The organism is Arundinibacter roseus, from assembly GCF_004348825.1.
GTDB classification, from domain to species: Bacteria; Bacteroidota; Bacteroidia; order Cytophagales; family Spirosomataceae; genus Arundinibacter; species Arundinibacter roseus.
Window position 1 is genome coordinate 1 of the sequence record NZ_SMJU01000009.1, and the last position, 57,671, is coordinate 57,671.

The following is a 57,671-nucleotide window of genomic DNA, read 5'->3' on the forward strand; positions in this document are numbered from 1 at the left end:
ACAACTTAATATATCTTTCCTTATTAAGTCCGGTTGCAGAACGCCATTGACGCTCATTTTTTAGATCATTTATCGATATTTTCATGTGCCAAATTTAAGACTATTTTCCCATTGCAACAAGTCTATTAATATTTAGTTTATCAAATTTTTTATCTTCATAAAACAAATTCCATACGTCGTACTTAAAATAATCTAACTTTAAAATATTTTGAAGATCTTTAATTGAATGAACGGGATCATAATTATTAGTTAAAGAAATGGTTTCTTGTTTTAAATTCACTAAATCATTTTCAAGTCTTTCAAGTTGGTAGAAAAACATTTCAACAGCTTTTTCAATTTTATTTTTTTCGAATTGATACTTTCTTTTAATAGTGTCAATATTTTCTTTATAAATAGTTTCTTCTTTTATTTTTTTCAGGTTTTTACTTTCAATAAACTTGACATACCAAATCATGATTAAAGCAAGAAAAGCAATGGATCCAAATAGAATTATATTTTCTCCTATCACTTCAATAATTTTTGATAGCACCGCAAACACTGCTCCAATGATTACAAGTATAAAAACAGCTGAACCTTTTCCTTTTGCCATAAATAGTATCTAATATAAATTGAATATTTAATCAAATTATTTGTATTTGTAAAATACCTTTTCCATAGGTTGTGTCTAAGAGCCCTGAAAACCAAAGCTACTATACACCGCTACCTATTGAGACTTTTGTTTTTCAACCCAAAATCGGATGTGGTGCTTGCGAGCGGGCTGTGCGACACAGCCCATGGAGGCTGGCTATCTATTTAAAAATAAATAATCCCACTAAAATCTCCCCTCAGCGCACATACTCAATCTTTCTCGGAATCGTATATACTTCCGTTTGCCGGCCGTCGATGTAGCGGAAGCCGGTTTTGTCATAGTAGCCATCTTCTTCCAGCATGATACGGATGGTTTTGTTCCATTCGATTATTCCAATAATTCTTCGATTCGCTTGATCAACTCATTCGCAGATTCCAGCAAATCCAAAACATCTTCTTTTGAGTAATCCAAATAATCTTCGTAATCAGCGCTTTGTCTCATGGTGAAGATGCTGGAATAAAATCTTCCTAACTCACTATCAATGAAGCCAGTTTTCACAAAGTGAAGACCAAACATTTGCCTCACTCCTGCGTGTGTATTCACGTTAATTTCGTGCCGTATCAGCAAAGCGATCACAGCGTAATAGCAAGCATAATAAAGCCGATTCACAGCCGTATTCCATAAACCATTTTCCAGCAGGATAGCCACTTCGTTAAAGGTTTCTCTGGCTCGTTTGATCCTGTATATCGATAATTGAACCCGGTCTTGCTCTTTCATAAAACTTTCCCTTCCCGACTTACATTTTCATGAAAAGGCGTTTTTCCTTTGCGCGATTCCCATTCTTTTTTTGAAAAAACCATGGGGCTGATTAACGTACCGGTTTCAAACTCGATATCGTATAGCGGGTAGGTAAGTCTTTTTTTATCAGCTGCATTGATATATTCTTTATCAATCAGGATCAGCAAATCAAGATCCGAACCTTCGTTGTAGTCATCCCTGGCGTAGGAACCGAATAAGATCAGCGTAGCGGTAGGGTCTGTTGCTTTGACAGTGGCTTTCACCTGTCGGAGTAGTTCTTTTTTATCTTTCATCGCTCTAAGCCTGTGTTGATTAAATCTATGTTAAATTAATAAAATTTTGAAGAGATTTGACAACACTTCTGTCCCCCAACCCTCACCGAACATACTCAATCTTTCTCGGAATGGTGTACACTTCCGTTTGCCGGCCGTTGATGTAGCGGAAGCCGGTTTTGTCATAGTAGCCATCTTCTTCCAGCATGATACGGATGGTTTTGTTCCATTCCTCAATTTTCACCGCAGCATTCAGTTCAATGGAATAGGCCGTATTGTCAAACAGCGGGTAGTCGCCGGGGCCTTTGATGCCTCCCTGTGCATCCCACATGCCAATGGTAGGGCCCGCAGCATGACCGTGCACGCCAATCGGGTGCGTATAGATGGTGCCATTAATTGCTTCTTTTTGTGATTGAGCGAGCGCATCGGCCAAAATCTGATTGCCCGATTTTCCAGCTGTAAATTGTTCCGTCAAAATCTCCTGCAAACGGTTTCCCTGCTGAAAGGCCTTTTTGAGGTAGTCTGGCACGTCGGTTTCACCGGGTTTGAGTACGTAGGCATGTTGCTGCTGATCGGTGTTGAGGCGCAGGTAGGTAATTCCAAAATCCAGGTGAAGAAGATCGCCGGGCAGAATCACCTGCTGACCGGGCCGCTTGGCGAAGGTGCGTAAGTGGTCAAAATTGGTAGCATCGGCGCGTTGAATATCGACCGTGGGATGAAACCAGGTATCAAGCCCCAAATCGGTGACGCGCTGCCGCAGAAACCACACCACGTCGTCGGTGGTGGTGACGCCGGGCTGAATGACTTTTTCAGAAAATGCTTCCTGAATAATCTGATGCGAAATGCGGCAAATCATGGGGTAAATCGCCATTTCTTTTTCGGTGCGGGTTTCCAGCCACGCCACGGCAAGCCGGTCGGCGGATGTGACGCGGGCGTGAAAAGCTTTGGGTAATTTTTCCATAAATTCCTGCTGCTCGGTATGTGTCAGCCCGTCGGCGTGGGCATAGTTTTTAGAGAAATTGAGCGCAATTTTTTTAGGATTTTTTTGCTGAATTACCTTCATCAGCGCGTCCCATTGATCAGGATTGGAGCTAATGTCCCACTCCCCTTTGAGCAGCGTACCGACATCGTAGCGGGCAATGGCCAATTTGTCCAACGGCTTATTTTCTCCCGGATCATAAAATACCATGATGGTTCGGCGCCGGGCCGATAGCCACGTACTGGGCAGCATCGTTTTCATGACGGGGTCTTCGTTGTATTCCCGCGAAATAATCACCCACATATCTACGCCTTCCCGACGCATGAGTTGAGGAAGCAGATTTTCGAAGCGATCTTCCAGAATGGCGTCTACGGCTTCGGCCCGCTGACGCTCGGATAAAATGGTCGGGATGGTTTGGGCGGCTGACGAAAAGAGAATCAGTTGGCTGATGCAAAAAATAGCATAAAGTAAAAATCGCATGAAATAGTTTAGGTTATGATTTGACTCTAAAAATACGGATTCAGTTTGAATAGCAAAGTATAGCACGCGTGACAGTTTCTTTTTATCCCATGAAAACTATAAAATTAAGCACATACCTACTCTACTTTCTGCTGTCAGGAACGAGTACCGCATTTGCGCAATCCACAGAAAAAACTACGGTCTGGAAAGGTTTTGAAAAGGTTGAATTTGCCTTTGAAAACACCACTGCCTGGTACATCAAGCCTGCGCAGGCGCTACCCGGCAATCCGTGGGTGTGGCGGGCGCACTTCCCGACCTGGCATACCGAGATGGACAGTATTTTGCTCAGCCGCGGCTTTCACATTGCTTACGTAAATACCAACGATTGGTTTGGCCACCCAAAGGCCATGCGCGTGTGGGATGCTTTTTATTCGTATCTGACGGGTAGCAAAAATTTTGCGCCCAAAGTTGCGCTCGAAGGAGTCAGCCGGGGCGGGCTGTATGTGTACGGATGGGCCAAACGAAATCCAGAGAAGGTCATCTGCATCTATGCCGAAGCGCCGGTTTGTGACCCAAAAAGCTGGCCGGGCGGACAGGGAAAAGGCACGGGCTCGCCCAAAGATTGGGAGCGTTGGCTGGAACTATACGGCCTTACCGACCAAACAGCAAAAGATTTTAAAGATATTCCGCTGCATAATCTGGAAGGAATGGCCGCCTTCAAGATTCCGATTTTACACGTCATCAGCCTGAAAGACAAGATTGTGCCGCCCGAAGAAAACACGTTTCCACTCGTGGAAGCCTACACCCGACTGGGCGGCCCGGCGACCATTTACTCCATGAGCCGAGGCGAACAAACGCTGGAAGGCCACCACTTCCCAATCGAGCATCCTGAGCGCTGGGCCGACTTCATTCAGCAGCATAGCGTGCCGGTACAGCAGCTGTTGCCGCATGAGCCCTACCTGGAACCTAATCGGGGCGTTGGAAATGCCTTGTCGGTTTTTGAGCGTAAAAAAGCAGGAACTGTGGCGTTTTTGGGAGGATCCATTACGCATAATCCGGGCTGGCGCAACAAAGTGGCGCAGTACCTGCAGGAACGTTTTTCGGATACGCAGTTTACCTTTATTACGGCCGGAATTCCGTCGCTGGGAAGCACGCCGCATGCATTTCGTTTTGGAAAAGATGTGCTGGAAAAAGGAACACCCGACCTGCTGTTTGTCGAAAGTGCAGTAAATGACCGGACAAACGGTTTTAGTAAAGAAGCTCAAATTCGGGCCCTGGAAGGAATTTTGCAGCAAGCCTATGAGGCAAATCCCGCCATGAGCGTAGTACTGATGCCTTTTGCTGATCCCGACAAATTTGGCGACTACAACGCTGGTAGAGAACCGGTTGAGGTAGCGGTGCATCGGCAGGTAGCAGCACATTACGGCGCTTCGTTTATTAATCTTTCGCAGGAAATCTATGACCGTGTACAGGCCAGGGAGTTTTCGTGGACATATGATTTTAAAGATTTACATCCGTCACCCTACGGGCAGGAACTTTACTTTCAATCCATCAAGACTTTATTACAAAATGCGGATCTGAATTCTCAAACTGAATCTATTCAACTTCCTGCGCCGCTCGACAAATTTTCGTATTCAAAAGCTCACTACGTAGCACTTGAAGAGGCTGAACCTACCAAAGGTTTCAAGATTGATCCCCAATGGAAACCCTACCCTCCGCTGGCTACCCGACCGGGTTTCGTGGATGTTCCGATGCTCATCGGCGAGGTAATCGGTGATTCTTTTAAACTGAATTTTACTGGAAGAGCCATTGGAATTGCCGTAGTTTCGGGGCCTGATGCCGGGATTTTGTCCTATCGGATTGACGGTAAAAAAGCCCAAACGATTGACCTGTTTACTCAATGGAGTCAACAACTGCATCTGCCGTGGTACCTTTTGCTGGCCGATACGCTGAAACCGGGGAATCATACAGTAGATGTGACCATTTCGGACAAAACAAATCCGGCAAGCTCTGGAAACGCCTGCCGGATCGTGTATTTTCTGGTCAATGACTAATCAGCGGCTGGTTTGGCTCGTGTAGGTACTTTCAAAAATTTTATCGGCATTGCCCGCTTCAAAGCCATCGCGTCGGTGCATACGCTGAATTTGGTCAGCCGGTAGATGCGAAAATTCAGGCAGAATCCGACGTTCGGCAAATTCTACATACGAGCCCGAAATCGTGTGCGTTTCACCATCGGCAAACGCTGCTTCAATCATCTGGGCTACCGTGGAGCTTTGGAGCAAACCTCCGTCCGGGCTTTTCTTGATTTTACCTCCTGAATCGTTTAGTTTGAATCCGTATTTTTCAAGAAACTCATTAAACTCAGCTACGGTGTTATAGCTTTCCGGTAAGTTATGCACACTGATTGTAAAGTGGTTGAGGTAATATCTGTTATAAATTACCCAGGCCGCATATTCGCTTTCTTTTAGCAGTGCCAAATAGTCGCTCAGCTGCGGCGTACGCCACAGCGGCTGATGCAAAAACGCATCCACAGCGGCTCCGTCGTTCAGGTCCAGGCTATCTACCGGGTCGCTCGTAACTTCCTGCGTGTACCTATGGATAATCGCCTGCGCTTCCTCAGAAAGTTCTTTAACCCGAAGTTCAGAAACAAAAATCCGGGGATAGTGTGGCTCCGGCGGACTAAACCAGAAAGCGTCGAGTTTTTTACCTTCAAAGTTGTAGTACTCGCGCTTTTGGTAGCCATAATGCAGGAATATTTTTTCAAAAGAGGCAATGCCCAAATGCGGCACTCCCAGCGTCCGAAAGGCAATATGGTCGTTTTCTATTTCATTTTCATGGCCAATTATTCCTTCCTGAATCATGGCGGCAAGAATGGCTTTTACGTCAGGAACGCGTTCCTGGTATCGGCTCATGAGGCCGTTCATCACGGTGTCGAGCGCAGCTTTTGTATGGGATGAAGTGTTCATATTTTATGAATCAATTGTGAAGCTAAATTGCGTAATTGTTTTTGTAAAAACGAAGAATGCAGCGCTATAATTTCAGTTAAAATATGGAAGGTGCTTCCGCTACATCGCAGGGCTTGCAGAAGAAAGTTTATCAGAACCTGATTCATCTGACACTAATTATTTTTTTCTCAAAAAACCTTTCGAACTTTGACACTTCCATTTTTGATCATTTTTTACCCAATACGACCTTGAAACTCTGGCAAAAAGAAAATACCACGACTTCCGAAAAAATCGAACGATTTACCGTAGGCCGCGATCGTGAACTGGACGTTCATCTGGCTGAATTTGACGTTTTGGGGAATCTCGCTCACGCGGCGATGCTCGAATCTATCGGACTGTTGACCTCCACCGAACTTGCTGATTTACAGAAAGAACTCAAAGCGATTTATCAACTCATACAACAGGGCGAGTTTGTGATTGAAGAGGGTGTCGAAGACGTTCACTCTCAGGTAGAACTGCTCCTAACCCGCCGCCTGGGCGATACCGGCAAGAAAATCCATAGCGGTCGCTCACGCAACGATCAGGTACTGGTTGATCTGAAACTCTACGTTCGTGACCGCCTGACGCAGGTGGTACAGGCTACCGAAGCCCTTTTTCAGGTGCTGAATGCCCGCGCCGAACAACATAAAAACGATCTTTTACCCGGCTACACGCATCTGCAAATTGCGATGCCGTCGTCCTTTGGGTTATGGTTTGGGGCCTATGCCGAAGGGCTTATTGATGATGTGGTGCAGCTTAATGCCGCTTACCGTCTTGCCAATCGCAACCCGCTGGGTTCGGGAGCGGGTTATGGTTCTTCGTTTCCATTGAACCGCAAAATGACCACCCAACTTCTTGGTTTTGAAGGGCTTCATCATAACGTTGTTTACGCCCAAATGAGTCGTGGCCGCACGGAGCAGGCCGCTCTTGCAGCGCTGGCGTCGCTTGCCGCAACGGTGTCACGGCTGGCGATGGATGTATGTTTGTATAATAGTCAGAACTTTGGATTTATTATCCTTCCCGATGACCTCACGACGGGAAGCAGCATCATGCCTCACAAAAAAAATCCGGACGTTGCTGAGCTGCTTCGTGCCAAAACCAACCGGCTCAAAGCGCTACCCATGGAAGTGACGCTTGTACTCAGCAACTTGCCTTCGGGCTATCACCGCGACATGCAGCTACTGAAAGAAATCTTGATGCCTGCTTTCGATGAAATGCTGGATTGCCTCGACGTGGCTACCTTTATGTTGCAACATATGCAGGTAAAACCGAATTTGCTGGACGACGCCCGCTACGATCTTCTATTTAGCGTGGAGCGTGTAAACGCACTCGTGATGCAGGGCGTGCCTTTTCGGGATGCGTACCGGCAGGTTGGAAAAGAAATCGCCGAAGAAACCTACGTAGCACCCCGCGAGCTGCAACACACACATGAAGGCAGCATTGGCAACCTGAATCTGCCCGAAGTGACGCAACGTATGCAGGAAGAATTGTCCCGGTTTGAGTTTGATAAGGTGGCCCGCGCGCTCCAGAATCTTCTGAACGCATGAGGCGATTTCGTACGATTTGGAGCAGCGCCACGCTGTTTTTGATGGGATTGCTCGTGTATTGGTCCTGTGGAGAATCCCGGAAGCCCAACGGAGAAGTACTCGCCCGGCAGCATTGCTCGGGTTGTCACGCCTTTCCTGAACCGGAATTGCTGGACAAAAAAACCTGGAAAAATGGCGTTCTTCCCTACATGGCACCACGTTTGGGGCTTTCGGTAGCCGGATCTGATTCGTCTATTTTTCAGAATTATGAAGAGCAAAAGCGAATCATGGAATTAGGAATTTTTCCAGAATCGCCCGTGGTAAGTCAGGCAGAATGGGAAAGTATTGTTGCTTATTATTTACAAAAAGCACCCGACAGCCTGCTTCGCCCGGCGCCACAGGATACGCTGTTGCCACTCCCCAATTTTACCCCAAAACACCCCAAAGACCCCATAGCGGCTACGGTGACTTCGGTGCGCTACGATCAGTTTACTCGTCAGATTTGGGTAAGTCAGCGGCCGGGTGGAGTATTTATTATGAATAGAAATCTGCAAATCGTGGATTCGCTGTTCAATCCCGAAAGTCCGTTTTCTGATTTTCGTTCCGTGTCCGGCGAGAGTTGGGATCTGCTGAGTATGGGCATGATGGACCCAAACGATGACAGCAAAGGTGCGCTGCTTTCAATAAAAAAAGAAAATGGAAACTGGCGGGGCAAGCGGCTTATCAACAAGCTGCAACGCCCTGTACATGCAACATGGGCGGATGTTAATGAGGATGGCTACGAAGACGTGATCGTCTGTGAATATGGCAACTACACCGGAAAACTCGCCTGGTATCAAGGGTCGGCCACTGATTCGATGCCTCAGCGTATGATTGAAAATAGTCCCGGTGCACGCATGACCTACTGGAAAGATTATGACGGCGATGGGCGCAAAGATTTGTGGGTCCTGTGGGCGCAGGGCGACGAGCAGATTTCGGTGTATTTGAACGGTGGTAAAGGGAATTTTGCCAAGAAAGTCCTGCTGCGTTTTCCACCTACCTACGGCTCGGGTTCTTTTGAATTGCATGATTTTAATGGTGATGGGAAATTAGATATTTTATATGCCAACGGCGACAATGGCGATAAATCGTATTTACTGAAACCCTACCACGGCATTCGGATTTTCATGAATAAAGGGAAGGACAAATTTGAGGAAACGTTCTTTTACCCGCTCGACGGCGCTACACAAGCCCTTGCCCGGGACTTTGACGGAGATGGCGATCTGGACATTGCCGCCATTGCTTTTTTTCCGGATTTCAGCCTCTCGCCCGTGCGTAGTTTTGTATATCTTGAAAACAAAGGAAACAACACCTTTCTCCCGCGTACTTTTGCCGAAACCAACCGGGGGCGATGGCTCACGATGGAAGCTGCGGATATAGACGAAGATGGAGACCTGGATTTGTTGTTGGGCTCTTTCTACCTCGCCATCACGCCTACGGCCAAAGAAGATCTGGAACGGTGGAAAACCGGCAATAAAGGTGTGTTGATTTTGGAAAATAAATTGCGGTAAAGAAAACTCTTCCGGTACGTTTTTAGGCTTTGTGGAAAAAGAGTCCTTCTCTTATTTTTCAAGACTCAAAACCGTACCGGCTTTTCCCTCCGCAGCCAAAGCTAAATCCTGGGCGTGGCAAATAATCACCCATTTCACACCTGATTCCAAAGCTTTGAAAGCATTATCAAGTTTTGGAATCATTCCCTGATTGATCACGCCGGAGGCTTTGAACGTTGCGTACGATTCGGGCGTAAGCGATGGAATAACCGACTCGTCGTCGTCGGGATCTGACAAGACTCCTTTTTTCTCAAAGCAATAAATCAGACTTATAGGCTGCAAAGGCGCCAATGCAACCGCGGTGGCCGATGCCATGGTATCGGCGTTGGTGTTGAGCAATACACCCTCAGAAGTAAAGGTGAGCGGGGCAATGACAGGGATTAATCCGCTTTTCAAAAAGCTATTGAGTTGCCCGGAATTTACCTCTGCAATATCGCCCACAAATCCATAATCAAGTGTCTTTACAGGTCGTTTTGTGGAGCGGATAATCCCGGCATCAGCGCCCGTCAGACCAATAGCATTGCAACTTTCTGCCTGCAACTGAGCCACAAGGTTTTTGTTGACCAACCCGCCATAAACCATCGTAACGACATCGAGCATGGCGCGGTCCGTAATACGTCGGCCATCGACCATTTGGGTTTCGATACCTAGTTTTGCAGCAGTTTGCGTGGCTATTTTCCCTCCTCCATGAATCAGGATTTTTGGGGTAGAAATCTGCGCAAATACCCGTAGAAAATCTGTACAGGCTGTGGGATTATCAATGATATTTCCACCAATTTTTATTACATGAACCGGAAAAGACATAAGGATTCAGAAGATGTTGAAGGTCTGTTTTGGCAGACAAAGGTAAAAAACCACCCATTTTTCCAATGAATAAAAAACGTTTGGGCTGATTTATATCATAGCCGGCTCACGAACGAAACCCGAACTTTGTACTGTTAGTTACACAAACTATAAACAAGCGAATGAAGTCATTTTTCTGGTTTATAGAAACATTTCAACCTGTACTTCGCTATGCTCTCTGATATACAAAATCGCACGGATGTAGAAAATCTGGTCAATACTTTTTATGAAAAAGTGCGGGCCGATGCAACCATCGGCATGATTTTCAATGAAGTTGCCCACGTTGACTGGCCTTCGCATTTGCCCAAAATGTATGACTTTTGGGAAAGTATTCTTTTCGGTACAGGTCAATATCGGGGACGGCCCATGCCGCCGCATTTTAAATTAAATGAGCATCATCCGTTTAAACCAGAATATTTTGATGCATGGCTGGCACTTTTTTACCAAACCGTAGACGAACTTTTTGAAGGCGAAAAAGCAACCGAAGCCAAAGTACGGGCCGTCAACATTGCCGCAGTTATGGAGCACCGCATCAATCAGATTAATGAAGGTGCCACGGCGTCGCTACTCCACCGGGATCAGTAAAATGGCGTCTGCCACTACGATTCCATCCGCGCCCTCATTCGACAGCTCGATGTAGTTGTCTGTCCCGGCCACAAATTCAAAGGTATCTACTTTGATCCACTCGTTTACCTGAGTTTGAGTAGGGAGCGTCAGTACTTTTTGGGTTTTAAGAGCCTGAATCTCAATCTTGGTTTTACTGGATTTTCCGGTTGTTTTTCCATCATACTGCGCCGGATTTCCACCGCCACCGCCCGGATAAGGATTAAAAATATATACCGCGTAGCGGCCCTGCGCCGGAATCGACGGAATAAACCGGACTGATTTTCTGTCGGCTCCTTTTGATTCATCCACGAGTTGCGTACGCGCATATTTTCCGCCTTCAGTACTTTTTTTCCATTCGCCCATCGCGTGTACGGCATCTGGCGTAACATCATTGTCAAGTAATATTTCGGGGCGGCTGCCGTCTGCCAGAGGGTTAGTTACAAGGCTGCGCTGCAAGTCCTCTACCGAAATTTCCTGAACAGAACTCCCACCATTCAGCGACAGCACAGCGGCCGCAGCCGCGGCCTGCCCAAGGGCCATAAACACCGGCTCCATTCGGATAGAACCATAGGCAATGTGGCTTGCTGAGTGGCAAACAGGAACAAGCAGATTGGTACATTCAGTGCGTTTGGGAACAAGCGAGCGGTAGCTGATTGGGTAGGGATGAAAGCCGTGCACCTGCACATCGCCTTCGTTTTGTACCATCGCTTCGCCAGTGTCAGGATCTTTCACAATGAGCCGCTGACAATTATGTGAATCCATGGAGTAGGCAGCCATGGCGATGCCGTCGGGCACCACTTCCCGATTTTCGCAGTTGTGCTGCGTCATGACATATTCGCCAATCATGCGCCGCGCTTCACGGATGTAAAGCTGCGGGGTAAAATGGTCATTTTCAAGATATTCATCTTTCGGATAGCCCCATTCCAGCATTTGTTCCCGCAAATGAACAGGCATCCGTGGATCGTGCCCCACGAAGTACAGAAAGCCTTTGGTGTAGTCGAGATGCTCCTGTATGATCTGTTGACGGGTTTCGTAATCAGCTTCGGGATAGGCAAAATTCATTCCGATCATGTCTGTTGATAGCCCACCTTTATTATTAATATCCGTTTTCTGATTAGGCATATCCGCAATGTGCAGCACACCCCAGTTGATGTGCGCAGGTTTTTCGATAGCGACCTGTCTCAGAAGTAGTTCATATTTTGTAGAGTCATAGCGTGGCGGGCGTGTGATAGCAATTCGGTTTTCGGGATTATTGGTCAGGCATATTCTGAAATTGTAGGCCTGTACACTCTTGTCGCCGCTCCCGTTGGGTAGCAAAGGTGCCTCACTAATTCCCCAAAGCAACCCGCTCGTAGAATCGCCCGGAATGCGGTACGGGCTGATCCCCTTGGGAAACTGATGTTTATCCAGCATTTGTACACCGTTCCAGGTTTCGCCGTAGAGGCTGTTGGCTTCACGACCTACGGTGTAGCTCACGCCTGCTTTGGCCATCAAATCGCCTTCGTAGGTACAATCTATAAATACCTTTGCGCGAATCGTCCGGTTGGTTTTTGATTCAGGATAAATAGCATTTTCGACCACAATTTCCTCAATGACTCCCTTTTGCTTTTTGACCGAAAAAAGCCGATAGTCGTACCACACCTCAACCTTTGCCCTGCTGATGTACTGCTGAAAAAGATTCAGCGCTACGTGGGGTTCAAACGTCCACTGCTCAAACTTCCCGTAATGTTGCCCGATGCGGCGGTAAAAGTCGCGCGCCAGGCCCGTAACGGCATATTTATTTCCGATGTCGGTTTGTCCCAACCCTCCCGAACTTAGTCCTCCGAGCCGCCGCGAGGGCTCAATCAGCAGCACCGACTTTCCATTCATTTTGGCGGTGTAGGCTGCTATTACACCTGCGGAAGTTCCGCCATAGATGCAGATATCGTAGGTAGTTTGGGCCATAGCGACTTTTAGAGAAAGACTAAGAAGAAGAACTAAGGTTAACCGTTTCATAGTTTTTATCACAGAAATTGGAATTGGTACTGAGTAAAAAGATTCTAATGCTTCCTGCGGCAGGCAAGAAAAATCGTTTTGAAAGATACTGAATATCCTGCAAATGTGAATGGGAATCCTCTTTGCGGCCTGCCACCTATAAAACCTTTTGTCAAATTGTTTTACTCTCAAAGTGCCTTATACTATTTTTGCATCACCACATCTTGACAAAGGAATTGGGTAGAATGAGTTCTGACTCTTCGTAAGCTCACATATAACCAACAGCATTAGGTTTGTTACTAACCTTTGTTCTAAACTAATTTTTGAAATGTCCAAGCTCATTCAGATCACAAAAGATAAAACCGAACAGTCGAAGCCTCAGAAGGACTTTAATAAACTTGTAGCTAAAACTGAAAAACTTGAAAAGGAGGTTTTAAAATTCCGGGAAGGGTTGGTAATGCTTCAACAACAGATACAAACGGTCTTCGTCCCGAAACGTGATGAGTACTATAAGCATAATGTAGCATTACTTCAGGTTTATGACCGTGCTCATGATTCGACGTTTTTTACCCGGACAGAAAAGAAAAAGCTGGTTTCATTAATCAAGAAAGACATCTATGAACTGCTTGAGTCCGGCAACTTTGACGAAGTGCTCATCCCGATGTTTGATAAGTATCACGAGCATACCTATCAAGAAGAACAGGAATACATGGATTCGTTGAGCAAGGATTACATGAAAGATTTTTTTTCAATGGCTGGAATTGAGCTTGATGAAGATGCCGATCTTGACAATCCTGAAAAATTGGCTGAGAAAATAGCCCAAAAGTTAGCTCTGGAAAGCGAAGAGTTTGAAGCAGAAAAGCAGCAGAAGGAAGAGAAAAAGGCCAAACGCCCCAAAACCAAGACCCAGGTAAAGCAGGAAATTGAAGCACGAAGTATTACCAAATCTGTACGCTCAATTTATATGGATCTCGTCAAGGCATTTCACCCGGACCGGGAGCCCGACGCGCAGGAACGTGAGCGTAAAACGCAGATCATGCAGCGTGTAACAGAAGCATACGAATCAAATAATTTATTAGGTCTCTTGCGCTTACAGCTGGAATTTGAACGAATTGACCAAACACACATTGAGAATTTGGCCGAAGATCAACTGAAAAATTACAATAAGCTTCTAAAAGATCAGATAAAAGATCTTGAAGGTGAACTGGATTTTCTGCGTATGCAGGCTTGTAGCATCAGTCAGTATCCTTTTTATATGGTTAAATCTATCGATAAAGTATTCTCTTTATTAAATGATGACATAGAAGAGACTATCGAACTTGCCAATGCATACAGGCTTTCAAAAGAAAGTCTAAAGAACAATTTGGCAATGAAAGATTTTTTAAAAAGCTATAAAATTCCCATATAAACAGGCTCTTACAAAATATCTTTCAGTTCGTTGAGGTGCCGTACCTCGTAGGTAGGTGCTTCATCAAACATATGTCCGGCGGGATTATAGAAAACGGTGTCCATCCCAAATCGTTTGGCCCCCAGAATATCTGCCACCCAATTATCACCAATCATGAGGCACTCAGCGCACTGCGCTCCTGCGCAGGTAATGGCATAATCAAAAATCCGGCGGTCGGGTTTGCGCGCCTGCGCATTTTCATTGGTAATGAGGTGAGTGAAATACTGCACGATTCCTGAACTCCGAAGTTTTTTATCCTGAATAAAATCAAATCCATTGGTAATGATATGGAGATCGTAGCCTCGTTCGCGCGCATAGTCCAGCACATCCAGCGCTCCGTCGAGCAGGTACGACTTGGTTGGCAGCAGCTCAATGTAGGCATCTTCCATCGTTCGGAAATTTGGCGGGGAAGGAACACCAAGTTCAGAAAGAACCAGCTTGAATCTATTTTCCCGAATATCGCTATGCGCAATCAGCCCCTGATCGAGTTGTGCCCAAAGCTGATAGTTAATCTTTAAGTAGGTAGTAATAAACTGTTCGTGTGAAGGTATGCCCAATTCCTGCATCTTAAACAGGTGATACACCTCCGTCAGAGATTCCGTTGAGTTCCGCTCAAAGTCCCATAGCGTGTGGTCGAGATCGAAAAAAAGATGCTTATATTTCAAGTAATAATCAGGTTAGCGGCATCCTGAACCAGACCGTATAAATCAGGGCCAGGATGCCTCAGTGGTCTTTTTTGTTAAAAATCCAACTTCAATCGTTCTACGGGCTGATTGTTAATTAGGTGACTTTCTACAATTTCGTCTACATCCGAAAGTTGCACATTTCCGTATATAATACCTTCGGGATATACGACAAGTGCCGGACCTTTGGGGCACACATCCAGGCAGCCTGAACGCTGTGCACGGATTTCCGGTCCGATATTCCGATCCTTTAATGCCTGCTTAAAAGCATCAACCAGGGCCATTCCGTGAGCTTCTCCGCAGCATTTTTTTGGTGCATCTTTCTGATTTGTACAGATAAAAACGTGTTTCTGATATTTCATAAAAAATAAATGTTTGAACGATGAGGGTAAAACTAAGGGATTGAAATGAATCTGATCACTTACTAATGAACTTTTTTAAATAAACCAAAGTTTAAATAATCGAGTTATAGTCATATAGTTCTATTTTTTCATAGAATTAACCTAGTTAACCAAAGCAACTATTTTTCAGGCTTGTATGAAAATTCAGGGTGTTAACAGGTGTTAACGATAGAAAAATCAAAAAAAAAGCGTGATAAATGCTTGCAAAATATCAATCAAACAATTTTCTTTGATACAATTATTCAAAAAGTGACCTACAAAAAAGGCTTCTATACATTCACCAAAAACAAAAGGAGGTACAATATCGATACAAGACTCTACGTTAACTAAATCGAATACAGAAAAATGGAGAAAATCCAAGTTAGCGACAGTGAGTTGGTATCGCTGTACATCCGTGGAGAGGAAAAGGCATTCGAAAAGCTTGTTCAACGCCACAAATCACGAATATATACTACCATTTATCTGATTGTAAAAGACCAATATGTTGCCGAAGACTTGATGCAGGATACATTCATCAAGGCGGTGGATACAATCAAATCTGGTAGATATAACGAGGAGGGTAAATTTTTGCCATGGATTATCCGAATCGCTCACAACCTCGCTATTGATTATTTTAGACGCGATAAACGCTACCCCAATGTAGTGTTTGAGGATGGAAGTAATGTGTTTAATACACTTGACTTCTCGGAAGATTCGGTTGAATCAATCCAAATCCGACAGGAGACCCACGAGCAGCTGCGGGAGATGATTCAGCGGTTGCCAGAGGTACAGCGGCAGGTTCTGATCATGCGCCATTATGAGGACATGAGTTTTCAGGAGATTGCCGATGCCACGGGAGTGAGTATCAATACAGCCTTGGGGAGAATGCGTTACGCGTTGATTAATTTGCGCAAGCAATTCAGCCAACGTACTCCGCAATATGACAAAAACGTTTACTTACGATGATGTAGTTAGGTATCTATATGCCGAAACTTCCCCTCAGGAAAATGACGACATTGTAGAGGCTCTTGCCTCCGATGCCGAGATGCTCGCCTTTTACCTCGATTCGCTTGAACTGCAAGCTCAAATGGATCGGATAGTTCGGACACCCTCAGAAAAGGTGACCGAAAAGATTTTCAGTTATTCCCGACAGTTTACTACTACACAACCGGCCGACTTTTCTATTTAGATAAGTCAGCCGGTTGGCTTATTTTTGGGGTACGTTCGCTTTTCTGAATGTTCAGAAAAGCGAACTACTTTTTTTGTACCCTATTAGTACGTTTTTTATGTTGAAAAAAGAGCGATTTCGGTTTCTAATCGATTATTTTACGTCCCACTTTCCTGAACCCGAAACAGAACTTAATTATCGGAACCCCTACGAACTGCTGATTGCCGTTATTTTATCTGCACAATGTACCGACAAGCGGGTTAATCAGGTTACGCCTGCGCTCTTTGAACGCTTTCCTGATCCGCAGGCATTGGCCAACTCCAATGCGGAGGAAGTTTTTACCTACATTCGCTCGGTATCTTATCCAAATAATAAAGCCAAACACCTCGTCGGAACGGGCCGAATGCTCGTTGAGGAGTTTGATTCCGAAATACCCGCAACCGTCGAAAACCTGCAACGGCTACCGGGCGTTGGTCGCAAAACGGCAAACGTCATTGCATCTGTAATTTTCAATCAGCCTACTATGGCGGTTGATACGCACGTATTTAGGGTTTCGCATCGAATCGGCCTTGCCCCACTGACCGCCACAACGCCCTTGGCAGTAGAAAAACAACTGATGGCGCATATCCCCAAAGCACTTGTTCCCAAGGCTCATCATTGGTTAATTCTGCACGGACGCTATGTATGCGTGGCGCGCAGTCCCAAATGTCAGGAGTGCGCCCTTACGTCTATCTGTAAGTACTTCGCAAAAAATGGCATCCCGCATAAATGAAAATCAGGATTTTTGACCCAACAATTCCAACGTTTTAAGGCTGCAACTACTCTTCTTCTGAGAGAAGCTTGCGGTTGCATGAAAATTTTCCAGTCTATCCTGCGTTATTTTCAGTACACTTTGCGTAATACTCATTAGCATCCCGTGACCGATAGGAAATCATTTTATCTCTTAATTTTTTAAAAAGTAAATAATTTAATCAATCTGTATGAAGCGTATTCAAAACCGTTTTTTTCTACTTGCCCTAGTGGCTTTAAGCATGACCGCCTGCAACAACAATGATCTGGTCAGTAAAGAAGAAGACGCAATTACTGAAAATGAAGATAACATTCAAAAATACCTGACTACCAATAATTTATCGGCCACAAGAGATTCATCCGGACTTTACTATGTCGTCAAAGAAACCAATCCGCAGGGATTAAAGCCGGGAATAGGAGATGAGGTATCGGTCTACTATAAAATGTACACAATGGATGGGTATGTCGTTGACAGCACAGAAACATCCAAGCAAAAACCACTTGTTTTTCCATTTGGCGCCGGACTGATCCTTCCGGGCATTGAGCGTGGCCTTAGCCTCATGCGTTCGGGCGAGAGCTATACGGTTCTTATGCCGTTTTACCTTGGTTTTGGAAATGTAAATTACGAAGGTATTCCGGCTTATTCGGCCATTCGGGTAGAAATGACACTAGATAAAGTACGCACCGAAAGTAAGCAGGTTACGGACTATATTGAGTCGAAACAATATGCCGTTTCCGAAATCACGCCTAGTACGCTACACATCATTCGTCAGAATGTAGTCACCGGCGACACGCTTGGCCGAGGCAAGCAGGTAACTGTAAACTACTCAGGGAAATTACTTAATGGAACCGAATTTGATAAAGGTTCCTATTCATTCAACACCGGGTCAGGTGCCGTAATTCCGGGCTTTGACGAAGGGATTCGTCGCATGAGAAAAGGTGAAAAAGCAATTCTCGTGTTTCAATCATCCTTGGGATATGCGCGTAGAGGTGCACAAAACCAACAGACAGGAGCGTATGTAATATTGCCTTATGCTCCGCTGGTTTTTGAGGTAGAGGTTGCACAATAATATTTGTAATGCATTGAAAATTAGGTATTCAGGGAGCGGCTGTCTGTGTTAAACGGGCAGCCATTTTTTATTTTCGGCGATAAATAAAACGTAGATTCAGGAAATAATCTCTATTTTAATATAAATCCTGAGTGATAAGCCGAACCTAACAGACGATGGGCAAGGTTATTCATACATCGTGAAAATCAAGGAACACTTTCATCATGGCCCCGTGCAGGGCTTTCGTTTGGGCTACTCCCCCGTCCGATGGATCGCCCCGTTTTCGGTGTGCATGTACTACCTCGATGGATTGCTGGTCGATACCGCCCAACGACACATGCAACCTGAGGTATTGGATTTTCTCAGGCCGCTGCCCGTGCAGCAAATCGTGCTCACGCACTATCATGAGGATCATTCGGGCAATGCCGATTTTTTACGCAAGCAGTTTCAGGTTCCGCTTTATGCCAGCCAACTTACCGCTGAGCGCGTGGCGCATTCGTTCCCGATTTTACCGTATGAGCATTTTTGGTTTGGGCAAATTGAGCCGTGTTCGGATGTATTGCCTTTACCTGCGCAGATACACACGGAGCATTATCAGTTTCAGTGTATGCACACACCCGGACATTCAGACGATCATCATATATTGTATGCACCCAAAGAGGGCTGGATTTTTTCGGGTGATTTTTACATTGGTAAATTGAAAATTTTTCGCCGGGGCGAAAATATCCGGCAGCACATGCAGTCGGCCCGTTTGGTATTAAATTTGGATTTCGACACGCTCTTTTGTGGACATAACCCTGTTTTCAAAGGTGGGAAAAGCGCACTTCAAGCCAAGTTGACTTATCTCGAAACAATTTATGGAAAGGTAGAAGACCTGTACAGGCAAGGAAAACCGGAAGGTACCATTCAGAAAGAACTTCAAATGAAAGAGACGATACTAGTTAAATTTTTAACTTTTCAGGACGCCTCGGTTCGCAACATCATTCGGTCTGTTATTGAAAATATTCAAATAGATGAGCAAAATAAAACTTCCGTAGCGAAAGTCAATTAACACAAATACCTTTGTACAGGTCTCAAAGAGGCACCAGTACTTTTATCTAAAAAACCCTGAGCCATGCGCATAAATCCTGAAACAGTAGAGCGGATCAAGCATGCCGCCGACATTGTAGAAGTGGTGGGTGATTATGTAGCACTTAAAAAGCGGGGAGCCAACTATACGGCTTGTTGTCCGTTTCATAATGAAAAAACACCCTCTTTTAATGTAAATCCGGCTCGACAAATCTACAAATGCTTTGGTTGCGGCGCTGCTGGCGATCCGGTCAAATTTGTGATGGACATCGACGGCATCGGCTACGGCGAAGCTCTGAGATATCTGGCTCAAAAATACAGCATCGAAATTCAGGAAGAGCGCCTGACCGACGAGCAGGAACAGCGGCAAAATGAGCGCGAGAGCCTGTTTATAGTCCTGAATTTTGCTAAAAACTTTTTTGAAGATCAACTGCTTACTACCGAAGAAGGGCAGTCCATTGGCCTGAGTTATTTTCGGGAACGGGGATTTAATGATACCACCCGAAAAAAGTTTGAACTCGGGTACAGTCCCGAAGCCTGGGACGCCCTGGCTCAGGCCGCTCTTGCCAAAGGATACAGCGCGGAAATTCTGGAAAAAGCGGGGCTTTTTATTCCGCGTGAGGGCAGCGCTACGGGTGGGTATGACCGTTTCAGAAGTCGTGTAATTTTTCCGATTCATAGCGTAGCCGGTAAAGTAATTGCTTTTGGCGCCCGGATCATGAAAACCGATTCTGCCGCCAAAGGACACCAACCCAAGTACCTGAACTCTCCTGAAACAGCGGTTTATCATAAAAGTGAAGTTCTGTATGGGATTTTTCAGGCAAAAAATGCCATACGGCAGGCAGATGTTTGCTACCTCGTGGAAGGCTATACGGATGTAGTTTCGCTGCATCAGGCAGGCATCGAAAATGTAGTGGCTTCATCGGGGACTTCCCTAACAGTAGAACAAATCCGGCTCATTGGACGATTTACTCCAAATGTCACTATTCTATACGACGGCGATGCAGCAGGTCTTAAAGCGGCCCTGCGTGGGCTTGACCTCGTACTGGAAGAAGGCCTGAATGTCAGTATCGTCACTTTTCCGCCGGGCGAAGATCCTGATAGCTATGTACGGCTTATTGGTACGGAAGCATTCAAAGACTATTTGCGAAAATCTGCGCGTGATTTTATCACCTTCAAAACCACTACCCTGCTTGCCGATGCGGGCGAGGATCCTTTTCGCAAAGCGGCTGTCATTGGGGAGGTTGTCGGGAGTATTGTGCGCATTCCGGATGCCATTCAGCGGCAGATTTTCTTTCATAAAATTGCTGAGATGATGCGGGTAGATGAGCAAATGCTCATTTCGGAGGGAAACAAGCTGTTGCGAAAACAGAAAGAAACCCGGCCAAACACCCAATCGGGAAAGAATGAAAAATCTGAACTAAATGGTCCCAACGATGTGGCTGTTGGGGAAGTTGAGAATCGGCAGGAACCCGTTTTGGCACCCACAGTTAAGGTATTGCAGCGCGACCCGGTTGTTCAGCACGAACAGGAGTGTATCCGGTTATTGATCAATTTCGCTTCATTTGAACTGGAACCTACCGTTTCGTTATGTCATTATATGCTCAGCGAACTGACCGGAGTCGAGTTTCGGCAGCCTTTGTACAAACACGTATTGACGGTTTTTCGGGAATCTTTCAGTCGGGGAGAAATTCCGGAAACTGATTATTTTGTCAATCATCCTGATCCGGACATTCGCAGCGAAGCCATTGACCTCGTAACGACCCGCCACCTGCTGAGCGATCAATGGAAGGATAAATACGAAATTTTTGTACCAACCGAACTTGATAAACTGCATGACCTGGCATTCACCAATATTTTACGTTTGAAGAAAGGGTATAATGAACTAGCCATGCAGGAGATTAGAGAGCAGCTGCAAAAAACCAAAGATGAAGCAGAAACGAATCTTTTGCTCCATCAATTTATGACACATAAAAATATTGAAAAAGAAATTGCCAACTTGCTCGGGAGTGTTATTTCCTAGGCTCAAACCTTTATTAAATTTTACCTGTAAATCAAATCTATCCTGTACAAACCTATGTTAAAAACAATCCTCAAACCTGCCGGACTTTTGCTGGCCGCTGGTCTTTTTACACTTTCAACACAGGCACAAATTGCCACCCCGCAAGCAAGCCCTGCGGCTACGATAAGTCAGGCCGTTGGCCTTGGAAAAGTTTCGGTAGAATACAGCCGTCCGTCATTGAAAGGCCGAAAAATGTTTGGTGCTCAGGTACCATATGGTAAAGTGTGGCGCACGGGTGCCAACAAAGTCACCAACCTGATTTTGTCAGAAGACATGCTTGTGAATGGGCAAAAAGTGGCCGCTGGCACGTACGGTCTTTTCACCATTCCTACGGCTACAACCTGGACGATTATCATCAGCAAAGATGCCAACATTTGGGGCGCTTATGAATACAAAGCCGAAAACGACGTGATGCGGTTTGACGTAAAAGCTCAGAAACTTGCAAAAAGTCAGGAGCATTTAACCATCGAGTTTACGGAATTCACTCCTGCTGAAACCAACGTTGTAATTAGCTGGGAAAATGTTGCGGTGAAGTTTCTGATTAAAAATGATCCTGATGCAAAAATTATGGCCGAAATAGAAAAGAAAATGGCGGAGTCCGATATTTCTGCGGCTACCTACTCAGCTGCTGCCAACTACTATTTTGACACAAACCGTGATCTGAACAAGGCGCTTACCTGGGCAACCAAGGTAGTAGAACAGGATCAGAAATACTGGACGTATTTTCTGAAAGCAAAAATTGCGGCCAAAGTTGGACAGTGCGATGTAGCCACTGATGCCGCTACCAAAGGTCTTGCTATGGCCAAGGAAGCAGGTGATGATGCGTATATTCTGAATAATCAGAAAGTACTTACTCAGTGTAAAGGCAAGTAAAAAGAAGTCCATCTCTCCAAACCGGAATTTTCATGTCCTGCAAAAATTGTACAAAACTGCTCACCGTCCTGACCCTGTTTGTAGTCCTGCTGCTTCATAAAGCCAGCCCTGTATCGGCCCAATGGAAGGTCATTAACCTGGAAACCAAAGCGAATTTCAGAGCGGTTCATGCGCCAAAATCCCGCGTGTGCTGGATTGGTGGAAGCGGTGGCACCGTGCTGCGAACGCAGGATGGCGGCAATGTATGGGACATTATGAACGTTCATGGGGCCGATTCACTTGACTTTCGGGACATTCATGCCTTTGACGAATCTACGGCCATAGCCATGAGTGCGGGTATGGCACAGGAGGGTAAAGCCAAAATCTACCGTACCGAAAATGGCGGCGATTCGTGGCAGTTGGTCTACCAAACTACGCAGGCGGGCGTGTTTCTGGACGGTCTTGATTTTTGGGATAAAACGCAGGGAATTTGTTTTGGTGATCCGGTTGACGGTCGATTTTTCGTTTTGTTAACCGATGATGGCGGCCGCAGTTGGCAGGAACTACCGATGGCTCAGCGCCCCGCTGCCCTGGATCAGGAAGCAGCCTTTGCGGCAAGCGGAACGTCGTTGATTGCCGTTGGGAAGAGTCAGGCATTTATCGTTACTGGCGGCGGTCAAAAAGCCCGGGTTCTACGTTCCGAAGATCGGGGCCGTAGCTGGCAGGCATCCGAAACACCATTACCTGCCGGCCCGACGAGCGGTTTGTTCGGGGTGCGATTCTGGTCTAAAAAACGGGGAATTGCCGTTGGCGGAAACTATCAGGAAACTGCCGATGCTGCACCCAATGTATTGCTGACCAAGGACGGCGGCGTCAGTTGGAAACTGAGCGGAGCAACTTCTCCCGCCGGACTCAAAGAAGCCGTTGGATTATACCATTCAGAATTTTTCAACTACGGCGGCGATAGGCGGTCAACCGCAAACCATCGCTATGCGTTGGTTGCCGTTGGGCCTTCGGGAAGCGGATTCTCAACTGATTTTGGGAAAACATGGACGACTATTTCCAAAGAACCCTTCCATGCAGTAAGCTTTGCCGGGCCCGATGGCTTTGCGGTAGGAGGCAAGGGATTGGTAGCGACTTTTACCAAAATCCCTAAAAAGCGCAAGAAATTTACGCGTTGATTTGGTTCTCAAATAGCATAAGTACTACACAGGAGTCGTCTCAAAAACTGGGACGACTCCTGTTTTTTTAAATCCTTTCAATCAATTCTTTTACCTTCCGCACCGTGCGGCCGGCAAGGTGGTCGGCAATGGCGGCGGCGTGCTCGCGCCCGTTTTCAATAAATACTTTTTCGGTAAAAATTCCCGCCATCACCGTTCCGCATACGTACAATCCGGGCACATTGGTTTCAAACGTTTCGCGGTCGTAGGAAGGCACGTTACTAACCGGGTCCAGGGTTACGCCGCATCGCTGTAATAAGGTAGCATCGGGAATATAGCCGACCAGTAAAAAAACAAAATCGGCGGTGAGCGTTTCCTGCTCACCTGTTTCAAGATTTTCAATAACCACATGATCCGGCCCGATGGAACGGGCAATGCTGCTGAATCGGGTTTTGATTTTCCCTTCCTTTACCCGATTTTTTACGTCAGGAATCAGCCAGTATTTTACTGTTTGCCGGAAGTCCGGCTCTTTATGGACGAGCGTAATATTCACATCGTGGCGATACAGTTCCAGGGCCGCCTCAACGGCCGAATTGGAGCCACCCACAATCACTACGTTAGTGTAGGAATATTTGAAAGGCTCGTCGTAGTAATGCGACACATGAGGCAATTCTTCTCCCGGAATGTTTAGCAACCTGGGCACATCAAAATAGCCCGTAGCGAGTACCACGTTTTTTGCCTGATAAGTCTCTCCGGTAGGTGTATAGACCAAAAAAGTACCGTCTTCCTGCTTTTCAGCACGATCGACCGTTACGAAAAGTTTAAAATTCAGATGAAAATATCCGGCTACTTTGCGGTAATATTGCAGCGCTTCATCACGATTGGCCTTTACGCCCGAAATAGGAAACGGAATTCCGCCGATTTCAATGTTTTCAGCCGTAGAAAAAAAGCGCATCCGCTTTGGGTAGCGGCGAATGGATTCTGTAATGCTTCCCTTTTCAAGAATGAGATGATCCAGTCCGTTGCGGGCTGCTTCTATGGCCATAGCAAGGCCGCAAGGGCCTCCACCGATGATTAGTACGTCGTAGCAATGCATGAGTAATAGTCTAAAAATACACTTATGCAACACGCCCCCCAATCGAATGGTTTCTGAACTTTGGCGCAAATCAAACTGTTTTACAGGCATTCTATCAAATGATGGTTCAGTTGAAAGCTTCTGCGCAAGATTCCCAAAATACCTTTGTTTCGTCCCTCAATTCGTGGGGGCAACAGAAGATTCCGTTCGTTTTCATCATGGACTATCTGGGCCAAAAACCACAGGCATGGCGCCTGGATGAAGCTGATCCGGCAGTTCTGTGTTTCAACTTTAATGGATTTAGTAATGATTCGTCAGCGGACCTGACACTTTCTTTGCCAGACTATTTTTTTGAAGCTTATCCGCTTACGTTTGAAGAGTACAAGAAACGCTTTGACTATGTAATTGACAACATTCGGCGGGGTAATTCTTTTCTGGTCAATTTGTCGGCACCTACGCCAATTGCCACCAATTTATCTTTACCGGATATTTATCAGTTGAGTCACGCTCCCTTTCGGTTTTGGCTGAAAGATCAGTTTGTTTGTTTTTCGCCGGAGTTGTTTATAAGAATTGACGGAAAGAAGATTTCCTCATTTCCGATGAAGGGCACGATACAGGCAGATGTGCCCAATGCTCCCGAATTGATTTTGGCTGATGCCAAAGAAGCCGCCGAACACGCTACCATCGTGGATTTGATCCGAAACGACCTCAGCATGGTGGCCCAAAAAGTTTGGGTAGAGCGCTACCGCTATCTGGATCGGATTCAGACCAATCAGAATGCGTTGTGGCAGGTAAGCTCAGAAGTAGCCGGACTTCTACCTGATGAGTTTGACGGTACTTTTGGGGATATTTTACTTCAATTACTGCCCGCAGGCTCTATTAGTGGCGCACCCAAGCCCTCTACCATGAAGATTATTTCCGAAGCAGAAGGCTATGAACGTGGCTATTATACCGGAATTATGGGCTATTTTGATGGTACCGTCTTTGAAAGTGCCGTCATGATTCGGTACATTGAGCAGCAGCCCGGCGGGCTGATTTTTAAAAGTGGCGGCGGCATTACGGCCCAAAGCCGCGTTGAACCCGAATATCAGGAATTATTGGATAAAGTTTACCTGCCTTTTTCTTATGCCCCATCTCCCGCTCTGCATAGAGACTATTTGTGTAAAAAATCGCCAATGGTCTGACTTATTACCCTGGCATCAGGCGCGTATGAACCGCACCCGGGCGGAAATTTGGGGAGAAAAGCAAGCTATTTTTTTGACTGATTTTCTCCCAATTCCTGAGGAGCTGAGTGTCGACACCCATAAGTGCCGAATTATCTATGGATCTCAGATTTTGCGGGCAGAATGGGAAAAATACGAACGACGCCCTATTAAAAGTATCCGGGTTGTGGAAGATAATTCCATTAATTATTCCTATAAATATCAGGATAGAGAATCCCTCCAAAGTTTGTTTGAAAAACGGAGCAGCTGCGATGATGTGCTGATCGTAAAAAATGGATGTATTACCGATACATCCTACGCCAACGTGGCGTTTTTCGATGGTTCCATTTGGCAAACTCCACATGTGCCACTTTTGCCCGGCACGCGGCGAGCCGATTTATTGGACAAAGGAATTATTGAGACAGCTGCTATTACGATACCTGACCTCAGTCGCTATTCGCACATCCGATTACTAAATGCCATGATGGACTGGGACGAAAGTCCACTACTGCCTATTCAGGCTTTACAGTACTAAAAAAAGCCGATCCTGAACAAGAATCGGCTTTTTTACTTTATTATTTATAAAACTCTACTTCGTTCTTTTTTGAATTGAAACAGGAACACAAAGGACGTTACAGGCGCAGTCAGCAGGCTGCAAAGTAACATGCAGATCCATGAAACAATCTGAATCTGTAAACAGCCGAACGGTGTAAAGCGTTGGTTGGGCCGGACTTGTTAAACCTGCCCGAACGATGCCATTGGCCGGAACCTCACTTGCGGTAGCATAGGTCGCAGTGCCCGTATAAGTTGCGCCCTGTACGAGGTCATAGCGCTCGTTGGAAACATCTTCAAGAACAATATATCCATCGGCCTGAGGTACGCTTCCCAGGCAGGTCGATGGATAAGCTACCAACTTTGCCGTACTCAGGATGGCAACGAACTGAAATTGTATCGTGGCTGTATCAGGGCATCCGTTTTCATTCTGAGCAATTAATTTATAGACAGCATTCTGTGTAATTGTCTGGTTTTCTGAGGGTAGGACCTCTCCACCCAAACTATCTTTGTACCATACTGGATTCAACAGGGTTTGATACTTTGGAATATATTCTGCCATATTTACCTGCTTTGGTGAACATAACACCACGACACTATCAGCAAGTAGCAAGGCCGGGTTTCGGGTAATCTGCATTGAATCATAACTGAAACAAATACCTTCCCGTAGTTTTACCCAATAGGTTCCGTTTACGTTCAGGCCACTTACCGTATTTGCAATGGGATCAATACTTAGGGCGGATGGATTTGAAAAACCGGTATACCATTCCTGTCCTTTGTTAATGGGAGGTGCCTGTACCGAAGAAACGGGTTCGCAAATGGAAATAAATGGGAGTGGCAACTGCGGCGGAAACAATTCTTCTATGACAATTGCTGTATCCTCTCTCGCTATACATCCCTGCGCTGACGTAACTGACAGCACGTAGGTACCGGGCGCCGTTGCTGACGCAATAGAGTCGTTGCTGGTAAATCCGTTCGGTCCGGTCCAGGTATAGGTTGAATTAGGCAATGAAGACTGTCCGGTAAGTTGTACAATCCTTTGGGTACAGGTCAGCGTGTCATTTACGGTCGCCACTGCTACCGGAATTGGATTTACCGTAGCACTTCCCGTATCGGTTCCGAGTAAGGTAGTATCTGCTGAGAGCAAGAGCGCACAAACCAGAAAGCGGGCAGAGTCTCCGGTGGTATTGAGGGGGAAAATAACATTGGGAAGTGAGGCCAATCCGGTTGCATCGGGCTTAACTTTACCCAATACAGTACCGCCATTTATTTTTTCATCCTGAGTCATCGGCGGCGTAGTGTACCATACAAACATAACGCTGTCGGTAGGCTGTACGCTTCCTACCTGTGCCAGCAGAACCGTTGGCTCGCCGGAACAAACCGTAATTGAATCAGTAATCAACGTCAGATCAGATTCAACCCCAAATCCAAAATCATAGGCGTGGTCATTCTCGCCCATATCTCCGGTAGTGAGGGATATTTTTACATAGGCTTCATCAGCCGACATAGCCGCTAATTTTCCGTTGGGGGTAGATGGCACCGGGCTATTTAGAATAAGCTCTCCATCTGAGTCGGACATTGGATTGCCTACATTTTTCGGCCCGGGAGTCAGGCTATTAAAAACGACTGTATCCTGAGCAAGGTTGATGCGAAGTTCGTAAGCATACTTATATTTTAATCCACCGGGAACGTTGTCTTTTGTAAAATAATATTCACCATCTTTATCGGTGGTAGTAGATGCCAGCAGCGCACCGGAATTTACCATATCGTGTAGAGTTACTACAATTCCCGGAATCCCAGGCTCACCCGCGTCCTGTATTCCGTTCATGTTTTTATCCATCCAAACCCGATTTCCAATCTCTATCGGTGCAGCGCTACAAGCAAGAACGAGGTCGCCTAATCCGGCTGCTTTGCCAAAAGTACCAGCATACCGATAGTCGTAGACGACAAACTCCCGGGTAACCTGTCCGGCATTTTCGCCCATATTTTTATAGGCCTGCCAACCCGAAGATTCGTAAATATCATTATCAGGCGAGCTGATTGGGTCCATAACAGTTGAGATAACTTCTCCACTTCCGGGTAAATAAACCAATGCCCCCATGTTTACTTCTCCGTGAGCCACTTTTCCATAAAAAACCCAATCATCCCCACAGTAATACTCACCTCCTCCGGGTCCTTCGCCATTTCCTTCGCCACATCCAGTCAAATCGCCGGCTTTGCCATTATTTTCTATTTCATACATGCCATCTTCTTTGAGGGCAGCACGCATTAAATCTCCTCCGCTAAACCCAGTGTAGGTAGCACTTCCATCATGATTATAATTTTCTTTTCCAGACTGATGACCAAACCGGTCCATGATACCGAGGATCATATCTCCATTAACATCAAATTCAATATCAGAAAGGATCGGTTGGGGATTGAGTGCAAAGTGAGGAGGGCTATTGCAAGGCTCAGGGTACATATCATCCCATGCGCTCCAATAATGTCTGATACATCCATCTGTAAAGTCTGGTGATCCCCTTCTGAATGTCAGTGGGAATGACAAAACCTCAGTAAATACCGGATTGATTTCATTGGGGTTAAACTTAAAAACAGAAGCGCTTAGTGCGGAGCTATCCCGATTTGTTTCTCCGGAGCATACCGTCCCTACATAAATATCACCCCGGTACATTTTCATTCCCCAGGGCCGGAAATCCCCCGGCTCAGCGCAGTTATTCGGAATGGTATACGAACGTACGCTGTCCTGTGCAGGAGTTTGCAAGTCAGGGCCTACATAAATGCTATATATTTTTCGATCTTTAAGATTGGTAAAGAAAAGCCGTTCGCCATTCAGACTCATGGTTAAGGCACCCAAACTCAGTTTTCCGATTTCCCCAATTGTGGCACTATCCAGGCTAGGGTCCAGCATACTGGCAGATAAACCTGAATGCGGATCTTCGCCAGTATCAATACCAAGCGTTTTCAGATCTACGTAGGGTTGCGTAACCTTCGTCTCCATATCCGTCAGATACAGCCCTCCTGTACCCAAAGGTCCAAAACCTGTATGACGTTTGAGAATAGCAGCCGTGATGAACTTTTTTGCTTTTTTATGATAAATAATACCCCAAACGGAACCTACATCTTTGTTCTTCCCCATATCAACTGGCGGGAAATTAGCATCTCCCGGAATACCGGAAGCGTTGTATGGAAACATAATCAGGGCAACTCCTTCGCCTGAACTCCCTCCGCCCATAGGATCTCCATTTACGAAACAGGAAGTAATCATGTTTGGCGAGCGGGTATCGCAATATTCATCAGGATATACTATGCCAAGGTGAGCTTTTGCGGATGGAGCGGTTAAAAATTGAAGCGTGGTGTGACTTTGTGGGCCTTTTGGACCTGTAAAGTAAGCTTTCCCAAGCGAGGTGAACATAATTTTTACCGATGTACCCGCCGGAATTTGGGCAGCGCTGAATGAGAACTGACCATCTTTATCGGTAGTAGTGATAATAGAGGTTGCACCCGGGCCTACCAGTGCCTCCACCTGAACACCGGCAACGCCGGGTTCTTCGGGATCCTGTGAGGTTTGAATACCGTTTCCGTCAAAATCCCGGTAAACTTTTCCGCTAATCTGTCCAAAGGTGGTTTGGCTCCCTATCATTAAGGCAACTCCCAAAATCCATCTTAGGCTTGTGTGTAGTGATTGTAAGTAAAATGTATTCATTTTATTAACGTATGTGTAGCGTAGAGGGTATTATGTCCGTGATGAATTAAAAACCTTTACACTTTGATGTAGTATTTGATAAACATGTAATGCTCTTTAAATAAATCTTTTTACCTTCCCTTCCTTTTATGATACTTTTCTAGTTGGTCTAGGTCTACTGTTGATTCGCTGGGCATCAGGTACAATATTGTCAAACGCCTCTCCTAAGTGACTTTTAAAAAGAGCACTTTTCCTGTGCTTGATGGGAATGGAATTCCAAAATCTCTGCGCTCCTTCGGGGGTTAATGAATCAATGTGGTAAGAAATTACCTCGTCCGTTTTTCGCTCAATTGCCACCCATATCCATTGCCCTTCTTCTTCTCCCCGAATTACCTGTAATTCGATTTGATATGATTCATCCGGCACTTCTGTCGGTACTCTTGTATCATGTACTTCTTTTGCCAATTTCAAAACCCACGGGAGACTAACTCCAATGATTCGGCTGACTGCACGAAACGAAATTTTCTCTTCAATCATCCTGATTGACAATTCTTTGTCGCGTGCGCTCACAAGCTTTTGCTCCGGATTTTCCACAAAATTTCGCCCACATTCTTTGCAATAAAAATTCTGTTTCTGATTATGAATGTGTCCGTTCTTTTTTATTTGTCCTGATCCACACCGGGGGCAAATTTCCATAAAACGCTTCTGGTTTTTACATAAGCTGAAATTCTACTCACATTTTCAAAGAGTGATTAGTTAAAGGCAATTTCCTTGCCAATTTTTGCTTATTGACTCATTCAAAAGTTCGTACCTTGCGCAAGAATCAGAAATAGTGAAAATGAATCCTACATTCATCCAAGATTCCCTACCCTTTGAGGAAGAAGCCACAGTCTTTGCAGATTTGATTCTTCCGGTACCTGTCCCCCGCCTTTTTACATATCGAATTCCGCGTGTACTTAGTGGTCTTGTCAAAATTGGTGCCAGAGTTATCGTTCAGTTTGGAAAAAACCGGGTCATTACGGCTATCATTGCCAAGCTGCATACTTCTCCGCCTTCGGGGTATCAGGCCAAATATATCATGGAGCTTTTGGATGAAGAGCCTTTGGTAATGCCTTCACAGATCGAATTATTCCGCTGGATGTCAGAATATTACCTCTGCACTATTGGAGAAGTCATGAATGTAGCACTCCCCTCAGGGCTAAAAATCACGAGTCAGTCGAAGGTTCAATACAACCCCGATTTTGCGTACGATCAACTTCTGACCGAGCAGGAAAATATTTTGCTGGAAGAGATAAAAAAACATCAGGCGTTGTCTTACGACGAAATCGGCCGACTCGTGGAGCAGGCCAATGTTCCGGCCCTGATCAAATCGTTGGTAGGTAAGCGGGCGGTCATTTTATTTGAACAGGTAAAGGAGCGGTATAAACCGAAAGTTGTGCGTAAAGTGCGGCTAACTGCTGCCTATGAGCACGACGAAGCTCTGCTGAATTTATTGAAAAATTTGGAGAAGCAGCCCAAACAGCAGGAGGTTGTCATGCGGTATTTGAGTTATATTCCGGTGCAGAATAACCCGGCACTGAATCAGAAAGGACTGGAAAAGTCCGTTTTTGCACAAGAAGGCGAGCGACTCGATTCTTCGCTGAAAACGTTGATCAAAAATCAGGTTTTCGAACAATTTGAGTTTACAGTTTCGCGCTTTGCGGATCTGCCCAACAGCCCGGCTGCGGAAGTCAACCTCAGCGTATCGCAGCAGAAAGCTTCCCGACAAATTCAGGATCATTTTCAGGATAAAGAAGTTGTGCTCCTGCACGGCATCACGGGCAGCGGCAAAACGGAGGTTTACATTCATTTGATAAAACAAGCGCTCGAAAGTGGAACGCAGGTGCTTTTTTTACTTCCCGAAATTGCCCTCACGACCCAAATTGTGGTACGGCTTAGGAAAGTCTTTGGAGATGAGATGGGAATTTATCACTCTAAATTTTCGGACAATGAGCGTGTGGAAGTCTGGAAGGGTATCATTGAAGGCAAGTTTAGATTTGTGGTTGGCGTACGATCAGCCATATTTTTACCCTTTACTGATCTCGGGCTAATCATCGTGGACGAAGAACACGAAACCTCCTACAAACAGTACGACCCGGCCCCCCGCTATCACGCCCGTGATGTTGCGGTGGTGATGGCTTATATGCATCATGCCAAGGTAGTTTTGGGCTCAGCAACTCCTTCACTTGAAAGTTATTTTCATGCCCAAAGTGTTCGCTACGGACTGGTTGAAATGTTTGAGCGCTACGGCGCAGCCGCACTTCCTGAGTTCATTCTGATTGATACAAAGCTGGAAAAGAAGCAGCGCAAAATGAAAAATGAATTTTCGTCCGTACTGCTTGACTACATGGAGCATAACCTCAAACACAGCGAGCAAACAATTCTTTTTCAAAATCGCCGGGGCTATTCACCGTATATTCAATGTGACGAATGCAGCTGGATTGCTCATTGTCCAAATTGTGACGTAAGTCTGACGTATCATTTGAAGGCTGCCGAGATGCGCTGCCACTACTGCGGCCACAAAGAACCCGTGCCCCGCACCTGTCCAAACTGTGGCTCTCCGAAAGTAAAAACGATGGGATTTGGAACTGAAAAAATTGAGGACGAACTGCACCTGATTTTTCCGGAGGCCCGGGTTCAACGAATGGACATGGATACTACGCGCGCCAAAAATGCGTATCAGCAAATCATTCAGGATTTTGAAAATGAACAGATAGACATTCTGGTTGGTACCCAAATGATCAGTAAAGGCCTGGACTTTGATAAAGTGAGCGTTGTCGGTATTTTTGACGCCGACCGCATGATCCATTTTCCAGAGTTCAGAGCTTCTGAGCGGGCTTTTCAGATGATCACGCAGGTAAGCGGACGTGCCGGACGCCGCGCTGGCAAACCTGGAAAAGTACTGATTCAGACGCATAATCCACATCAGGAGCTCCTGCGGTGGGTTATAGAAAATGATTATCGACGCATGTATGACACCGAAATCGTGGAGCGTGAGCAGTATGGATACCCTCCTTTCACACGTCTGATTAAGCTGATTGTCAAGCATGCCGAGCGAGATGTATCGCAGCGGGCTGCACAGGCTCTTGCCCAAAAACTTCTGGACGAATTGGGCCAAAGCCGCATCCTTGGGCCGGAGCCGCCGCTCGTCGAACGAGTCCGAAATCAGTTTTTGTTTGAAGTTCTGATTAAACTTGAAAGAGAAAAGATTAATTTTAAGGCCGCAAAGACGTTCATTCAGGAAAAAGTAACGGATATTTTGACCGATAAAACCCTGAAAAACGTGCAAATCGTCGTCGACGTTGATTGTATGTAACGAATGCTTTGCTCGCTTTTTGATAGATTGAGTAATTGAATGTATGCGTATATTTTTTGTTCTCCATCCATCCCTTTACTATTCTGTCGCCACCGGGACAGCCCCCGCCGGGGCAACCCTTCACTAATTCAAAACTGATTCATTATCTCATCTATGTCTTCCAAAAAAACCAAAATTGTTGCAACCGTTGGGCCAACTTCTGAAAGTAAAGAACAGCTTCTTGCCCTGGCCAAAGCTGGTGTAAATGTATTTCGTCTCAACTTTTCACACGGCACCCATGCCGACCACCTCGAGCGCCTCCTGAAAATTCGGGAAATTAATGAAGAATATGGCATGAATCTTTGCATTCTTCAGGATCTTCAGGGACCAAAAATTCGTATTGGCAATGTGGCCGAAAAAGACGGCGTTCTTATTTCTGCCGGACAAAAACTGGTCCTGACCAATGTGGAAGTACTTGGCACTGCTGAGCGTGTCAGTACGCCTTACGACGGAATGTATAACGATGTAAAAGTAGGCGACCGTATTTTGATGGACGACGGTAAACTTGAAGTAAAAGTGACCGGAATTGACGCAAGTGATGTGGTGACAGAAGTAGTTTATGGCGGATTTCTAAAATCCAAAAAAGGCGTAAACCTACCAAACACGCAGGTATCGATGCCATCTGTTACTCCCAAAGACTATGAAGATCTGGACTTTGGCCTTGAAAATGACGTGGAATGGATCGCACTTTCGTTTGTGCGCCGTGCTTCTGATATTGAAGAAGTAAAGGAATATATCAAGTCTAAGGGTAAGGACACACGGGTAATTGCTAAAATCGAAAAACCCGAAGCGATCGATAACATCGACTCAATCATTGCTGCAACCGACGGAGTGATGGTGGCTCGTGGCGACCTGGGAGTAGAGCTCCCCGCCGAAGAAGTACCGATGATTCAGAAGATGATTGTTGAGAAATGCAATAAGGCCGGAAAGCCCGTAATTGTCGCCACTCAAATGTTGGAAAGCATGATTGAAAGCCCTCGCCCTACGCGGGCTGAGGTAAACGACGTAGCCAATTCTGTACTGGATGGTGCCGATGCCGTGATGTTGAGTGCCGAAACGGCTTCCGGGAAGTACCCGATTCTGGCCGTTGAAAACATGACCAAAACCATTGAGCAGGTAGAAAAAACGGGCAACGTATATTTTAAATATCATGCCTTTGTCAACGAAGGTCCCGGTCCTGATAAGCTGAATGATAACGTGGTTATGAGCGCTTGCCGCCTTGCCCGTGATACACAGGCCAAAGCTATCATCGGAATTACCCGTTCGGGCTATACTTCTTTCAGATTGTCGCATCACCGCCCCAAAGCAAATCTTTTGATTTTTACTTCCAATCGCAGGCTCATGAATACTTTGGGTATGTATTGGGGCACAAAGGTGTTTTACTACGAAGGTCAGGAAAATGTATCAACTGATGAACTAATTGATGATATCAAACACCTGATGATTCAAAAAGGCGAGCTTGAAAAAGGGGATGTGTTTATCAACACGTTGAGCATGCCACTCTCGCGGCACCGCAAAACTAATTCCCTGAAATTGAGCATTGTAGAGTAAATACTCTTTAAAGAAAAAAGCTCCGAAACGTTAATAAATTAACATTTCGGAGCTTTTTTTATACAAAAATCTTAGTCAATTTTTGGGGGCTGAACAGATTTTCCGCTCTTATCAAAATACATTTCTTTTCCTCCTACCTGCGTAGAATAAAAGGTTTGATTTCCTACCTTTACCTCATACGGATAGTTGGCCTCCTGACCTTTCAACGAACTTCTAACCGAAGCCGGAAGGGCATTCATCTCAATACCTCTGCGCATTTCCTGTTCCTTACCTTGCAAGTCATACCGAATAGAAACGTCGCGTCCATCCTGCTGAAAAGAAGTGCGGTACCCAGCGTTGTTTCGTTCCCACTTTGCATCAGAAACAGAAGAATACGTTTGACCGAATGAGGTTCGCAAACCTTGCGGAACCTGATCAAATGTCGTACTTGAATAATCCCGACCCACATTCATATTCTGTGACTGTGTCTGTGTTGGACTTTGAGTCGGATTTGTTGTCGGACTCTGCGTCGGACTTGTTGTTTGAGCACTTACGCCCAGGCCAGCAACTACAAAAGCTGCTATCAAAATTGTCTTTTTCATACCTGAAAGAAATTTTAATTTAAAAACTAAACAGGAACGTTTACCCTCCACTACACATGCCAACTCCACTTGTTCTGAAAAGCTCTTTGAGCCTGATTCTGAACCTTCTATCCTCACCAATCTACTTCACATGAGGGAAGATGCTTTTGTTAATAGAGCCCGTTCCATACATCAGAAAAATTAAAACATCATACCAGGTATGGTTTTGGGATATTTAGACCCCAAGTGTAACCAAAAATTGCTTTTTTGAGAAGCAATCGAAGAATTTACCACAGGCAAAAAATCCCCACGTATAAAAAGTTTTGAATAACCATCTTTATACCTGAATTGCTCCTACATTAAACTGTTTGGTAATTGGTGCCTGATTGGCCGCAGCTATTCCGGTAGAGATGATCCGGCGGGTTTCTCGTGGGTCAATGACACCATCGACCCACAATCGGGCCGCGGCGTAGTAGGGTGAAAGCTGTTGGTTGTAGCGGTCGGTTATTTCTTTCAATAGCTCCTGTTCTGCTTCTTCTGTAATCTGCTCACCCTTTGCTTTCAAAGAAGCGGTTTCAATTTGCACCAGTGTTTTAGCGGCAGAAGCCCCACTCATGACGGCCATTTGAGCAGTGGGCCAGGCATATATCAGCCGGGGGTCGTACGCCTTGCCACACATGGCGTAGTTGCCGGCACCGTAGGAGTTGCCTACTATAAACGTAAATTTTGGCACAACTGAGTTGGCTACCGCATTAACCATCTTGGCGCCATCTTTAATAATACCTCCCTGCTCAGCCCGGCTGCCCACCATAAAACCCGTTACATCCTGAAAAAACACCAAAGGAATTTTTTTCTGGTTGCAATTCATGATGAATCGTGCTGCTTTGTCGGCTGACTCTCCATAAATAACCCCACCCATTTGCATTTCACCTTTGCCCGATTTGACCATTTTTCGCTGATTGGCCACAATCCCTACGGCCCAGCCATCTACCCGCGCATAGGTACACAGGAGCGTTCTTCCGTAGTCAAGTTTATATTCATCCATACTGTCAGCATCCACGATACATGCCAGCAACTGCTGCATATCGTAAGGCTTGAACCGATCCGCAGGTAAAATTTCCAGCAATTCATCTGGCTGACGTCCGGGGTCGCGGGCTTCTGCACGGTTAAATCCGGCTTTATCGGGCTCACCCAATTTATCTATTGACCGCCGAATGGCATCAAGACAACTGCGATCGTCCGGATATTTGTTATCAGTCACCCCCGAAATTTCGCAGTGCATGCGGGCGCCGCCCAGCGTTTCGGCATCGACCTCCTCACCTACCGACGATTTGACCAAATAAGGACCCGCCAGAAAAACAGAGCCCGTTCCCTCCACAATCAGGGCTTCGTCGGACATAATAGGCAGATATGCGCCCCCCGCCACACAACTGCCCATGATTGCGGCAATTTGCGGAATGCCGAGAGCCGACATTTGCGCATTGTTCCGAAAAATGCGTCCAAAGTGTTCTTTATCGGCAAAAACTTCGGCCTGCAAGGGAAGATACACACCCGCAGAATCTACCAGATAAATAGTAGGCAGGCGGTTTTCTAAGGCAATTTCCTGCGCTCTCAGATTCTTTTTGGCCGTAATCGGAAACCACGCTCCGGCTTTGACGGTCGCGTCGTTGGCCACTATCATGCACAACCGCCCCGCTACACGACCAATGCCAGCGACCACGCCCCCCGACGGGCATCCGCCCTCGGCAGCATACATTTCGTCGCCCGCAAAAGCACCGATTTCCAGAAAACCTGTGGGAGAGTCGAGCAGATAATTTATTCGCTCACGCGCGGTTAGTTTGCCTTTGCGGTGTTGACTTTCGATTTTTTTTATGCCACCGCCTAGCAGCACGGTAGCAAAACGCTGATGAAGGTCCAGCAGTAAATTTTTCAGCGATTCAGTATTTGTCATAAAGTAAGTAACGATGAAGTGTAGCTTGAATATAATGGCTTATACCCAAAAATAAAAAGTCGTCCGCACCATGGCAAACGACTTTTTAACAGAAAATAATGGATTCGAGAGGAAAAGTGCTACTCCTGTGAGTAGCTATTTCTTAAATTCCAGCGTAGTATCAATTGGAGATTCGGCGGGGCCTTTATCTTTTTTACCAAACACCGACACATTTACGTAACGTTTGGGATGCTCCCGAAAATTCGCCAGCAATTGATTGAGGCTAATCAGCGAGTAATTCAGATTGTTGTATAGCTGATCATCGTTGATGAGTTTCCCGGCTGTCCCCTGCCCTGTATTGACGGTTTGCAGTAACTGTTGCAGTTGCCCAACCATCTGATTGGCCCCGGCTACGGTTTCTCCCAAACGCAGCGCATTTAGTGAATCGGCGAAGGTTCCTGCTTTGGTCAGCAGCGGTTTTATTTCTTTTTCGGTTTCAACCAAAGAAGTCGAAAGCTTACTGAGATTGGCCGTCAGCGTAGCCAGACTTTTTTGATTTTGTTCGAGCGTACCCCGAAGTGCCAGACCGGTTTGGTCATAATTGCGAAGTACCTGATTAAGAATCTCGCCCGTTTCTTTGAAACCAGTTGTTACAGCATTAAGCGACCTAACCAATGAATCAGCATGCGTAAGCACAGGCAGCGCTTTCTCTTGCAGTAGTGCCGAAATCCCTGCTTCTTTGGTTGCTACGAGTGTATCACCTTCCTCCAAAATAGCGCCGGTTGGACTTATTTCGAGGCGAATAATTTTACCTCCCAGCAAACCGCCATCGGCAAGTACTGCACTGCTTTGCTGTCGCAGGACTATGCTCTTTTGAATATCAAGTGCCACGAGCAATTGATTATTTCTATCTTGCAAAATCCTGATAGCTTGTACTCTTCCAACGGATAAACCATTGAGCAATACGGGATTAGACGACGTAAGACCATCTACATTGTCATAAACAACGTAATAGGTATAGGTACGGGAAAAAAGGTCGGAACCTTTGAGGAAATTAAAGCCAAAGTAGAGCATGGCAATTGTAACCATGGATAATATTCCAACTTTCAGCTCTCGGGAAATTTTCATGAAATGTAGTCCGTAGGGTAATAAAATCTATTTTCGTTACGAAAATACGGTCATTATCGTTCCATCTCTCTACGGTATTGTTTAAATGCGCCAAAAACCGCCTCCGCTACTTCATCCTGTCCTTTTGTTGAATTCAGGTAGCCTTCTTCGGTAGGATTACTCAAAAAACCTGTTTCTACCAATACGCTCGGCATCGTTGTCCGCCACAGAACAATAAACCCGGCTTGTTTTACGCCCCGGCTTCTGCGTTGAGAAATTGATTTGAACTGCCGCTCCACATGATCGGCAAAACGAAGACTGCTTGATAAAAACGCACTTTGATAATTGGCCAGCATGATATGCGCAAGCGGGGAAGTAGGGTCAAATCCTTTGTATTTTTCCTGGTAATCTTTTTCTTTTAAAATAACCGAATTCTCTCTTTTAGCTACTTCCAGATTTCCCTCTGTTTTATGAAGCCCCATTACGTAGGTTTCGGTACCGAGGGCCTTGCTGGAACCTGGGCTGGAATTGCAGTGAATGGAAATGAACAAATCGGCTTTGTTGCGATTGGCAAAAGCTGAGCGCTCGTCAAGTTCTACAAATACATCGGACGTACGGGTGTAAAGTACTCGTACGTCAGGCATTTCTTCCTTAATTTTTTTACCCAACGCCAACGCTATTTTCAGCGTCGTGCGCGACTCCCGGGCTACACGGCCACGCGTACCGCTGTCGTGCCCTCCATGACCAGCGTCAATTACGACCACATCCACTTTGTTCGGGTCGTTCTCCAACGGGGGTTCATTTCGAAAAGCAAATGCCAGACTCAGTACCAAACACCCCGCTGCACCTACGATTTTAAGAACTTTTAACATTATTTTTTGGTTCGTGCGTTACTCCTTAGTGGTTTCTCCACTAATTTTGACATCCTAATTTGCAAAAATACTCTATTTGTTACAACTGAAAAATATACGGTTTAGTATATGGCTGTGTTTGTGGGTTTTCCTGCTTACTGAACCTGTCTTTGCTCAGCAACAATCGGGCCGGAGCGGCAGCCTGTTTCGTAAAGATAAAAAAACGGATGCGAAAACGCCCGCCGATACGGCTGTGGTGCCGCGATTGGCTTTGCCAACAGATACTCTTCCGGCTACTGACACGACGGGCATTCGTAGAAGTGGCCTGCGCGTAACTACCGACTCCACTACGACAGATTCGCTGTCTAGTACAAGTGACCTCCAATCGACGGTAGAATACCACTCCGAAGACTCAACGATTACGGATGTAGAAAAACGGCAGGTGCATTTGTACGGCGATGCTGAGGTAAAATATGGTACTATCCAGCTTAAAGCCGCCTATATCCGAATTGACTGGACAACCAACGAGATTTTTGCCGAAGGCCGCTATGACTCCACTGCCAAAAAAACCATAGGCGAACCCATTTTTCAGGATGGCCCTGAAAGCTACAATACCCGTGAACTACGCTACAACTATAAAACCAAGAAAGGATTCATCCGGGGGGTCGTCACGCAGCAGGGCGAGGGTAATATCCGGGGAGATAAAGTCAAGAAAGACGACGAAGGCAATCTCTACATTCGCGGTTCTATTTACACCACCTGTAATCTGACACACCCGCATTTTTTTATCAATGCGCCAAAAATCAAACTGATTGACAACAAGCAGGTAGTTTCGGGACCGTTCAATCTCGTCATTGCCGATGTGCCTTTGCCCGTAGGTTTGCCGTTTGGTTTTTTCCCTTTTCCCAAGAAAAAAGAAACGGGCACTTCGGGTATTCTGTTTCCGGCCTACGGCGAAGAACCCAACGGTCGGGGTTTCTTTTTGCGGGATGGCGGCTACTATTTTGCCGTTAGTGAATACTTCAACGCCAGCGTCACCGGGCAGATCTACTCCACCGGAAGCTGGGGTTTGGGCGTAAGCTCGGTGTATACCAAGCGCTACCGCTACAACGGAAATGTGGCCCTGCGCTTCAATAGAAACCGTTCCGGCGACGAGCTCGACAAGCTCCTGAACCGTCCGGGCCGAAACGATTTCAGCGTGATTTGGTCGCACTCACCCGTTCCGCGGGGAAATTCCAATTTTTCGGCCAATGTAAACGTGACGAGCAATAGCTTCAATCAGTTTAATGCACTCGACAATCAGCGCTATATTTCAAACGTCGCCAGTTCGTCGGTGCAGTACAACCGTACCTTTGGGCAGTACGCACGGGCCGGGGCGAGTCTCCGGGTCAATCAAAACTTTGGGCAGGTCAATACAGCTAGCGGGCGGCGGGAAAATGGCAAAACGGATGTTTCGACGCAGTTTAACTTTGGTATCAATCAAATTGCGCCCTTTGCCCTTAACGGCGGCCGGGGTCGGTGGTACGAGAGTTTCCGTCTTGGTCTCGATTTTAACGGAAATTACAGCGTCAACAACTCACTCTCGGCCATTGATACGTCTTTCTCGCGCCTGGGCTTTGTGGTTGTGAACGCCATTGATACCTCGCGCGTGGGTGGCGAAACCATTCTGCCATTTGACCTCAACAACCTCCCGGCTTTGCTGCGCGATGCGCAGTTTACGGGCCGATATTCGCTGCCGATTTCGTTGCCAAACTTCAAACTGCTGCGCTTCGTCAATTTTACCCCAAGCCTTTCGTTGCAGGGCGAGGTTTTTACCAAACAATACAATTACCGCTATTTGGGTGATAATCGGGTGCAGATTGATACGCTGAACAAAGTAGGCTCCGAATATAGCTATTCGTTTGGTGCGGGCATGAACACCCGTTTTTACGGAACGTTTCAGATTCAGGGGAAACGACTCGAAGCCATTCGCCACACCGTAATTCCGTCTATTTCGTTTAGCTATACGCCTGATTTTTCGGGAGATAATTTTGGGTTTTATCAGCGAATTCAAATCAATGAACTGGGCGATTCACGCTTTTTGTCGCGCTACCGAGGCATTGGCAACAGCTTTACGTCGAGCGACGGGCGCGCTTCGGGAGTTATTTCATATAGTCTAAATAACTCTTTTGAAATGAAGCTGCGGTCCAAAAGCGATACTGCCAATCAGCAATTTGAAAAAGTTTCGCTGCTGGACAACCTGAGTTTTGGCGGTAGCTACAACCTCATGGCTGACTCACTGAATCTCTCCAACATTTCGATCAACGCCAATGCGCGCGTGGGGCAAAACCTGAACATGAACTTCAACATGACGCTCGATCCATATGCCTACATTGCCGATCCACGCAGTGCGAGCAATACGGCTGGTCTCAAAATCAATGAGTTTGCCATCAGTCGCGGGCAGGGACTGGCACGGCTGCAAAACATGAACGTTGCGCTGAGTACGAGTTTTAACCCAAAAAAGAAAAGTACTGAACAAACCACCAAGCCTGCCAACACCACCGCCACGGAAGAACAACTCGAATTTATTGACCGCAATCCCGATCTGTATGTAGATTTTAATATTCCCTGGAATATCTCCCTCAATTACAACTTCGGACTCAGCCGATTTGGTTTACAAAAAGCCTCCCTCATCCAAACCGTTAGCGCCACCGGTGACCTGAGCCTGACGCCCAAGTGGAAAATCAGCTTGAATACCGGTTTTGACTTTGTAGCCCTGAGCCCTTCCATCACCACGGTGTCGCTCTACCGCGACCTGCACTGCTGGGACATGTCCTTCAACTGGACACCCTTTGCCGGCAGTCAGTTTCGGGCAAGCAACTACTCCTTCACGCTCAAAGCGAAATCCTCCATTTTACAGGATCTCAAACTCACCCGCCGCCGCTCTTTCTACGATCAAAGCGGGTTTTGAGGTAGGGTAAAGCAGACGAAAATAAAAAAATAATGTGCTATTTTTGAGTATGATAACATCTCAACAACAAAAGCTCATCTGCGATGTGGTAGCCAAACTAAACCCGAAAATGGTTGGGGTTTTTGGTTCGTATGCCCGAAATGAGCAAAAAGCTGGCAGTGACCTCGACTTGCTTATTGAATTTGACACAAGAGTAAATCTTTTGGATCTAATTGGCCTGGAACAGGAACTGACCGAGCTATTAAAAATTAAAGTAGACCTGATTACCCGGCGATCCGTGAGCGAACGATTGTTGCCATACATTCAAAAAGATCTAATTCAAATTCTTTGATGGAGAAAAACCCGGTACTTTATCTTCAACATATACTTGAATGTATCACTAAAATCAAACAATATACAGTCGGATTTGATGAACCAGGCTTTTTGGAAAATAGCCTGGTTCAGGATGCAGTAATCCGAAATTTTGAGATAATTGGTGAGGCAACCAAACATCTTGATTCAGATTTCAGATTGAAATATCCAAAAATCGAATGGAAAAAAATCGCTGGAATGAGAGATAAGTTAATTCACGATTATATTGGCGTTGACTTGTGGGCTGTTTGGGCAGTCATTGAGGATATCCTTCCTGAGCTGGAAAAGCAAATCAATTACATAATTGAAACTGAAAATAATAAATCCTAATTGCAACAGGATCTCAAACTCACCCGCCGCCGCTCTTTCTACGATCAAAGCGGGTTTTGAGGTAGGGTAAATCAATTAGTATAATTTATTGATTTTGAATCTATTAAATTCTTTGATGGAGAAAACCCGGTACTTTATCTTCAACATATACCGGATTTGATGAACTAAGGTTCTCCTTTCATGACGCTAATTGCTACGCTACGTCTTAACCAGAATCTTCCGTAGGACAGAATTCTGAAAGTTACTCACCTCAGCTGTTTTATATGAAAAAGCAGCTTTTGAGGTAGGTAATGTAGAAGATGAAAATTGGATTTATTTTTCATGGAAAATTTACATCAACCGTGAACTGACTACCCGCATTCTGGAACTTGGCGATGATGCCGTTGTAGTGGAACCGGAATCACTGCGTAAAAGAATTTTAGAAGTTTTGAGAAATGCAATCGAACAGTATTAGCGACGTTACTTCAATCAGGCTGATAGCTATCCCCTCACAAAAAAAGCGCTTCCCTGTACCGAACAGGAAAGCGCCTTAGTATTTTTTGGTCAGTACCTTATCTGACTACTTATTTCTGAGTAGAAGGCTTGGCCGCCGCTTCTTTGGTCACAACCTCCCCTTTCAAAAAGAGCGTCAGGCTTGGCGACTCGGCGTTGCTAAACACCGTGATAGATTTATTGAAAGCTCCCATAGCGGCAGCGTTGTAAGTCGCTTTGATGGTGCCGGTCTGCTTGGGCAACACGGGCGCTTTGGTATATTCGGGAGTCGTACAGCCGCAGGAAGCGCTCACGTTGGAAATCACGATTGGCTGCGTGCCGGTGTTTGTGAAGGTAAACTCCGTAGTAACAGGCTTGCCTTGTGCGATTTTACCAAAGTTGTGCGTCTCTTCTTTGAACTTCATGACGCCTTTCTGAGCAAAGCTCACAGAAGCGACTGACAACAGGATTACTAATACAGAAAAAATCTTTTTCATGATACTCTCGAAATTTAATTGTGAATAATTTGTTTGCTATGACAACGTTAGGAATTAAAGCAAAAGTATTGCCAAACTTTGTGTATACGACGCTTCTTCAACAAAGTAACATAAGAAATCGTTTTTTTGAAAGGAGAATTTTTTTATTTTAATTTTGACGTAAAACGTTTAAAAACGTAATTTAACGCTATATTCATCGCCCTGGGGGTATTACCATAATGCTATGCTTTTAAACGAGACCTTATCCGAGAATAGTGTATTTAGCACGCATCAGGTGCTTTCGGACTACCGCCTTGCCTGCGAAAGCCGGCAGGTGAGCCTGTTGGGCCGGAAGGATGTGATGGGCGGAAGGGCTAAATTCGGTATTTTTGGAGATGGCAAGGAAGTGGTGCAGGTGGCTTTGGCCCGTAGCTTTCAGCGGGGCGATTTCCGCTCGGGCTACTACCGCGATCAAACCATTGAAGCGGCTTTGGGCAACCTCACCTGGCAACAGTTTTTTGCCCAAATTTACGCCCACGCCGACCTCGAACACGAGCCGCACACGGGAGGGCGCTCCATGAACGGCCACTACGCCACCCGTTGGCTTGAAGCCGATGGCAGCTGGCGCGATCAGACAAAACTCTATAATTCGGTCTGTGATATTTCGCCTACCGCCGGGCAGATTCCCCGCTCGGTAGGCCTTGCGTACGCTTCCAAATTATTCAGAACAAATCCTGATATTCAATACCTGACGACTTTTTCGGATAAAGGAAACGAAATTGTTTTTGCCACAATTGGCGACGCCTCTACCTCACAGGGCATGTTTTGGGAAACCATGAATGCCGCTGGCGTGCTGCAGGTACCGCTGCTGATGTCCGTTTGGGACGACGGCTACGGTATTTCCGTTCCTATTGAATATCAGACCACCAAAAGCAGTATCTCAAAAGCAATGGCCGGGCTTCAGCGCAACGCTGATGAAGAAGGAGTGGAGATATTGACGGTCAAAGGCTGGGACTATCCGGCCCTTGTAGAAACCTACCAAAAAGCGGCTGCCATCTGCCGCAACGCGCACGTGCCTGTGCTTGTACACGTGCAGGAACTCACACAGCCGCAGGGACATTCGTCGTCGGGCTCGCATGAGCGCTACAAGGGTGCGGAGCGGCTGCAATGGGAAGCGGAGCATGACTGTAATCTGAGATTTAAAGACTGGATTCTGGAAAACGGCTACGCTACGGAAGAGGAACTGGAAGAAATCGAAACTCAGGCCAAAGAAGTTGCCCGAAACGCCCGAAACCTGGCCTGGAAAGCCTTCCGTCAACCGATTGATCAGGATGTACAGACTGCCAAAGAACTACTTCAAAAAGCTTCCGAAGAAACTACGGAGGCAGCCCAGGAAGTTAAGGCTATTCTGGCCGATTTAGAGAAAGTCTATTCGCCTATTCGGCGGGATGCTGTCGGGGCGGTTCGTAAAGTACTTCGTATACTTTCTCATGAAAATAGTCCGGTGCGGACGCAGCTTCAGGAATGGTTGCGGGAACAATTTGCCCTGAACGCAAACCGCTACAATTCACATCTATACAGCGAATCGGAAGAATCGCCCTTGCATGTAAAACCCATCGCGCCAGCATTTGAAGAAGATAGCCCAATGATAGACGGGCGGGAGGTGATTCGGTCGTATTTTGATATTCTTTTTGACCGCGACCCTCGCGTGCTTGCGTTGGGTGAAGATGTCGGACATATTGGGGATGTGAATCAGGGAATGGCCGGGTTGCAGGAAAAATACGGCGAAATCCGGATTACGGATACCGGTATTCGTGAAACTACCATCATTGGACAGGGTATCGGTATGGCAATGCGGGGGCTGCGGCCTATTGTCGAAATTCAATATTTTGACTACGTATTTTATACCCTCGCAACCCTCACCGACGACCTTGCTACGCTGCGCTACCGCACCGCAGGCGGACAAAAAGCGCCGCTGATTATTCGGACAAGAGGGCACCGGCTGGAGGGAATCTGGCATTCGGGCTCACCGATGGGCGCTATGCTGGGAAGTCTCCGTGGGCTGCACATTGCGGTTCCCCGCAATTTTACACAAGCCGCCGGGCTTTACAATACGTTGATGCAGGGCGACGACCCGGCACTCGTGGTGGAACCGCTGAATGCGTACCGTCTGAAAGAAAAACTACCAGCAAATCTGGGGGATTATTGTGTGCCACTCGGCCAACCTGACCTCCTGCGGGAAGGAACCGACGTGACGGTGGTTACCTACGGCTCTATGTGCCGGATTGTGATGGAAGCCGCCGCTCAGCTTTCCGACGCAGGTATCGACGTAGAGGTAATTGATATTCAAACTCTTTTACCCTTTGATCTTTCCCATCGAATTGTAGAATCAATTCAAAAAACCAATCGGGTTATTTTTGCCGACGAAGACTTTCCCGGCGGTGCGTCTGCCTTTATGATGCAGCAGGTACTTGAAGGGCAAAATGCCTATCGGTGGCTCGACTCTCCCCCGCTGACTATTGCTGCCAAAGCGCATCGGCCTGCGTATGGCTCTGACGGAGATTATTTTTCCAAACCAAACATCGACGATGTTTACGACACCGTTTACTCGCTTATGCACGAAAGCGCTCCGCAGCGTTTTCCATCAATTATGTAGAGGAAAAAGAAATATAGAATTAAAAACTCAAAAAGCGTAGGTCAGCCGACTTACGCTTTTTTGGTTAGTTCCCTGGGCAATCATTTTGTCAATCAACCATTTATGTATAGATTGAGATTTGGTAGAAATATAAGTAACCGTATTTTATAAATCTCAATTGCCTACGTCAACCCAAGGCCCGTTTTATGATGCGTACTTTACCAGCCTTTATCTTCTTTTTGCTGTGCTATTCTTACCATACGTTGGGTCAGTCGTCTGATTCACTTCTTCAAATTTTGGCCGTTCAGAACGGTTCTCAAAAAGCAGCCACGCTCCTGGAACTAGGGAAAGCGTATTTTATTGAAGGCCAGGATTCTTTATCCAAATTATATGCAATTCAAAGTTACCAACTTGCTGTCAAACTAGACCTTACCCGAATCGAAGGAGACGCGCGGCTTGCGTGGGTACGTACCGAAATGGCTTACAGTACAAGCCTGGAAGAGGCTTATGCGCAGTTGGATACGGTAGATAGACTGGCGGCTCGAACCAACGATCAGGACTTACAGGCGTGGGCATACTTTCGGCGGGCGCAGATTTATTCGGGCTCTTTAAAATATGAGAAACAAGTAGACCCGCTGATGAAAAAAGCGCTGACAATTTTTGAAAAAACAAAAAATGCGCAAGGAATTGGAAGTGTCTACGTGGATATGGGCGGCAGGGCTGCCCAAAGTGGCAATTACATCAACGGAATTGACTATTACCTGAAAGCCCAAAAGCTCCTGGAACCGCTCAATAATCCCGTTCAGCTTCGGGCGGTTTACGGCAATCTGGCGAGTTCGTATCAGGCGATTGGTGAAGACGCGATGACGATTAACTATGGCAACAAAACGCTGAAACTTGCTGAAACCCTGCACGATCCGCGATTAAAGGCTTTTGCATTGGCCATTTTGGGGGATTTATACATGGAAAAAAAACAATACAAGCACGCACTTGCCATGTATTCGCAACAGGAAAAAGTTCTGAATGCTTTTCAGGATCAGTCGCCGGCCCGGGCAAAAGCCAAGGTAGCGCACGCGCTGGCAAAACTTGGAAAATACGATCAGGCGTTGGCGTATTGCAAAACGGCCGATTCCCTGTATTTTCATCGGTCCGGCTACGAAGAAGCCATTGATTACTTCATTGAAGGATTGTATGCGGAGATTTATCTTGCAAAAAAATTATACAAAAAGACCATTTTCCATGCAGAAAGAGGAATTAATAGCTTGCAGGAATATGGCGAGCTGGGCAATTTCCATCTGGAATTAGCGAGCTTTCATTCCTACCTGGCAGATGCCTACGAGCAGTTGCGACAGCCGGAAAAAGCGCTGATTCACTTCCGGCAATTTAAAAATCACTCGGACAGTTTGATTAATAACGATGCACTGGAAAAAATTGCCAATGCTACTATGATGAGTGAGTTTGAGAAAAAAGAAGAAAAAAACGCTTTGCGAATTGCTACCCTGGAAAATGATAAACTTCGGGAAAGGCAGGCTGCGCTGTTTTTTGTGTTGTTAGGTGGCATAGGTATTTTGGGGCTTATCGGGTGGAGTAATAAACAATTAAAGTCCAAGAACACCGAACTTTCGAGAAAAAACAAGGAAATTCAGGAAGCTTTGCATAAAGGACAATCCATTGAAAGAAAGCGAGTTGCGTCGGAATTACACGACAATCTTAACACCAAAGTAACAGCCCTGCGCTGGAATATTGAGTCGATTGATAAGCAAACCCTGACTACACAAAACACCAAAATCTTTAACCGCATTTTTGATCTGAGCGGTGATATTTACACAGACATACGGCTCATTTCACACAGCATGCTACCCGCTGAGCTGGAAAAAAACGGGCTGGAAGCGGCTCTGTGCCGGCTAATGAATATGCTAGAAAACAATCAGACAAACCGGACCAATTTTCACCTGATTACCCGCTTGTCGGGCTTACGATTCCCGGAATCACTTGAATACCAACTGTATATTATTGCGCTGGAACTGATCAACAACATCATAAAACATGCACAGGCCTCGGATGCGTGGATAAGTATTTCCAAAGAAAATAACCAACTTTGGCTCATTATTAGTGATAATGGCGTTGGGTTCCATTCCGATAATCAGGAAAGCGGTATGGGATCGGTCAACCTGAAAGCCCGGGTAGAAGATTTAAATGGTACTTTATCAATCCTTTCGGAGGATGGGAAAGGTACTCAGATCCGGGTAAACGTTCCTTTTCAGGAACTGGCCTAACGTTGACACTTTCTAGTTTTAATTGCTTGATTCTACTAAGTAGCCATTAGGAATCAGGTTATTAGCCATCAGGATCTATATCATTGCAAATCAGCACTTTATGACATTTTTAAACATAATTTAATTTTGCTCAAATACTTATGTACAAACGCGTGGGAAAACGCCTCATTGATTTCTTGGCGGCCTTCGTGGGATTGATTATTCTATTTCCTTTGCTGGCTGGGCTTGCTCTTTTTTTGGCTCTTTCCAATCGGGGTACGCCCTTTTTCAGGCAGCCTCGCCCGGGAAAGCATGGAGCAATTTTTACCCTTCTAAAATTCAAAACCATGAACGACCGCCGCACATCTTCGGGGGAGCTGCTGCCCGATGCTGAACGACTCACGCCCGTAGGAAAATGGATCCGAAAAACGTCCCTCGACGAACTTCCTCAACTTTGGAATGTACTTTGGGGCGACATGAGTCTGATTGGTCCCCGACCGCTATTGGTCGAGTATTTGCCGCTTTATTCGGAGCAACAACGGCGACGGCACCTCGTAAGGCCGGGCATTACGGGTTGGGCACAAGTCAACGGACGCAATACGCTGGATTGGGATACTAAATTTCGGCTGGATGTTTGGTACGTAGAAAATCTTTCCATGGCGTTGGACGTGAAAATTGTATTTTTGACTTTCCAGAAAGTACTTCGCCGCGAAGGAATCAGTTCGGCTACGGCAGTTACGATGGAGAAATTTACGGGTTCAAATTAGCAGCTAATTATCTCACACTTCCCCCTGGATCAGTATGCTTTTATACGGTGCGAGCGGTCATGCAAAGGTTATTTTGTCTATCCTGAAAGCTATGAATCAGGAAGTTACAGGTATTTTTGACGATGATCCTGAAAAAAAAGAAATCCATTCGATACCAGTTGTGGGTAGTTATCGGGCCGATTTTCTACCTAACGAACCCATGATCATTGCTATTGGCAATAATACCATTCGCAGGCAGCTTTCGGGGCAGATCAGGCATTCGTTCGGAACAGCCGTTCATCCGTCGGCTCAGATTGATACCAGCGCTCAGATTAGTGAAGGAACGGTCGTTATGCACGGAGCAATTGTGCAGGCAGATGCCCGGCTGGGTCGGCACGTCATTCTCAACACCGCCGCCACCGTAGACCATGATTGCGTGATCGGCGATTTTGTCCATCTTGCACCCGGCGTTACCTTGTGTGGGTCAGTATCGGTAGGTGCCCACACGCTGATCGGTGCGGGAAGCGTTATTGCCCCAAATCTGACCATAGGCTCACGCTGCCTGATTGCTTCCGGCAGCGTAGTGACTACCTCGATTCCCGACGGTGCTATTGTCCGTGGAAATCCGGCCCGAATCATTAACAGAAAATCTTTTCGTACTCTTTGATTTTGATTGTATAGTGACCCCTAATCCCGAAAAAATCTGGCTTTCTTCTCCGCACATGAGCGGCCATGAACTTAGGTATGTGCAGGAAGCTTTTGACAGCAACTGGATTGCCCCGCTTGGCCCTCACGTAGATGCTTTTGAACAGGAGCTCGCCGCATATACCGGCAGCTCGCACGTAGCGGCGTTGTCGTCAGGCACGGCGGCCTTGCACCTTTCGCTGATCTTGCTGGGAGTTTCGCAGGGAGATTTTGTCTTGTGCCAAACCTTCACCTTTTCGGCCTCCGCAAACCCCATAATGTATCAGGGTGCCACACCCGTTTTTATTGATAGTGAACCTGACACCTGGAATATTTGCCCCGAAGCGCTCGAAAAAGCACTGAAATTTTATACCAACCGAGGCACTAAACCCAAAGCGGTGATTGGGGTGCATCTCTATGGCATGCCTGCAAAGCTGCAAGAGACCCTGGCGCTCTGTGAAAAATACGACGTACCCTTCATTGAAGATGCCGCCGAAGCACTCGGTAGCAGCTACGACGGTCAGAAACTCGGTAGTTTCGGGACATTCTCCATTTTGTCTTTTAATGGAAACAAGATCATTACTACCTCGGGCGGCGGAGCTCTGTTGGCAGCGCAGGAATCACCCATTGCAAAGGCACGTTTTTTGGCTACACAAGCCCGGGATGCCGCCCCTCACTACCAACATTCGCAGGTAGGCTACAACTACCGGATTAGTAATGTTTGTGCAGGAATAGGTCGCGGACAGCTGATGGTACTTGATGAACGTGTCCGTCAAAGACGAGCCAACTTCTTGCACTATCAGCGTACGCTCGGAGATCTTCCCGGCCTGACTTTTCAGCCGGAAAGCAAAGGGAGCTTTTCCAATCGCTGGTTGAGTTGTTTTACTCTTGATTCAGATAAAGCTGACGGTATTACCCGTGAAGAAGTACGGGTAGCACTGGAAAGAGAAAATATAGAATCACGGCCCCTATGGAAACCGATGCATTTACAACCGGTTTTTGCTGCCTGCCCCTACTTTGGCGACACAGTTTCTGAGCAGCTTTTTGCCAACGGCCTGTGTCTGCCCTCGGGTTCCAACTTATCAGAAAGCGACCTGTTCAGAGTAAGTGACGCTGTAAAGGCTGTTTTTGAATAAAAAATGGGCTTTTGCCACTACATGACAAAAGCCCATTTCGCTGAAATAAATTTATAAAAACTACCGGAAGTTTAAATATCTTTTACGACGCTTTTTCCAATAGAAATAAGTGCTTCGGGAGATTGATAGCCAATAACCTTTTTCACGATTTTTCCACTTGGCTCAATAAAAAAGAGCGTTGGATACGCTTCCAATGGAAACAGACGTGCCAACTGTGGGCCTTCGCCGCGTTCCATATCTACCTTGACATTGATAAAATTCTTGTTGAACACCTCACCCACGTCCGAGCGGGTAAACACATTCTTTTGCAGCAACTTACAAGGGCCGCACCAGCTCGCATAGGCATCCAGAAAAATGATCTTATTTTCGGCTTTGGCTTTTTTTACAATAGCTGCCCAGGCAGCTTCCGTAAACTGTATACCTGTGCTTTCGTCTGCTTTGGCCTTTTTATCTTTGCCATCTGCCCAAACCGTAGCCATGGTCAAAAATAGCAATCCACTTAGTACGGCAACTTTCTTAAACATTGTCATTGTGTTTGATTTAGTAGTCCAACAGAAATCTATCTACATAACGCAAACCGAATCCGTTTTCGTTTCGCGTTTGATTGTTTCCTGATTTCTATCATCAAGAAACGTACCTGATTTTTTAAAGATATAAAAATTATGGAAAAAATTATTGGCTCAACGCCAACTTGAATACCTGCGTGCCAAATCCGCGCTACCAGCGGTTAGAATAAAAAGCCGTATCTTTACAGGCTAATTTTTGATGAACAAACAGCCATGATAATACAGGAAGCAAAATATATAATGAGCAATGCCGACTATCGGCAATGCCCGGCTCCGGAACTCCCCGAGTATGCGTTTATCGGGCGCTCCAACGTAGGGAAATCCTCGCTGATCAATATGCTTACCCAACGGAAGGCTTTGGCAAAAACCTCTCAACATCCGGGAAAAACGCAGTTAATCAACCATTTTTTGATCAATTCTTCCTGGTATCTAGTCGATTTGCCGGGATACGGCTACGCCAAAGTAAGCAAAAGTGAGCGGGATAAATGGGAGCGTATGATCTATGAATATCTTCGCTATCGGCCAAATCTGCAATGTATTTTTGTATTGGTAGACAGCCGCCACGACCCACAGCGGGTTGATCTCGAATTTATGGAATCGCTCGGAGAAGAAGGTATACCTTTTCATATTGTTTTTACAAAAACCGATAAAATGAAGGCTAGTGCAGTTCCTGCACAAATTGCCCGCTATCAGGAAAAACTCCTGGAAACCTGGGAAGAATTACCCGTTTCGTTTATAACTTCTGCCGAAGAAGGTGTAGGCCGGGAAGGCCTTTTGGAAACAATACGCACCTATAACGATTCGTTTGTAAGGTCTGAACGCGTGTAAGTTGCCCGTTGCGTAAACTTTGTGTTACTTTGCGGCACTTTATGTACACGGGAACAAATTAGTCACTAGTAATTGCTTGTTAAAGATTAAAAATCAGGAATGGAAGTTTTAAAAGAAATTGCAAACGTAGCGGGCAAAAGTGGCCTGTACCGAATATTGAAGCCTAGCCGGGCCGGGGTTATTGTAGAAAGCCTCGATGGCAAAAAAGAAAAGTCGATGATAGGGCCCACGGCTCGCGTCTCTGTTTTGAAAGATGTTTCAATTTTTACCGATGGTGCTCAGGAATCAGTTCCTTTGGCAGAAGTTTTTGTAAAAATCAGAGAAATCCATGGCGAGCAGGTTGCACTTTCGTTGAAAGAAGCTTCGGATAAAGATTTGATTGAATTTTTGGATGAAGTTCTACCCGAGTTTGACCGGGAGCGGGTTTATGTTTCGGACATCAAAAAAATCATTACCTGGTATAATGTTATTGCGGAAAACTTTCCTGAGGCATTTGGTGCTACAACTATCGCTGTTGCAGCCGCAGAACCGGCAACAGATGAGCAGGATCAGGAAGCTACTTCTGCCGAATAGCTCTGTTTTCAATACGCTACGGAATTGATTACCCTGCAAGTTCTTGCGGGGTATTTTTCTTTATTTTGTATGTAAACATTTTCTCATCATCGTTGTGAACACTCCAACTTTACCAGTTCTGAATTCTGTTATTGACCATACACTCCTGTCACCAACTGCTTCCGAAACAAATATTCGAAAGCTTTGTGAGGAAGCCTGGATTTATGCATTTAAGGCCGTTTGCGTAGCACCTTCGTACGTGCGGTATACCAAAGAAATGCTCGAATTTTGTCCTGTACCGATAGAAATTGCCACAGTTATTGGGTTTCCGCTGGGCTATTCTACCTCAGACACCAAGTATTTTGAAGCCGAAGCCGCCCTGGGCGATGGAGCCACAGAGCTTGATGTGGTCATGAACCTCTCGCAATTTAAATCAATGGCCTACCTGAGCGTGCGGGAAGAACTCAGTCAACTCGCCCGGCTCACTCATGCAAAAGGTGCCTTACTTAAAGTTATCATTGAAACGGCTTATTTGGATACGTTTGAGCTACATACTGCCTGCGAAATTTGTGCGGAAGCGCAGGCCGACTTCGTCAAAACCTCTACGGGATTTGCCCCACAGGGAGCTGTGCCTGATACTATCCGGCTTATGCGAAGTATTTTACCAGCTTCCATGCAAATAAAAGCCTCCGGCGGAATCCGTACCCGCGAGCTGGCACTTGCCTGTCTGGAAGCAGGCGCAAGCCGTCTGGGGACTTCCGCAGGTGTGGCGATTTGTGCTGAGCTATGAAGAAGCGGGTGTTGTTACTAAGTACGGTGCATCCACCAACTGACCCACGCATTGTGTACAAAACGGCTCCTTCGCTGGCACAGAAGTACGAGGTTTTTCTGGCACTTCCGAATTTATTAACAGCTCCGTCGGAGGATGCTTCGATTGCCACAATTCGTCTACCCCTTTATCGGCATTTGCTGTTTAGATTACTCTTCTGTCATCCGATTGTTTTGTGGAAATGCCTGCGACTCAGGCCCGCTGTCCTACATATTTTTGTACCGGAGCTGATTCCAATTGCTTTTTTATTTAGGGCGCTTGGGGCAACAGTTGTCTATGAAATTCAGGAAAATCTTTATAAGAAATTCAGTATCAAGCATTACAACAAAGCCGCTATTTTTCAGTACTTTTTTCGATTGTTTGATCATCTGGCACGGCGCTATTTTCATTGCATTTTTACAGAAGATGCCTACCAAATTGAATACAGCGCTTTAACCTTTGAACCTGCCATCATACATAATTTCCCCTCGCTTAATTTTCTGGATCGCCTGCCGCAAGCCTCCTTTGCAAATCCATCCTCCGCTCCTACTTTTTTTTACAGTGGGGTGATTTCCATCGAGCGGGCATTTGACACCTTAGTGGCTGCATTTGCACTGTTAAAGCAGAAGTATCCGGAATTTAAGGTTCTCCTTTTCGGTCCATTTCAGGTGTCGGCAGCTGCCTTACATGAAATTGCCGATTTTGAAAAAGTAAAACCTCATTTAACCTTTTATGGATATACTGATCAGCGAATTGCCCTGAGCTATGCGGCACACTGTACTGCCGGGCTGGCACTACTCAAACCCGTGGGCGATTATCCCGATTCCTATACGACCAAACTATTTGAGTATATGGCGCTTCAACTGCCCGTCATTACTTCCGATTTTGCTCTGTATCAGCAGGTAGTCGTCCGGCATGGGTGTGGTTTTTGTATATCTCCTTACAATGCTCAACAGCTCGCAGACGCCATGATAGAACTTATTGAAAATCCTGTAAAAGCGAAAGAAATGGGAACAAATGGACGCAGCGCCGTCGAAAAGCACTACAACTGGAGAAACGAAGAACACCTTCTCATACGCTACTATGCGTCGCTATTTACAAAATAGACAGGTGGGAAATTAAATTCTTTACAAAAGTCAATAATTAGTATAAATATTTAAATATTTTATTAAATTGTTCAAATAATCAGTACTACGCTTTCTACGAAATATTTAACTTTCGGACGAATTCGTACGAATTTTCTTGAAAAGCATTTATTCAGCATATGTATATAAATCGAGTTAGTCATTACCTGCCAAGTGAAATAGTTGGTAATGACTATTTTACAGAACTAAACAACCTTTCCAGCGAATGGATCGTAGAACGTACAGGCATTAGCGAGCGCCGCAAAGCACCGGCTGGTGAAAATACCAATACGATGGCAATCGAAGCAGTTAAAACACTGCTTGAAACAATCCCGTACAGCAAAAATGAGATAGATCTGATCGTTGGCGCAACTTATACTCCCTACGACACCATCGTCTCCCTTGCTCATGCTGTACAGCACTATATCGAAATTCCGGACATTCCGGTTGTTTCTGTTTCTTCGGCCTGCTCTTCGCTTCTTAATGCTATTGAATTGGTAGAAGGTTATTTTGCCATGAAAAAAGCGTCAAAAGCTTTGGTTATTGTTGCGGACCACAACACAGCATATTACAACGAACGGGACACTATTTCGGGGCATTTATGGGGAGACGGTGCATCGGCGCTGCTTATTTCCAAAGAACGACAAACGGATTCTGATCTTTATATCCGAAAGTTAATTACGGGTGGGGCCGCCACAAGCGGCAAAGCGATTGAGGCCGTTGTGTTACGCCCAAACGAGCGCGGCGTCATTATGCCCTACGGGCGGGATGTATTCCAAAATGCGTGTACCTATATGCCCAAAGTAAGTCAACAGGTGCTGCAGGCGTGCGGGCTGACAATTTCGGATATTGATTATCTGATTCCGCATCAGGCCAATCATCGGATTAGCCTGAACGTAATCGGGACTTTGGGGATACCGGAAGAGAAATTACTTTCCAATATACAACGCCTGGGTAATACCGGTTGTGCAGGTTGTGCGATTGCGCTTTCCGAAAATTTTGATCGGTTTGAAAAAGGGCAACGGATTGTCGTGACTGTTTTTGGCGGTGGCTATTCGTATGGCGCCATGCTAATTGAAGCCTGACAATCAGTATTTTATATAATTCTCTTCAAAATAACGCTGGTAAAAATAATCTTTCCGTTTCGATTCACGATAATGTTTATTTCCTTACCTTCTTTGCGCTGAAGTAATTTGTAAATTTCAGTCATGCTGAGGGTGTTGGCGGGTACATTATTGATAAATATAACCCGATCATCCTTTTGTAAACCTGCATAAAAGGCAGGTGAATCTTCAATGATCCGGTCAACATAGTATTCGTTAAAATTGGCACCCCTTGCTCTCAAATCCATCCCACTCATATCATGTTCAAAGGTTTCTTTTAACATCCGTTTGATGGGTTTCATGGTAATGAATTGCTCAGGATAGTTAATAGTTACTTTGAATCGACGCAAGAGTTCGCCACCGATATTGCCCTGTCGCTCTTCCTCCGAGCGTATTTTACTCCCAAATGAAGCACTATCCGGAAAGGAGGTTACTACCTGAGTCAAATTATAGCTACCAATCCGAACCTCGTCTAACCGGCCCATATAGCCGCTTATTTTACCCGAGAGACCAATTCCCAACTGAACATCAATTAGGGTTTCAGGCAAAGGTATTTCTATCGAATTAGCGAAGGTATTCAGCATTACTGCATGTCCGGCACCAGTATCCAGCAAAAGCTTCACTTTCTGTTCTTTTTCAACTTCCCGAATATATACATCTTCGATATACGGCTTTTTGTCAACAACCTGAATCGGGATTTTATGTCCGTCTCTTTTTCGATACTTATATTGCCCCGGCGTTCTGATGAGAAGTTCACGATTTCGGAAATCTATGGCTACCACGAAGCGCTCAAATAGCTCATAGCCAATAATTCCATGGACGGAAGTACCTACTATTTCGGAAAGTTTGAGAATATCTTCCTGTAAAACGACCATATTGTGATCGTACGTTTGGGCAAAACCGATGCGAAGTGTATTGCCGATACTAATTTTAGCTTCAACGATACTATCCTTTCCTACACCTTCCAGTCTCACACTTCGTACGTAATCTGTATTAATAAATCTCGAAACGGAAGGATCTGTGATAATTGTAGAACTCACTCCTGTATCCAATATAAAGCGCAGCGTATCGGAGCCATTGATTTGAGCAGGAACAATAATGAGATTGGCGTGGAGTTCAAAAGGCACTTTTACACTCCGGCGTTTGTCGGTGAGATGAAACCCAAAAATCTTACTTTGTGCTATTGATTCCAATGCACAAACCGAGCAAAAAACAAAAAAAACAAATAGGAAAGTCAGTTTCATTTTCGGGGCGGTCTAACTGCTACAAGTTGCAAAAAGTCTTTAAAAAATACTATTTTATGTAGAACAAAGATGCCGTCCTGCGTGCCCTACCAGTAGCTGATAGTACAAACAAGACGGCATCTTTGTTTGCCTGAAAAGAAAATGAAAAATTAATTTGCGATAGGTGCGATATAGCGGCTGGGTTTCCAGCTGTTATTGGCAGGATTAATATCCGGTAGTTGATTATCCGGATCTATCTTGACCGATCGAACC

Annotated in this window: 50 protein-coding genes and 2 pseudogenes (1 of these 52 running past the window's edge); 31 read left to right on the forward strand and 21 right to left on the reverse strand. The window is 45.8% G+C overall.

Translation table 11 applies throughout. From position 1 onward, the window contains the following. Positions 1-100: 100 nt before the first annotated feature. The 5 genes and pseudogenes from EZE20_RS14935 to EZE20_RS14950 all read right to left on the reverse strand — a co-directional run bounded on the left by EZE20_RS14935 (position 101) and on the right by EZE20_RS14950 (position 3,097). Entirely contained in the window at positions 101-589 is a 489-nt protein-coding gene (locus tag EZE20_RS14935; protein WP_132119070.1) for a hypothetical protein, read from the reverse strand. Between the two features lie 235 nt (positions 590-824). Continuing rightward, a pseudogene (locus tag EZE20_RS24635) lies at positions 825-965 on the reverse strand (M24 family metallopeptidase); the annotation flags it as partial. Continuing rightward, positions 956-1,345 (reverse strand): HEPN domain-containing protein, encoded by a 390-nt coding sequence (locus tag EZE20_RS14940; protein ID WP_132119072.1) that lies wholly within the window; start codon positions 1,343-1,345, stop codon positions 956-958. The pseudogene EZE20_RS24635 and the gene EZE20_RS14940, both read right to left, overlap by 10 nt. Then, on the reverse strand, positions 1,342-1,659 hold the full coding sequence (locus tag EZE20_RS14945) for a nucleotidyltransferase domain-containing protein (protein ID WP_132119074.1): 318 nt from the start codon (positions 1,657-1,659) through the stop codon (positions 1,342-1,344). The genes EZE20_RS14940 and EZE20_RS14945 overlap by 4 nt, the downstream gene beginning before the upstream one ends. 82 nt (positions 1,660-1,741) lie before the next feature. Beyond that, a complete protein-coding gene (locus EZE20_RS14950) occupies positions 1,742-3,097 on the reverse strand; it encodes a M24 family metallopeptidase (protein ID WP_132119076.1) in 1,356 nt (451 codons plus the stop codon). A gap of 89 nt (positions 3,098-3,186) precedes the next feature. Here EZE20_RS14950 and EZE20_RS14955 point away from each other — a divergent pair, with 89 nt between their 5' ends. Beyond that, the gene (locus EZE20_RS14955) at positions 3,187-5,130 is read left to right on the forward strand and encodes an SGNH/GDSL hydrolase family protein (RefSeq protein WP_132119078.1); all 1,944 of its coding nucleotides are present in this window, start codon (positions 3,187-3,189) and stop codon (positions 5,128-5,130) included. On the opposite strand, the gene EZE20_RS14960 is transcribed toward EZE20_RS14955, so the two are convergent. After that, the gene (locus EZE20_RS14960) at positions 5,131-6,042 is read right to left on the reverse strand and encodes a DUF1338 domain-containing protein (protein ID WP_132119080.1); all 912 of its coding nucleotides are present in this window, start codon (positions 6,040-6,042) and stop codon (positions 5,131-5,133) included. Positions 6,043-6,269: 227 nt separating this feature from the next. Between EZE20_RS14960 and argH the strand changes: the two genes are divergently transcribed. Continuing rightward, a complete protein-coding gene (gene argH / locus EZE20_RS14965) occupies positions 6,270-7,607 on the forward strand; it encodes an argininosuccinate lyase (protein WP_132119495.1) in 1,338 nt (445 codons plus the stop codon). Next, on the forward strand, positions 7,604-9,136 hold the full coding sequence (locus EZE20_RS14970) for an FG-GAP repeat domain-containing protein (protein ID WP_132119082.1): 1,533 nt from the start codon (positions 7,604-7,606) through the stop codon (positions 9,134-9,136). Before argH ends, EZE20_RS14970 begins: the two co-directional genes overlap by 4 nt. Positions 9,137-9,187: 51 nt before the next feature. On the opposite strand, the gene argB is transcribed toward EZE20_RS14970, so the two are convergent. Further along, the gene (gene argB, locus EZE20_RS14975) at positions 9,188-9,979 is read right to left on the reverse strand and encodes an acetylglutamate kinase (protein WP_132119084.1); all 792 of its coding nucleotides are present in this window, start codon (positions 9,977-9,979) and stop codon (positions 9,188-9,190) included. Positions 9,980-10,189: 210 nt separating this feature from the next. On the opposite strand from argB, the gene EZE20_RS14980 reads away from it, so the two are divergent. Beyond that, the gene (locus EZE20_RS14980; RefSeq protein WP_132119086.1) at positions 10,190-10,603 is read left to right on the forward strand and encodes a group III truncated hemoglobin; all 414 of its coding nucleotides are present in this window, start codon (positions 10,190-10,192) and stop codon (positions 10,601-10,603) included. On the opposite strand, the gene EZE20_RS14985 is transcribed toward EZE20_RS14980, so the two are convergent. Next, entirely contained in the window at positions 10,583-12,619 is a 2,037-nt protein-coding gene (locus EZE20_RS14985; RefSeq protein ID WP_132119088.1) for an FAD-dependent oxidoreductase, read from the reverse strand. The two genes, EZE20_RS14980 and EZE20_RS14985, sit on opposite strands and share 21 nt — an antisense overlap. A 307-nt stretch (positions 12,620-12,926) precedes the next feature. On the opposite strand from EZE20_RS14985, the gene EZE20_RS14990 reads away from it, so the two are divergent. Continuing rightward, positions 12,927-14,006, forward strand: a complete 1,080-nt coding sequence (locus EZE20_RS14990) for a hypothetical protein (protein ID WP_132119090.1) — start codon at positions 12,927-12,929, stop codon at positions 14,004-14,006. An 8-nt stretch (positions 14,007-14,014) separates the two neighbouring features. Here the strand turns inward: EZE20_RS14990 and EZE20_RS14995 are convergent, their stop codons facing one another. Together EZE20_RS14995 and EZE20_RS15000 are read right to left on the reverse strand one after the other, a co-directional pair. After that, complete coding sequence (locus EZE20_RS14995; protein WP_132119092.1) at positions 14,015-14,710, reverse strand: YjjG family noncanonical pyrimidine nucleotidase; 696 nt, start codon at positions 14,708-14,710, stop codon at positions 14,015-14,017. A gap of 74 nt (positions 14,711-14,784) precedes the next feature. Further along, the gene (locus EZE20_RS15000) at positions 14,785-15,090 is read right to left on the reverse strand and encodes a (2Fe-2S) ferredoxin domain-containing protein (protein ID WP_132119094.1); all 306 of its coding nucleotides are present in this window, start codon (positions 15,088-15,090) and stop codon (positions 14,785-14,787) included. A gap of 384 nt (positions 15,091-15,474) precedes the next feature. On the opposite strand from EZE20_RS15000, the gene EZE20_RS15005 reads away from it, so the two are divergent. The 8 genes from EZE20_RS15005 to EZE20_RS15040 all read left to right on the forward strand — a co-directional run bounded on the left by EZE20_RS15005 (position 15,475) and on the right by EZE20_RS15040 (position 23,277). Then, on the forward strand, positions 15,475-16,074 hold the full coding sequence (locus tag EZE20_RS15005; RefSeq protein WP_132119096.1) for an RNA polymerase sigma factor: 600 nt from the start codon (positions 15,475-15,477) through the stop codon (positions 16,072-16,074). Next, positions 16,049-16,297, forward strand: a complete 249-nt coding sequence (locus EZE20_RS15010) for a hypothetical protein (protein ID WP_132119098.1) — start codon at positions 16,049-16,051, stop codon at positions 16,295-16,297. The genes EZE20_RS15005 and EZE20_RS15010 overlap by 26 nt, the downstream gene beginning before the upstream one ends. Before the next feature lie 97 nt (positions 16,298-16,394). Next, on the forward strand, positions 16,395-17,048 hold the full coding sequence (nth, locus tag EZE20_RS15015) for an endonuclease III (protein WP_132119100.1): 654 nt from the start codon (positions 16,395-16,397) through the stop codon (positions 17,046-17,048). Between the two features lie 208 nt (positions 17,049-17,256). After that, positions 17,257-18,135, forward strand: coding sequence for an FKBP-type peptidyl-prolyl cis-trans isomerase (locus EZE20_RS15020; protein ID WP_132119102.1), 879 nt, complete (start codon positions 17,257-17,259; stop codon positions 18,133-18,135). Between the two features lie 178 nt (positions 18,136-18,313). Beyond that, positions 18,314-19,165, forward strand: a complete 852-nt coding sequence (locus EZE20_RS15025; RefSeq protein WP_132119104.1) for an MBL fold metallo-hydrolase — start codon at positions 18,314-18,316, stop codon at positions 19,163-19,165. A gap of 63 nt (positions 19,166-19,228) precedes the next feature. Further along, a complete protein-coding gene (gene dnaG, locus EZE20_RS15030) occupies positions 19,229-21,205 on the forward strand; it encodes a DNA primase (protein WP_132119106.1) in 1,977 nt (658 codons plus the stop codon). Positions 21,206-21,259: 54 nt separating this feature from the next. After that, a complete protein-coding gene (locus EZE20_RS15035) occupies positions 21,260-22,117 on the forward strand; it encodes a DUF2911 domain-containing protein (RefSeq protein WP_132119108.1) in 858 nt (285 codons plus the stop codon). A 32-nt stretch (positions 22,118-22,149) separates the two neighbouring features. Next, positions 22,150-23,277 carry a WD40/YVTN/BNR-like repeat-containing protein gene (locus tag EZE20_RS15040; protein ID WP_228713775.1) on the forward strand — a complete coding sequence of 376 codons (1,128 nt, stop codon included), beginning with the start codon at positions 22,150-22,152 and terminating at the stop codon, positions 23,275-23,277. Positions 23,278-23,344: 67 nt separating this feature from the next. Here the strand turns inward: EZE20_RS15040 and EZE20_RS15045 are convergent, their stop codons facing one another. Continuing rightward, positions 23,345-24,352: a YpdA family putative bacillithiol disulfide reductase gene (locus EZE20_RS15045; RefSeq protein WP_132119499.1), complete on the reverse strand. Its 1,008-nt coding sequence runs from the start codon at positions 24,350-24,352 to the stop codon at positions 23,345-23,347. Between the two features lie 98 nt (positions 24,353-24,450). Between EZE20_RS15045 and EZE20_RS15050 the strand changes: the two genes are divergently transcribed. Both EZE20_RS15050 and EZE20_RS15055 read left to right on the forward strand, forming a co-directional pair. Beyond that, positions 24,451-25,515 carry an aminodeoxychorismate synthase component I gene (locus tag EZE20_RS15050; RefSeq protein WP_228713777.1) on the forward strand — a complete coding sequence of 355 codons (1,065 nt, stop codon included), beginning with the start codon at positions 24,451-24,453 and terminating at the stop codon, positions 25,513-25,515. Beyond that, positions 25,457-26,068, forward strand: a complete 612-nt coding sequence (locus EZE20_RS15055; protein ID WP_132119110.1) for an aminotransferase class IV — start codon at positions 25,457-25,459, stop codon at positions 26,066-26,068. Before EZE20_RS15050 ends, EZE20_RS15055 begins: the two co-directional genes overlap by 59 nt. A gap of 54 nt (positions 26,069-26,122) precedes the next feature. Here EZE20_RS15055 and EZE20_RS15060 read toward each other — a convergent pair whose 3' ends face one another. Together EZE20_RS15060 and EZE20_RS15065 are read right to left on the reverse strand one after the other, a co-directional pair. Next, complete coding sequence (locus EZE20_RS15060; protein ID WP_132119112.1) at positions 26,123-29,788, reverse strand: SdrD B-like domain-containing protein; 3,666 nt, start codon at positions 29,786-29,788, stop codon at positions 26,123-26,125. Positions 29,789-29,914: 126 nt separating this feature from the next. Next, the gene (locus EZE20_RS15065; protein ID WP_132119114.1) at positions 29,915-30,463 is read right to left on the reverse strand and encodes an IS1 family transposase; all 549 of its coding nucleotides are present in this window, start codon (positions 30,461-30,463) and stop codon (positions 29,915-29,917) included. Between the two features lie 142 nt (positions 30,464-30,605). Between EZE20_RS15065 and priA the strand changes: the two genes are divergently transcribed. Further along, on the forward strand, positions 30,606-33,122 hold the full coding sequence (gene priA, locus EZE20_RS15070) for a replication restart helicase PriA (protein ID WP_132119116.1): 2,517 nt from the start codon (positions 30,606-30,608) through the stop codon (positions 33,120-33,122). Between the two features lie 153 nt (positions 33,123-33,275). Beyond that, entirely contained in the window at positions 33,276-34,712 is a 1,437-nt protein-coding gene (gene pyk / locus EZE20_RS15075) for a pyruvate kinase (RefSeq protein WP_132119118.1), read from the forward strand. A 71-nt stretch (positions 34,713-34,783) separates the two neighbouring features. On the opposite strand, the gene EZE20_RS15080 is transcribed toward pyk, so the two are convergent. The 4 genes from EZE20_RS15080 to EZE20_RS15095 all read right to left on the reverse strand — a co-directional run bounded on the left by EZE20_RS15080 (position 34,784) and on the right by EZE20_RS15095 (position 39,181). Then, positions 34,784-35,293 (reverse strand): hypothetical protein, encoded by a 510-nt coding sequence (locus EZE20_RS15080; protein ID WP_132119120.1) that lies wholly within the window; start codon positions 35,291-35,293, stop codon positions 34,784-34,786. A gap of 316 nt (positions 35,294-35,609) precedes the next feature. Further along, positions 35,610-37,223, reverse strand: coding sequence for an acyl-CoA carboxylase subunit beta (locus EZE20_RS15085; protein WP_132119122.1), 1,614 nt, complete (start codon positions 37,221-37,223; stop codon positions 35,610-35,612). Between the two features lie 135 nt (positions 37,224-37,358). Then, entirely contained in the window at positions 37,359-38,330 is a 972-nt protein-coding gene (locus EZE20_RS15090; protein ID WP_132119124.1) for an MlaD family protein, read from the reverse strand. Between the two features lie 53 nt (positions 38,331-38,383). Further along, a complete protein-coding gene (locus EZE20_RS15095; protein WP_132119126.1) occupies positions 38,384-39,181 on the reverse strand; it encodes an N-acetylmuramoyl-L-alanine amidase family protein in 798 nt (265 codons plus the stop codon). Between the two features lie 76 nt (positions 39,182-39,257). Between EZE20_RS15095 and EZE20_RS15100 the strand changes: the two genes are divergently transcribed. The 4 genes and pseudogenes from EZE20_RS15100 to EZE20_RS24640 form a co-directional block, all read left to right on the forward strand. Further along, positions 39,258-42,110, forward strand: coding sequence for a putative LPS assembly protein LptD (locus EZE20_RS15100; RefSeq protein ID WP_132119128.1), 2,853 nt, complete (start codon positions 39,258-39,260; stop codon positions 42,108-42,110). A gap of 49 nt (positions 42,111-42,159) precedes the next feature. Next, positions 42,160-42,441, forward strand: a complete 282-nt coding sequence (locus EZE20_RS15105; RefSeq protein WP_132119130.1) for a nucleotidyltransferase family protein — start codon at positions 42,160-42,162, stop codon at positions 42,439-42,441. Continuing rightward, positions 42,441-42,791 (forward strand): HepT-like ribonuclease domain-containing protein, encoded by a 351-nt coding sequence (locus EZE20_RS15110; protein ID WP_132119503.1) that lies wholly within the window; start codon positions 42,441-42,443, stop codon positions 42,789-42,791. Before EZE20_RS15105 ends, EZE20_RS15110 begins: the two co-directional genes overlap by 1 nt. A 274-nt stretch (positions 42,792-43,065) precedes the next feature. Then, positions 43,066-43,245 (forward strand): annotated as a pseudogene (locus EZE20_RS24640) (hypothetical protein); the annotation flags it as partial. Between the two features lie 109 nt (positions 43,246-43,354). On the opposite strand, the gene EZE20_RS15120 reads toward EZE20_RS24640, so the two are convergent. Then, positions 43,355-43,759: a DUF1573 domain-containing protein gene (locus EZE20_RS15120; RefSeq protein ID WP_132119132.1), complete on the reverse strand. Its 405-nt coding sequence runs from the start codon at positions 43,757-43,759 to the stop codon at positions 43,355-43,357. A 223-nt stretch (positions 43,760-43,982) separates the two neighbouring features. On the opposite strand from EZE20_RS15120, the gene EZE20_RS15125 reads away from it, so the two are divergent. The 5 genes from EZE20_RS15125 (at position 43,983) to EZE20_RS15145 (ending at position 51,194) form a co-directional block, all read left to right on the forward strand. After that, a complete protein-coding gene (locus EZE20_RS15125; RefSeq protein ID WP_132119134.1) occupies positions 43,983-46,394 on the forward strand; it encodes an alpha-ketoacid dehydrogenase subunit alpha/beta in 2,412 nt (803 codons plus the stop codon). Positions 46,395-46,579: 185 nt separating this feature from the next. Continuing rightward, the gene (locus EZE20_RS15130) at positions 46,580-48,649 is read left to right on the forward strand and encodes a tetratricopeptide repeat-containing sensor histidine kinase (RefSeq protein ID WP_132119136.1); all 2,070 of its coding nucleotides are present in this window, start codon (positions 46,580-46,582) and stop codon (positions 48,647-48,649) included. Positions 48,650-48,789: 140 nt separating this feature from the next. Next, positions 48,790-49,395, forward strand: coding sequence for a sugar transferase (locus EZE20_RS15135; protein ID WP_132119138.1), 606 nt, complete (start codon positions 48,790-48,792; stop codon positions 49,393-49,395). A 34-nt stretch (positions 49,396-49,429) separates the two neighbouring features. Continuing rightward, on the forward strand, positions 49,430-50,041 hold the full coding sequence (locus EZE20_RS15140) for an acetyltransferase (protein ID WP_132119140.1): 612 nt from the start codon (positions 49,430-49,432) through the stop codon (positions 50,039-50,041). Positions 50,042-50,096: 55 nt separating this feature from the next. Continuing rightward, positions 50,097-51,194 carry a DegT/DnrJ/EryC1/StrS family aminotransferase gene (locus EZE20_RS15145; RefSeq protein WP_132119507.1) on the forward strand — a complete coding sequence of 366 codons (1,098 nt, stop codon included), beginning with the start codon at positions 50,097-50,099 and terminating at the stop codon, positions 51,192-51,194. Positions 51,195-51,265: 71 nt separating this feature from the next. Here EZE20_RS15145 and EZE20_RS15150 read toward each other — a convergent pair whose 3' ends face one another. Further along, on the reverse strand, positions 51,266-51,673 hold the full coding sequence (locus EZE20_RS15150; protein ID WP_228713803.1) for a thioredoxin family protein: 408 nt from the start codon (positions 51,671-51,673) through the stop codon (positions 51,266-51,268). A gap of 300 nt (positions 51,674-51,973) precedes the next feature. On the opposite strand from EZE20_RS15150, the gene yihA reads away from it, so the two are divergent. The 5 genes from yihA (at position 51,974) to EZE20_RS15175 (ending at position 56,157) form a co-directional block, all read left to right on the forward strand. Then, positions 51,974-52,588 (forward strand): ribosome biogenesis GTP-binding protein YihA/YsxC, encoded by a 615-nt coding sequence (gene yihA / locus EZE20_RS15155; RefSeq protein WP_132119144.1) that lies wholly within the window; start codon positions 51,974-51,976, stop codon positions 52,586-52,588. A gap of 99 nt (positions 52,589-52,687) precedes the next feature. Next, positions 52,688-53,161: a DUF5606 family protein gene (locus tag EZE20_RS15160; RefSeq protein WP_132119146.1), complete on the forward strand. Its 474-nt coding sequence runs from the start codon at positions 52,688-52,690 to the stop codon at positions 53,159-53,161. A gap of 94 nt (positions 53,162-53,255) precedes the next feature. After that, a complete protein-coding gene (gene deoC, locus EZE20_RS15165) occupies positions 53,256-53,930 on the forward strand; it encodes a deoxyribose-phosphate aldolase (protein ID WP_132119148.1) in 675 nt (224 codons plus the stop codon). Beyond that, positions 53,927-55,054 (forward strand): glycosyltransferase, encoded by a 1,128-nt coding sequence (locus EZE20_RS15170; RefSeq protein WP_132119150.1) that lies wholly within the window; start codon positions 53,927-53,929, stop codon positions 55,052-55,054. Before deoC ends, EZE20_RS15170 begins: the two co-directional genes overlap by 4 nt. 158 nt (positions 55,055-55,212) lie before the next feature. Continuing rightward, on the forward strand, positions 55,213-56,157 hold the full coding sequence (locus tag EZE20_RS15175) for a 3-oxoacyl-ACP synthase III family protein (RefSeq protein ID WP_132119152.1): 945 nt from the start codon (positions 55,213-55,215) through the stop codon (positions 56,155-56,157). 11 nt (positions 56,158-56,168) lie between these two features. On the opposite strand, the gene EZE20_RS15180 is transcribed toward EZE20_RS15175, so the two are convergent. Then, complete coding sequence (locus EZE20_RS15180) at positions 56,169-57,419, reverse strand: aspartyl protease family protein (protein WP_132119154.1); 1,251 nt, start codon at positions 57,417-57,419, stop codon at positions 56,169-56,171. 149 nt (positions 57,420-57,568) lie between these two features. Next, positions 57,569-57,671: the 3' portion of a M1 family metallopeptidase gene (locus tag EZE20_RS15185; RefSeq protein ID WP_394345651.1), read on the reverse strand. Its footprint extends 1,850 nt past the window's final position; only the last 103 of its 1,953 coding nucleotides appear in the window; its start codon lies beyond the right edge, outside the window — the gene reads right to left on this strand; its stop codon occupies positions 57,569-57,571.

Bases quoted from the DNA above. Each gene is read 5' to 3' on its own strand.
- EZE20_RS14935 (WP_132119070.1), bottom strand. From the start codon at position 589: ATGGCAAAAGGAAAAGGTTCAGCTGTTTTTATACTTGTAATCATTGGA.
- EZE20_RS14940 (WP_132119072.1), bottom strand. From the start codon at position 1,345: ATGAAAGAGCAAGACCGGGTTCAATTATCGATATACAGGATCAAACGA.
- EZE20_RS14945 (WP_132119074.1), bottom strand. From the start codon at position 1,659: ATGAAAGATAAAAAAGAACTACTCCGACAGGTGAAAGCCACTGTCAAA.
- EZE20_RS14950 (WP_132119076.1), bottom strand. From the start codon at position 3,097: ATGCGATTTTTACTTTATGCTATTTTTTGCATCAGCCAACTGATTCTC.
- EZE20_RS14955 (WP_132119078.1), top strand. From the start codon at position 3,187: ATGAAAACTATAAAATTAAGCACATACCTACTCTACTTTCTGCTGTCA.
- EZE20_RS14960 (WP_132119080.1), bottom strand. From the start codon at position 6,042: ATGAACACTTCATCCCATACAAAAGCTGCGCTCGACACCGTGATGAAC.
- EZE20_RS14970 (WP_132119082.1), top strand. From the start codon at position 7,604: ATGAGGCGATTTCGTACGATTTGGAGCAGCGCCACGCTGTTTTTGATG.
- argB (WP_132119084.1), bottom strand. From the start codon at position 9,979: ATGTCTTTTCCGGTTCATGTAATAAAAATTGGTGGAAATATCATTGAT.
- EZE20_RS14980 (WP_132119086.1), top strand. From the start codon at position 10,190: ATGCTCTCTGATATACAAAATCGCACGGATGTAGAAAATCTGGTCAAT.
- EZE20_RS14985 (WP_132119088.1), bottom strand. From the start codon at position 12,619: ATGAAACGGTTAACCTTAGTTCTTCTTCTTAGTCTTTCTCTAAAAGTC.
- EZE20_RS14990 (WP_132119090.1), top strand. From the start codon at position 12,927: ATGTCCAAGCTCATTCAGATCACAAAAGATAAAACCGAACAGTCGAAG.
- EZE20_RS15000 (WP_132119094.1), bottom strand. From the start codon at position 15,090: ATGAAATATCAGAAACACGTTTTTATCTGTACAAATCAGAAAGATGCA.
- EZE20_RS15005 (WP_132119096.1), top strand. From the start codon at position 15,475: ATGGAGAAAATCCAAGTTAGCGACAGTGAGTTGGTATCGCTGTACATC.
- EZE20_RS15010 (WP_132119098.1), top strand. From the start codon at position 16,049: ATGACAAAAACGTTTACTTACGATGATGTAGTTAGGTATCTATATGCC.
- nth (WP_132119100.1), top strand. From the start codon at position 16,395: ATGTTGAAAAAAGAGCGATTTCGGTTTCTAATCGATTATTTTACGTCC.
- EZE20_RS15020 (WP_132119102.1), top strand. From the start codon at position 17,257: ATGAAGCGTATTCAAAACCGTTTTTTTCTACTTGCCCTAGTGGCTTTA.
- dnaG (WP_132119106.1), top strand. From the start codon at position 19,229: ATGCGCATAAATCCTGAAACAGTAGAGCGGATCAAGCATGCCGCCGAC.
- EZE20_RS15035 (WP_132119108.1), top strand. From the start codon at position 21,260: ATGTTAAAAACAATCCTCAAACCTGCCGGACTTTTGCTGGCCGCTGGT.
- EZE20_RS15040 (WP_228713775.1), top strand. From the start codon at position 22,150: ATGTCCTGCAAAAATTGTACAAAACTGCTCACCGTCCTGACCCTGTTT.
- EZE20_RS15045 (WP_132119499.1), bottom strand. From the start codon at position 24,352: ATGCATTGCTACGACGTACTAATCATCGGTGGAGGCCCTTGCGGCCTT.
- EZE20_RS15050 (WP_228713777.1), top strand. From the start codon at position 24,451: ATGATGGTTCAGTTGAAAGCTTCTGCGCAAGATTCCCAAAATACCTTT.
- EZE20_RS15055 (WP_132119110.1), top strand. From the start codon at position 25,457: ATGCCCCATCTCCCGCTCTGCATAGAGACTATTTGTGTAAAAAATCGC.
- EZE20_RS15060 (WP_132119112.1), bottom strand. From the start codon at position 29,788: ATGAATACATTTTACTTACAATCACTACACACAAGCCTAAGATGGATT.
- EZE20_RS15065 (WP_132119114.1), bottom strand. From the start codon at position 30,463: ATGGAAATTTGCCCCCGGTGTGGATCAGGACAAATAAAAAAGAACGGA.
- priA (WP_132119116.1), top strand. From the start codon at position 30,606: ATGAATCCTACATTCATCCAAGATTCCCTACCCTTTGAGGAAGAAGCC.
- pyk (WP_132119118.1), top strand. From the start codon at position 33,276: ATGTCTTCCAAAAAAACCAAAATTGTTGCAACCGTTGGGCCAACTTCT.
- EZE20_RS15080 (WP_132119120.1), bottom strand. From the start codon at position 35,293: ATGAAAAAGACAATTTTGATAGCAGCTTTTGTAGTTGCTGGCCTGGGC.
- EZE20_RS15085 (WP_132119122.1), bottom strand. From the start codon at position 37,223: ATGACAAATACTGAATCGCTGAAAAATTTACTGCTGGACCTTCATCAG.
- EZE20_RS15090 (WP_132119124.1), bottom strand. From the start codon at position 38,330: ATGAAAATTTCCCGAGAGCTGAAAGTTGGAATATTATCCATGGTTACA.
- EZE20_RS15095 (WP_132119126.1), bottom strand. From the start codon at position 39,181: ATGTTAAAAGTTCTTAAAATCGTAGGTGCAGCGGGGTGTTTGGTACTG.
- EZE20_RS15105 (WP_132119130.1), top strand. From the start codon at position 42,160: ATGATAACATCTCAACAACAAAAGCTCATCTGCGATGTGGTAGCCAAA.
- EZE20_RS15110 (WP_132119503.1), top strand. From the start codon at position 42,441: ATGGAGAAAAACCCGGTACTTTATCTTCAACATATACTTGAATGTATC.
- EZE20_RS15120 (WP_132119132.1), bottom strand. From the start codon at position 43,759: ATGAAAAAGATTTTTTCTGTATTAGTAATCCTGTTGTCAGTCGCTTCT.
- EZE20_RS15125 (WP_132119134.1), top strand. From the start codon at position 43,983: ATGCTTTTAAACGAGACCTTATCCGAGAATAGTGTATTTAGCACGCAT.
- EZE20_RS15130 (WP_132119136.1), top strand. From the start codon at position 46,580: ATGATGCGTACTTTACCAGCCTTTATCTTCTTTTTGCTGTGCTATTCT.
- EZE20_RS15135 (WP_132119138.1), top strand. From the start codon at position 48,790: ATGTACAAACGCGTGGGAAAACGCCTCATTGATTTCTTGGCGGCCTTC.
- EZE20_RS15140 (WP_132119140.1), top strand. From the start codon at position 49,430: ATGCTTTTATACGGTGCGAGCGGTCATGCAAAGGTTATTTTGTCTATC.
- EZE20_RS15145 (WP_132119507.1), top strand. From the start codon at position 50,097: ATGAGCGGCCATGAACTTAGGTATGTGCAGGAAGCTTTTGACAGCAAC.
- EZE20_RS15150 (WP_228713803.1), bottom strand. From the start codon at position 51,673: ATGGCTACGGTTTGGGCAGATGGCAAAGATAAAAAGGCCAAAGCAGAC.
- yihA (WP_132119144.1), top strand. From the start codon at position 51,974: ATGATAATACAGGAAGCAAAATATATAATGAGCAATGCCGACTATCGG.
- EZE20_RS15160 (WP_132119146.1), top strand. From the start codon at position 52,688: ATGGAAGTTTTAAAAGAAATTGCAAACGTAGCGGGCAAAAGTGGCCTG.
- EZE20_RS15170 (WP_132119150.1), top strand. From the start codon at position 53,927: ATGAAGAAGCGGGTGTTGTTACTAAGTACGGTGCATCCACCAACTGAC.
- EZE20_RS15175 (WP_132119152.1), top strand. From the start codon at position 55,213: ATGTATATAAATCGAGTTAGTCATTACCTGCCAAGTGAAATAGTTGGT.
- EZE20_RS15180 (WP_132119154.1), bottom strand. From the start codon at position 57,419: ATGAAACTGACTTTCCTATTTGTTTTTTTTGTTTTTTGCTCGGTTTGT.